The sequence below is a fragment of the Prosthecodimorpha hirschii genome (assembly GCF_001305515.1).
GTDB classification, from domain to species: domain Bacteria; phylum Pseudomonadota; class Alphaproteobacteria; order Rhizobiales; family Ancalomicrobiaceae; genus Prosthecodimorpha; species Prosthecodimorpha hirschii.
This window is the reverse complement of sequence record NZ_LJYW01000001.1, coordinates 939,283-995,368: the sequence shown is the minus strand read 5'-3', so window position 1 is coordinate 995,368 and position 56,086 is coordinate 939,283. Positions and strand designations below refer to the sequence as shown.

The following is a 56,086-nucleotide window of genomic DNA, read 5'->3' as shown; positions in this document are numbered from 1 at the left end:
GCGGAGGACAGGGAGGCGGCCGACAAGGCGTCGGCGTTCGGTGCGGCGGTCGGGGTGTTTGCGGCAGGGCTCATGGTCGGTCGGGATCCGGTCGTGTGGCGCGGCGGCGGCGAAGCCCGCAGGGGCGCGGGCGCCCCGCGTCGCGGCGGGCGATGGAGGGGCGTTCCGCCCGGGCCTTTCAGACCGCGGCGGCGGTTTCGGTGGTGGCGAGTGGTCAAAATCTGACATGTGCGTCCCGCAAATGTCAGAGTGAATTGACCACGTCGTCAAAGAGTTAGTTGTCTGATCGAGACGGTTGGGTGCCATCCGTCTCGATCAGACCACGAGGCCGTGGCCGCCTTCGCGCCAGCCGCTGCGGATATGGGCGACCATCGCCTCGACGGCGCCGGACGGGTCGTCGTCGGCGATGTGGGCCAGGATGTCGTCATGCTCGTGACGCATGCGGTTCGGCCGGTCGCTGCGGGTGTCTTGGGCCGTGAAGGGATATTTCGACCACAGCACGCGCACGAAATGCAGCGTCTGCGGCCGCTCGGCCATGGCATAGAGGCCGAAATGGAAGCGCACATTGGCGGTGCGCACGGCGAGCAGGTCGCCCGCCTCGATGGCGCGGGCCACGTCGCGCTGCAGGTCCTGCAGCTCGCGGAACCGGCCCGGCGTGATCCGCGCGACCGCGATCGCGGTCAGCTCGCGCTCCAGCATCAGGCGCAGGTCGTAGATCTCGCGCACCTGGCCGGCCACCAGGTGGGGCACGATCAGCCCCTTGTGCGGGTTGCCGCCGACATAGCCTTCCGCCTGCAAGGTCAGCAGCGCCTCGCGCACCGGCGTGATCGAGACGCCGAGCTCGGCCGCCAATTCGGCCTGCTTCAGCTTGTCGCCGCGGGCATACTGGCCGGCAATGATGCGCTCGCGCAGCACCTGCGCGACCCAATCCTGCTTGGTGATGGCTGCCATGGCGTTCCGCGTCGGGCCCTGCGGCCGATGGACAATGCATTCTCGATGGTCGACGATCGGGCTTGCGAACGCAAGCACCTTGACGCAGGGTCGCGTCACACGCCCGGTCCGGCGCCCATCCGCCATCCGCCATCCGCCCGCCGCCAGTCGCCATCCGTCGCCGGCGTGCCGGCCGGGCCGTCGCCGGCTTCGGCACGGGATCGGCGCGGCCCGGATATGCCGTGCGGGCCATTGCAATCCGTGCAACGTCCTGCAAGTCCTTGCCGGTCCGTTGCGCGGCTTTTGCAAGCCTTTCGAATCCGTTTGCGGTTCGCCGCCAGCGGTCCGTCCGGTGGGCGCCGCGTCGCCGGTCCGGCTGCCCGTCCCGGGGATAGCCCGCGGCCCTGTCCGTCTCAATGCGTTCGCCCTCGGAGGATTGGATCCCGTGCGTCTCGCCCTTCTCGACGACTACCAGGGGGTCGCCCTCGCGCTCGGCGACTGGCAGCGGCTGGCACCGGCCGTGACCGTCGACGCGCTCGACGGGCCGATCGGCGACATCGACCGGCTGGCCGAGCGGCTCGCGCCCTACGACGCCATCCTGGCCATGCGCGAGCGGACGCCGTTTCCCGCCGCCCTGTTCGCCCGGCTGCCGCGGCTGCGCCTGCTGGTCACCGCCGGCATGGCCAATGCGGCGATCGATCTGGAAGCCGCCGCCGCCCATGGCGTCCAGGTCTGCGGCACCCGCAGCTGGCCGCATGCGACGCCGGAGCTGACGCTCGGCCTGATGCTCGCCCTCGTCCGCCACATCCCGCGCGAGGCGCTCGGCATGCGCACCGGGCGCTGGCAGGAGACGGTCGGCATCGGCCTCCACGGCCGCACCTTAGGCCTGATCGGCCTCGGTACCATCGGCAGCCGGATGGCGGCCTTCGGCCAGGTGCTGGGCATGAAGGTGATCGCCTGGAGCGCCAACCTGACCGACGAGAAGGCCGCCGCCGCCGGGGCGACACGGGTCGCCAAGGACGATCTCCTGGCCGCCGCCGACGTGGTCTCCATCCACCTGCGCCTGTCCGAGCGCAGCCGCGGCCTGATCGGCGCGCGCGAGCTCGGGCTGATGAAGCCGACCGCCTATCTGGTCAACACCTCACGCGGGCCGATCGTCGACGAGACGGCGCTGGTCGCCCACCTGCAGGCCGGCCGCATCGCCGGCGCCGGCCTCGACGTCTTCGACCAGGAGCCGCTGCCGGGCGACCATCCGCTGCGCAGCCTCGACAACGCGCTCCTGCTGCCGCATCTCGGCTATGTCGCCGAGGAGAATTTCCGCCTGATCTATGCCGACACGATCGAGGCGGTCGAAGGCTTCCTGGCCGGCACCCCGGTCCGCCCGCTCAACGCGCCGCGGGGCGGGTGACGGCTCATACCGGCCGGGCGCACCTTGTGTGATCCCGGCATTTGATAGTGCAGTCTTTCCGCAGAGCTGAAAGGACACGCTAGTAACCAGGATCACCACGGGAGCGCCGCATAAAGGCCCTAAGACGCCTCACGCCCTACGAGTTCATATGCAAAGGCTGGACTGACGAGTCAGAACTAGTGATTATCGTTTCGATCGATCAAATGCGGGGACTAAACACTTGGGTTGGTGGTCGGCGGGCACGTTGAAAGCGCAGCCTTGCAGACCAAGCGTCTCGCAATCCAGAACGCGACGCCGCCGTGGCTTCGGCTTCGTTGCCATTGCAGTATTTCTAGTGAACAGATCCCCTTGTGCAAATATCATGAATGATAGAAAATGATTTAAAGATAGCAGAGGTAACCTTATCATTTTGCCTATGTTGGAGATTCTTATGCCACTGACATTCCGTTGGGATGATGTCCGTATGCTTATAAATGAAAGTGAACTTGCAGATGCTCATCATCCATTTTATGGCCTCGAGACCGGACCGGGTTTGTGGCTTGTCGGGGATCGTGGAGTCTATCTGATGAGTAACGCTTTGTTCCCTGATGAGCGCCTGAACAAAGTTATTTTTGCAGACGAATGTAATCCAGAGAAGATGGAATTCTCTGAGTGGTGGGAGAGCAAATGCCATATGTTTGGTGAAGAGGACGGCGTTGAGTTTATTCCTTTTGCTGCTTTTGAGTCATCAGAAATTCAAGATGAGTTGAATTTATCAATCATTTTTTCAGAAGATAAGGTGCAGATTGAAATTGTGCATAATTCTGATTTCGATGATTAACAGTTCGGTGAAGCGCCCGCTCGCCCTTTTGGTTTCAGCATGAGTGATTTCTCCGTAGGGCGAGGAGTATATTGAATTTTGACTAGGAGAATCCGAAAGTAGACGTCGGTCCTATTCATGGTTGCTCTTTGCAGGAGAGCGGTTGCGGTTCGGGGGCTAGTGAAGGATGAGGAGTGGGCGATTTTCTCGCCTTTTTTGGTGCACGCGGGCGCGCGTACGGAGGTGCTGATCACCGCCGCACCCGGCACGCAGCCCTCCAAGGGGGAGACGATGGCCGAAGGCCGGATAGGGAGGCTTGGATTTAGCGGCAGTGTGAAAGTCTCGCGGTTCGTCGGCGTGGGCGGCGGCCGGACCGCGGGCTTGGGGCGTTGACGCGGGATCGACCCCCTCATCCGCCCTTCGGGCACCTTCTCCCCCCACGGGGGGCGAAGGGGATAACGCGTTGGGGGATTGGGGTAAATCGGCGCATACGCGATGCAGGAGTCTGGGCATCAGCCCCCTGATCTCCCGGCTCCTTCCCCTTCTCCCCCTGCAAAGGGGGAGAAGGTGTGCGAAGGCCGGATGAGGGGGGCTGGGGGCCGCGGCATTTCGAAAGGCCGCGGCATTCCGAAAGGCCGGCGGTCCGGGCCGGCGGGGCCGCCGGCTAGCCCTCGATGTCGACCAGGAAGTTGCCGTCCTCGATGCGCTTGACGCCGTCGACATAGAGGGTCGGGTGCAGGATCACGCCGTCCATGTGGATCTTGGAGAAGATCGAGCCGCCGACATCGACATTGGTGCCGAGGCCGAAATGCATCGTGCCCATGATGTTCTTGTCTTCGCGCTGGATGCCGCGAATGACCGCCTTGGAATTGACGCCGACCGAGGCCTCCGCCGGGCACATATAGGCGTTCTCGTCGCCATAGGTGGCCAGGAAGTCGCGCAGGATGCGGGCATCCGCGCCGCCGTCGATCTTGATCACCTTGCCGTTCTCGACCGTCAGCTCGATCGGGCTCGACAGGCGGCCGAGATGGTGCATCGTCAGGTCGATGACCAGCTTGCCGTTGGCGGTATATTCGTTCGGGGCGACGTTGAACTCGCCGGTCGGGTATAGATAGTAGTAGAGCTTGCCGGCCGGACGGTTCTCGTCCTTCTGGAAGTTGACGATCTTGTAGGCGTCGTAGTCCGGACCGGGCAGCGGCGGCACCCAGATCTTGTTCTCGACGCTGTAGGTGAAGTCGGTTCCGTAGCGAGACGTGACGCGGCACATCTTGGCGTCGGCGCCGAAGATGCGTGCGCCGACATAGTGCTTGCGCACCGCGACCTGGCGCATGTCCTCGGTGATCGCGCCCGACTGCATCCATTCCAGCTGCATGCCGCCATCCAGGCAGATCGACGGAATGCCGGCCTCCATGGAGCGCAGGCTCGCCGCGCAATGCAGCATGCCGGTCGAGGCGATCAGGACGTTCACGTCCGACTTCATCATCGCCTCGCACACCGCGGCCGGCGGGTCGTAGTAGTCGGCCGGGCGGCGCTCGAACAGGGTCACGGTCACGTCCGCCCCGATCTCCTGCAGTATGCTCATCACTGCCTGCCAGACGCGCGGGTCGTGCGCGGTGTCGCTGAGCACCAGCGCGCGCTGCCCCTTCTTCACGTTGCGCACCAACGGGCGGCGCAGGTGTTCCATGTTTCCCGTCAACAATGCTCCACCGACCATGGCGTCTCGCTCCCTCGCTCTTGTTGGGGTCGATCTTCAATATGTCGACACTATGATGCACAGAGCCGGACAATATGGAAGGCATATCATCTATGTTGGCATTAAGTGTGGACATTCAGCCACCCAAGGGGCGTCGATGCCGCGGCGGTAGGGGCTGGCGGGAGCCGCGGCGTCTTGGTAGATTCGGGGCGTTCCGAGGGGTGAAGATCGAAATGCGCGCCGATAGCGAAGGCCCGATCGAGGCGATGGAAGCGGGGGCCGCGGCGCGCGATCTCGACCTCAAGTCGCTTGCCCGCGCCCAGGCCCTGGTCACCCGGATCGTGGCCGAGCGGCACGACCGGCCGTCCCTGGTCGCGCGGATCGCTTCGGAGACCGGCGCGGAGATCATCGAGGGCATCCGCCGGCCGGGCGACGACCTGAATTCGGTCGAGCTGTCGAAGCGCTACCGCACCAGCCGCACGCCGATCCGCGAGGCGCTGATGCTCCTGGAGAAGGAGGGGCTGGTCGACGTGCCGCCGCGCAAGCGTCCGCGCGTCGCCTCGCCGGCGCTGGCCGAAATCCGCGAGATCTATCGCGCCCGTGCGGTGCTGTTCGAGATGATCGCCGCCGATGTCGCCGCGGCGATCACCCCCGAGGGGCTGCAGGCGCTACGCGAGCATTTCGCCGCGATGGAAGCCGCCCACCGCGCCGGCGACCTGAACGGCTTCGTGTGGGCCAATGTCGATTTCTACGAATTGAACACGCAGCTCGCCAGCAATCGCACCGTCAAACGCATCCTCGATTCGCTGCTCCTGCGCACGGCGCGCCTGCGCCGGCTCAGCCTGTCGCAGCCGGGCCGCATGGCGCGCTCCTTCGACGACCATGCCCGCCTGATCAAGGCCTATGAGGACGGCGACCCGCAGCTCGCCGCGGCGCTGATCCGCTCCAACCACATCAACGCCCTGGCGGCGCTGGAAGGCTACCTGCTCAAGGCCGGCTGACGTCCGCGCCGGTGGTGCCGCGCGGCACCAGGGCCGAGACCGCGGTCAAGAGCGCGACCGCCAGCAGCGGGCCGGCATAGCCGTGGGTCGCCGAGACGGCGAGGGCGAAGGCCATCGGCCCGAGCACGTAGCCGGTGAACAAGAGGAGCGTCGCCCCGGCCGCCGTCTCGCGCACCCGCCCGCGCGGCGAGATGCGTGCGACCTCGGCGATCTGGACGCCGTTCCAGCCGGTCACCGTCGCCCCGGCCAGCGTGCACAGCATGGCGACCAGCGGGATCGGCGTCGTGGCCGGCAGCAGCGCCAGGGCCAGCGTGCAGGCGGCCGACAGTCCCGCCGCGACCCTGAGCGTCAGCGTGCCGGAGCCGATCCGGTCGGCGATCCAGCCGAGCCCGATCCGGCCGACGATGCCGGCGGTCTGCATGATCGCGAACAGCCCGCCGGCGGCGATCAGGCCGAGCCCGAAGCGGTCGACCAGGATGGTGACCAGAAAGGCGATCCAGACGCCCTGGCTGACCGCGAGCATCAGGCCCGACAGGGCGAGGCGGACGAGGCCGGGCGTCGAGCGCAGCACCAGGATCGGGGTCAGCAGGTTGTCCGGGGACAGGAAGCGGGCGAGCGTCAGCGGCGGGCCCTCCGGCCCGGCCGGATCGACCCGGCGGCGGACCGGCTGGACGGCGAGGACGGTCGCCAGCGCGATCAGGGCCGAGACCGCCAGCGCCGCGGTCAGGCCGCCATGCTCGACCAGCGGCGGCAGGATCAGCCCGGCCAGGACGCCGCCGATCGGGACGCCGGCCTGCTTGATCGAGAAGACCAGGGCCTGCCGATGCGGCGGCACGAAGCGGTGCAGGATGTCGCTGCCGGCGGGCGTCGAGGGGCCGTAGCCGAGCCCCATCAGCACCACGGCGGCGATCAGCACGGGGCCGGACGGCAGCGCCATCAGGGCGACCCCGAAGGCGCCGGCGACGAGGCCGATCTGCAGCGTGCGCACCGAGCCGACCCGCTCCATCAGCGGGGCGCCGGCGAGCAGGAACAGCATCGAGCCGATCATCGCCGCGCCGGACAGATAGCCGACCGCGGCCGGCGAGACGCCGCGTTCGGCCGTCAGGATCGGTCCGACGGTCGGCGGCAGGCGCAGCAGGAAGGAGGCGACCGACTGTACCGCCAGCGTCAAGAGGAGCGGTGCCAGCCAGGCCCGCCCGGGCGTCCCGGCGCCGCCCCTGTCGTCGATCTCCGCCGTTGCCACCCGCAAAACCCCATATCTATCCGCCGGACGGACTGGATAGCCGGGAATGCCGGCATGCGGTAGGCGGCGATCCGCATGGCCGGGCTCCGTCCCCCTCGCGACGGCGGGCGGCCGCCGGTCCGTCGACGACCATCGGATCGGGCTCTGCCGTCCCGGTCGCTGTCGACGGGCCGGTCCGCGGCGAACCGGATGGGGCCGCCGGCGGGCGTCGGTTCGGCGGCGGTCAGCGCTTCTCGGCGCCGCGCCACTGGGCGAAGGCGATGATCTCGCCGACGATGCCGCGCCGGAAGGCGAGCACGCAGGCGATGAAGATCACGCCCTGGATGACCAGCACCCACTGGCCGAAGCCGGCCAGATATTGCTGCATGGCGATGATCACCACCGCGCCGATGACCGGCCCGAAGATGGTGCCGAGCCCGCCGACCAGGCACATCAGCACGACCTCGCCCGACATGGTCCAGTGCACGTCGGTCAGCGAGGCGTTCTGCGCGACCAGCGCCTTGACCGAGCCCGCGAGGCCGGCCAGCGTCGCCGACAGGACGAAGGCCATCAGCTTGTAGCGCTCGGTGCGGTAGCCGAGCGAGATGGCGCGCGGCTCGTTCTCGCGGATCGCCTTCAGGATGTCGCCGAAGGGCGAGTTGACGATGCGCCGGATCAACAGGAAGGCGATCAGGAACACGGCCAGCACGACATAGTAGAAGGTCTGCTGCTGGGAGAGATCGAAGAGGCCGAACAGCCGGCCCTGCGGCACGCTCTGGATGCCGTCCTCGCCATGGGTGAAGGGCGCCTGCAGGTAGACGAAATAGACCATCTGCGACAGCGCCAGCGTGGTCATGGCGAAGTAGATGCCCTGCCGGCGGATCGCCAGCAGGCCGACCAGGGTGCCGATCGCCCCGGCGGCGAGGAGGCCGGCCAGGATGGCCAGTTCCGGCGGAAAGCCCCAGACCTTGGCGGAATGGGCGGCGATGTAGCCGCCGGTGCCGAGGAACATGGCGTGGCCGAAGGAGAGCAGGCCGACATAGCCGATCAAGAGGTTGAAGGCGCAGGCGAAGATCGCGAAGCACAGCGCCTGCATCAGGAAGTAGGGGTAGATCAGCCCGGTCAGCGGCAGAGCGGCGAGCAGGCCGGCCATGACCAGGAAGGCCAGGATCTCGGCGCGTGCGCCGAGGCGGCCGGAGGCGGCGGCCGGCGGGGCGGAACCCGGAGCGGCATGGGTCGCGCTGGTCATGTCAGGCGGTCCTTCCGAACAGGCCGTTCGGCTTGACCAGCAGGACGATCGCCATGATGACGAAGACCACCGTGCTGGAAGCCTCGGGATAGAAATACTTGGTCAGGCCCTCGATCAGGCCGAGCGCGAAGCCGGTCACGATCGAGCCCATGATCGAGCCCATGCCGCCGATCACCACCACGGCGAAGACCACGATGATGAAGTCGGCGCCCATCAGCGGCCGGACCTGGTTGATGGGGGCGGCGAGCACGCCGGCGAGCGCCGCCAGCGCGACGCCGAAGCCGTAGGTCAGCGTGATCATGCGCGGCACGTCGATGCCGAAGGCGCGGACCAGCTCCGGGCGCTCGGTCGCGGCGCGCAGATAGGCGCCGAGCTTGGTGCGCTCGATGACGAACCAGGTCGCCAGGCAGACCACCAGCGAGAAGACGATCACCCAGGCCCGGTAGTTGGGCAGGAACATGAAGCCGAGATTCTGCGCGCCGCGCAGTTCGGCCGGAATGGCATAGGGCAGGCCGGAGGAGCCGAACTCGTTCTGGAACACGCCCTGGATGACCAGCGCGAGCCCGAAGGTCAGCAGGAGCCCGTAGAGATGGTCGAGCCCGGTCAGCCATTGCAGCATGGTGCGCTCGACCAGCACGCCGACCGCGCCGACCATCAGTGGCGCCAGCAGGAGCGCCCACCAATAGCCGAGCCCCGCCCAGTTGAGCAGGAAATAGGCCGCGAAGGCGCCCATCATGTAGAAGGCGCCGTGGGCGAAGTTGATGATGTTGAGCATGCCGAAGATGACGGCGAGCCCGAGGCTCAAGAGGGCGTAGAAGGACCCGTTGATCAGTCCGACGACGAGCTGTCCGTAAAGGGCTTGCATGGCGGCTCCGGGCACCGGGTTCCGGGATGTCGCTGAGAAGGCGGGCGGGCCGGCCGGTCCCGCGGGAGGCGGGCGGCCGGGTCCGAAGCGGCTGCGGGACGGGACGCGCCCCGCAGCCGGGATCAGATCGCGGCGACGCTCACTTCACGAGCGAGCAGCCACCCTCGGCGGCCGGCCGGAAGGCCTTGTCGGCCGGGATGGTGGCGACCAGCTTGTAATAGTCCCAGGGACCCTTGGACTCGGCCGGCTTCTTGACCTCGAACAGATAGGCCGGATGGATCTTGCGGCCGTCGGCGCGGATGGTGCCCTTGCCGAACAGCGCGTCGTCGGTCGGCATTTCCTTCATCTTGGCGACCACCTTGGCGCCGTCGCCGGGATTGCCGCCGAGCGCCTCCATGGCCTTCAGATAGTGCAGCACCGCCGAATAGACGCCGGCATGGACCATGGACGGCATCATCTTGTTCTTCATGCGCTCGGAGAAGCGCTTGGAGAAGGCGCGGGTCTGGTCGTTCATGTCCCAGTAGAAGGTCTCGGTGAAGGTCAGCCCCTGGGCGACCTGCAGGCCGAGCGCGTGCACGTCGGGCAGGAAGAGCAGCAGGGCGGCGAGCTTCTGCCCGCCGGCGACGATGCCGAATTCGGACGCCTGCTTGATCGAGTTGGTGGTGTCGCCGCCGGCATTGGCGAGGCCGATGATCTTGGCCTTCGACGACTGCGCCTGCAGCAGGAAGGACGAGAAGTCGGCGGTGTTGAGCGGATGGCGGACCGCGCCGGTGACCGTGCCCTTGTTGGCCTTGACGACCTCGGTCGTGTCGCGCTCGAGCGCGTGACCGAAGGCATAGTCGGCGGTCAGGAAGAACCAGCTGTCGCCGCCGGACTTCACGACCGCCTCGCCGGTGCCGTGCGCCAGCATCCAAGTGTCGTAGGTCCAGTGGACGGTGTTCGGCGAGCAGGCCTTGCCGGACAGGTCCGAGGTCGCCGCGCCGGAATTCAGGAACGCCTTGTTCTTCTCGCGCGTGACCTGGTTGACGGCGAGCGCGACGCCGGAATTCGGCGTGTCGACGATCACGTCGACCTTGTCGACATCGTACCACTGGCGGGCGATGTTGGTGCCGACGTCGGGCTTGTTCTGGTGGTCGCCGGCGATCACGTCGATCTTCCAGCCCTTGGCGACGAGGCCGGAATCCTCGATCGCCATCTGGGCGGCCAGCGTCGAGCCGGGGCCGCCGAGATCGGCATAGAGGCCGGACTGGTCGGACAGGTTGCCGATGCGGACGGTCTTGTTGTCTTGCGCCGTCGCGGAACCGACGGTCAGCGCGGTCGCCGCAACGGCGGCGAGCAGCGCGGTGATGGTGCGAGACTGCATGGGCTCTTTCCTCTCTTGCTCGGCCGATCAGACGCCGAGATAGTCTTGAAGTTTCTGTTTGTTGGCTTCCAGGTCGGCACTGGCGAAGCCGTCGACGACACGGCCGTGTTCCATGACGTAGAACCGGTCCGCGACCTTCGAGGCCCAGCGGAAGTTCTGCTCGACGAGCAGAATCGTGAATCCGGACTGCTTCAGCCGGGCGATGGTCCGGCCGATCTGCTGGATGATCACCGGCGCGAGACCTTCGGTCGGCTCGTCGAGCATGAGCAGGCGGGCGCCGGTGCGCAGGATGCGGCCGATCGCCAGCATCTGCTGCTCGCCGCCCGACAGCTTGGTGCCCTGGCTGCCGAGGCGTTCCTTGAGGTTCGGGAACAGTTCGAAGATCTGGTCCAGGCTGAGCCCGCCCGGCCGGACGACCGGCGGCAGGGTCAGGTTTTCCTTCACGTCGAGGCTGGCGAAGATGCCGCGCTCCTCCGGGCACAGCGCGATGCCGGCGCGCGCGATCCGGTCGGAGGTCAGCCGGATGGTCTCGGCGCCGTCGAACCGGATCGAGCCGGAGCGCTTGCCGATCATGCCCATGACCGACTTCAGCGTCGTCGTCTTGCCGGCGCCGTTGCGGCCGAGCAGGGTCACGACCTCGCCGGGCCGGACGTGGAAGTCGACGCCGTGCAGGATGTGGGATTCGCCGTACCAGGCCTCCAGGCCCGCCACCGTCAGCAGGGCCCCGTTCGCCGCCTCAGCCATCGGCATCCCCCATATAGGCCTGCTGCACGGCCGGATTGGTCGAGACGGTCGCGTAGTCGCCTTCCGCCAGCACCTGGCCGCGGGTCAGAACCGTAATCGTGTCCGACAATTCGGCGACGACGCTCAGATTGTGCTCGACCATCAGGACGGTGCGGTTGGCGGCGACCCGGCGGATCAGCGCCGTGATCCGCTCGATATCCTCATGGCCCATGCCGGCCATCGGCTCGTCGAGCAGCATCATTTCCGGGTCGAGCGCCAGCGTGGTGGCGATCTCCAGCGCGCGCTTGCGGCCGTAGGAGAGTTCCACCGCCCGGGTGTGGATGAATTCGGCCAGGCCGACATCCTCCAGGAGTTCGGCCGCACGCGCGTCGTAGACGCCGAGCACCGACTTGGAGCGCCAGAAGTCGAACGAATTGCCGCGCTGGCGCTGCAGGGCGACGCGGACGTTTTCCAGCGCGGTCAGATGCGGGAAGACCGCCGAGATCTGGAACGAGCGGATCAGCCCGAGGCGCGCCACGTCGGCCGGCTTCAGGCCGGTGATGTCCTCGCCCTTGTAGAGGATGCGCCCGCCGGACGGGGTGAGGAACTTGGTCAAGAGGTTGAAACAGGTCGTCTTGCCGGCGCCGTTCGGGCCGATCAGCGCATGGATCGTCCCGCGCCGGACCGAGAGGTTGACGTTGTTGACGGCGGTGAAGCCGGCGAAGGTCTTGGTCAGACCTTCCGCGACGAGAATGGGGACGGCGTCGGCTGCAGCCATGGCGCTCCTCGGGAACCGTTTCCTCGGTGCGGGTCTGAGGCCCGCTTGGGCCATGGACTTGTGACGGAAAGTCCAGGCCGATGAAGGTGTTGGGGCGGAAACTAGCGATCCTGCCCGAACCGGTAAAGCGGAAAGGCGATTATGGGCGCGCAAATGTTCGGCATGGGCGCGTCGATATAGTTGCATCGACAGCATGTTGTCGGACGAACCACCATTGTGCCTCCACAATTTGTCTCTGCTGCATTGCAGCATGATGCGGGCGACGCATGACTTGAGGGCGTCATGGCTGCTGCTCCTGATCGCTCAGGGACGCGATGAATTCTGCCAGCACGCGATTGAAGGCGGCGGGCGCTTCGATCTGCGGCGCGTGGCCGGTGCCGTCGATCGCGACATGGCGGCCGCGCGGAAGCGCCTGCGCCAAGGCCGGCCCGACATCCGGGCGGTAGAGCCGGCTCTCGGCGCCGGAGACCACCAAGGCCGGACGATCGATCCGCGGCAGGGCGCTGCGGAAGTCGGTCACCGCCAGCGTCGACCAGAGCGACGCCATGGCGGCGCCGTCGGCGGCGGCGATCGCCTCGACGAAGCCGGCGAGGTCGGGCGTGTCGGTGCGCCGGCCGGGGGCGAACAGACGCTCGACCACCCGCTCGGCCTGACGCGGCCAGTTCGCCCGCATCGCCGCGCTGGCCCGCTCGACCTGGGCCGGCGTCAGGCCGCCGGCGAGGCCGTGGGTCCAGCCCGGCGCATCGAGGATGCGGGCGGTCATGTCGATCACGACGAGACCGGCGATCCGGGCCGGACCGAAGCGCGCGATCAGGTCGAAGGCGACGCTCGCCCCCATCGACCAGCCGACCAGGACGACGCCGTCGAGCCCGGCATCGTCGAGCCAGGTCGAGACCGCCGGCGCCAGGTCGGCGAAGACGACCGGCCGGCCCTCGGCGCGGGCGGCGCCGTGACCCGGCAGATCGAGGGCGATCAGGCGCCGGTCCGGCCCCGCCAGGGGCTCCTGCAACCGGAAGAACCCGCCATGGGTCGCCCAGCCGTGCAGGAACACGACCGGACGGCCGGACCCCAGGTCGAAACGGGTCGCGGCCGGGATCGGCGGCAGCGCGGCGGGCAGGGCGGACGCTCTCACGAGGCCTCCCGGTCTGGCGCGGGCTCGCGGCTGGCGACATCCTCGACATAGACCAGCGCCCGGCCGGTCGCGATCAGCCGGCCGTCGTCGCAGGTGACCGTGGTGGCGAGATCGCAGAGGTGCTTTTCCGGCCGCAGGCGCGTGATCTCGACGCTCGCCACCAGCGCGCGCGATGCCGGCGCGGCATGATGGAAGTCGAGCGACTGCTTCAGATAGTTGGTGCCGCGACCGGGCAGTTCGACGCCGAGCAGATGGGAGATCATGCCGGCGACGAGCGGCTCGGGCACGGTCGACGCGTCGGCCTCCGGCGCGCCGGCGAGGCGGTGGAAGGCGGCGATCTCGGCCGGTTCGAAGCGGCGCGAGACGGAGGCGCGGGCCCCGATTCTCATTGGCTCTCTCCCCAGGCGAACAGGGCCTCGCCGGCGAGGCCGCTCGCACCGTCCGCGATGCGCCGCACCGCGACCGCGAGGCGAAGCCCGGCCGCGTCGCGCCCGATCTCCGCGACCTCGATGCGGACCGGCTCGCCGGCGAAGGTCGGATGGGCGAAGACCAGCGTCTGGGCGACCTGCCGGCCGACCGGAAACCGGCTGCGGATCAGCCCCCAGACCTTGGCGTAGAGCAGCATGCCGTGCGACACGGTGCGGCCGAAGCGGGTGCGGGCCGAGAAGGCGGGATCGACATGGATCGGGTTGTCGTCGCCGGACACCTGCGCGAAGGCGTCGAAGTCGGCCTGGGTCGGCGTCCAGTCCAGCGTGAAGGCGGCGGGGCCGGTCATGATGCGGCCTCCGGGTTCAGGCTGCGGGCGAGCAGGTGCTTCTGTACCTTGCCGGCGGCGGTGCGCGGATAGTCTTCGACGATCGTCACGTATTTCGGCACCTTGTAGGCGGCGAGGCGCGCGCGGGCATGGGCGCGCAGGGCTTCGGCCTCCAGGCTGGCGCCCGGCCTGAGCCGGATGACGGCATGGCCGACCTCGCCCCAGCGCGCATCCGGCACGCCGACGACGGCGGCCTCCAGCACGGCCGGATGGGCGTCGAGCACCGCCTCGACCTCGGCCGGATAGACGTTCTCGCCGCCGGAGATGTACATCTCCTTGATCCGGCTCACGATATAGTAATAGCCGTCGGCATCGCGGCGGCCCACGTCGCCGGAGCGCAGCCAGCCGCCGGGCGCGAAGGCGGCCTCGGTGGCTGGGGCGTTGCCGAAATAGCCGGGCGTCACGGCCGGGCCGCGGAACAGAAGTTCGCCGACGCTTCCGTCGGGCAGGTCGGCCCCGTCCGGCCCGACGACGCGGACCTCGGCCAGCACCTGCGGCTTGCCGACCGAGCCGATCTTGCTCGGCGCCCGCTCCGGATCCATCAGGAACACGGTCGGGCCGGTCTCGGTCATGCCCATGCCGTTGCAGACTCGGGCGCCGCGATCGAGGAAGCGCCGGATCAGCGGTTCGGGCAGGGGCGCGCCGCCGCAGCCCCAATGGCGCAGCCGCGACACGTCGAGCCGGTCGAAATCCGGGTGCAGCGCGATCGCCTGATAGAGCGCCGGGACGCCGAAGAACAGCGTCAGCCGCCCGTCCGCGATCAGCCGGACCGTCGCGTCGACATCGAAGCGCGGCATGATCAGGCTGGCGGCGCCCCACAGGAAGACCGGCAGGGCGTGCAGGTTGATGCCGGCGGTGTGGAACAGCGGCAGCACGTTGAGCGTGACGTCGGTCTCGCGCAATTGCGTCGCCTGGGCGATGTTGACCGCATTGGCGAGCGCCATGCCGGCGGTCTGGATCACGGCCTTCGGCCGGCCGGTGGTGCCGGAGGTGTAGAGCAGATACCAGACCCGGTCGGCCGGCCAACCGGGCAGCGCCGGCCCGCCAGGCAGCGCCGGCCAGCCGGGCAGGGTGCCGGCTGGGGCCTCCGGCGCCGCGGCGGCCATCGCGGCCTCCAGATCGGCGAAGGACAGGCGTTCGATCGGGCCGAGCGCCGCGGCGAGTTCCGCCGTCGCGGCGTCGTGGATCAGAAGGCCGGCGCCGCAATCCTCGATGATCGGGATTAGTTCGGCCGGCGTCTGGCGCCAGTTGAGCGGCACCAGAATGGCGCCCGTGCGGGCGGCGGCGAACAGGATCTCGAAGAAGCGCGCCTGATTGTGGCACAGCACCGCGACCCGGGCGCCGTCGACGAGGCCGCGGGCGCGCAGGACGGCGGCGATGCGGTCCGTCGCCGCGTCGACCTCGGCGAAGGTGGCGCGGCGGCCGGTGGCGAGCTCCTCGAAGGCGAGGCGGTCGGGGGTCAGTTCGGCGCGGCGGCGGGCGAAATCCGGGATCGGCGTCATGGCTCGACCTTCTGGATGCGCGGGGCGTTCAGGAAGCGGGCGAGGCCGGCATCGACGGCGGCCTCGTCGACCATGTCGAGGAAGCGGGCCTTCTCGGCGGCGAGGCGCGTCGCGATCGCGGCGGTCGCCTCGGCCGGCATCAGCAGTTCGCGCGTCGCCAGGATCGCGCCGGCCTCGTGGCCGGCGAGCGTCGCCAGCCAGCCGTCGACGGTCGGGTCGAGCGCGTCCGGATCGACCGCCGCGGTGACGATGCCGAGCCGGGCGGCCTCGTCGGCATCGACATGGCGGTTGAGGAGCTGGATTTCGCGCGCCCGCGCCATGCCGATCCGGTCGGGCAGCAGGGCGGTCCAGCCGCCGTCGGGGGCGAAGCCGACCGCGACATAGTAGGGCGCCAGGAAGGCGGTGCGGCTCATGGCGGCGAGATCGCAGGCGAGCACCAGCCCGAGCGCGCCGCCGGTGACCGGCCCCTGGACGCGCGCGATGGTCGGGAAGGGCAGCTCGATCAGCGCCAGGATGGCGCGGTTGAGGCCGCCGACGAGCCGGTCCGCATAGGCCCGGCGCTGGCCGCGCGGCACGGCGGCGAAGCCGGCGAGGTCGCCGCCGGTCGAGAAGCTGCGGCCGTCCGCGGCCAGTACGAGGGCATCGAGCGAGGCGCCGGCGATGCGATCGAGCGCGGCGACGAGACCATCGACCAGCTCCGGCACCAGGGCATTGTGCCGGGCCGGGCGGGCCAGCGTCAGGCGCGCCACGGCGCCGGTCACGTCGAGCCGGACGAGATCGCTCGCGCTTGGCGGGACGAGGTCGCTGGCGCTGAGCCGGACGAGATCGCTGGCGCTCACCGGGCGCCTCCCGCCGACTGCGGCGACAGGCCGTGAGCGATCAGGTCGTAGCCGGCGGCGGCGATCTCCTCGAGCGAGGCCTGGTCGTCCCACAGCGCGTAGCGCTGGCCGACCATGTCGGCGATGCCCATCAGCGCCCAGGCGCGCACGCCGGAATGGCCGGGGCTGATCTCGCCGCGCTCGACGGCGGCCTTCAGGACCTCCTCATAGGCGGCCGCGAAATCGTCGTAGTAGCGCCGGTAGGCCTCGAAATCGACGAACTGGGCCTCGGCGACGATGCGGTAGAGGTCCGGATTGTCGCGCACGAAGCGCAGGAAGGCGACGAGGCCGAGCCGTTCGGCCTCCAGCCGGTCGGCCGCGCCGGTCGTCGCCTGGGTCAGGAAATGCCGGAGCCGCCGGCCCATGCGCAGCACGAGTTCGCGCAGCACCTCCTCCTTGGAGCGGAAGTAGACGTAGAAGGTGCCCTGCGCGACGCCGGCCTCCTGGGTGATGCCGGCCACCGAGGCATCCGCGAAGCCGCGCCGTCCGATCTCGCGGATGGCCGCGTCGATCAGCTTCTGCCGGGTCGCTTCGCCGCGCGAGGTCTTCGGCCTCGGCAGCGGCGCTTCGCTCGCGCGCTCCTGCATCCTATCGTCTCTCTCCCGGCCGGCGGTCTCTCCCGGACCCTTCGGCGCGCCCGACCTTGACGGCCGAACAGGGTAACGATAGCTTCACCTGAAACATGACTCAAGTGTCAAATCTGGTCCGAAAGCGAACGGCCCGAGGCGACGCGAAAGCCGCAAGGGCATGAGTCCGAACCGAGGAAATGCGAGCCGCATCCAGGCGTTGCGCCGGCGGCTCGATCCGGGAGGTGAATATGTCCGCTCGCTGGTCCGCACTCCGCATCCCCGCCAAGACCGCGCCGCTCGGCGCGGCCGTCGCCGCCGCCCTGCTGGGCTCGGCCGCCGTCTTCGCCGCGCCGGCCGCCGCCAAGGAGATCAAGGTCTGCCTGATCGCCGGCAAGACCGGCGCGCTCGAGGCCTACGCCAAGCAGACCGAGAACGGCTTCATGATGGGGCTGGAATTCCTGACCAAGGGCACGATGCAGGTCGGCGCCGACAAGCTGACCGTGCTGGTCAAGGACGACCAGCTGAAGCCCGACCGCGGCAAGTCGCTCCTGGAGGAATGCTACGGCGACGACAAGGCCGACGTGGCCGTCGGCACCACCGGCTCCCCGATCGCGCTGGCCATGCTGCCGGTCGCCGAGGAGTTCAAGAAGGTGCTGATCGTCGAGCCGGCGGTCGCCGATTCGATCACCGGTGAGAAGTGGAACCGCTACGTGTTCCGCACCGGCCGGTCCTCCACGCAGGACGCCTATGCGGCCGCGGCCGCGATTCCGGCCGGCGAGGAGGTCTCGATCGGCATGATGGCGCTCGACACCGCCTTCGGCCGCGACGGCGTCGCCGCCTTCAAGGAGGCGCTGGCCGCCATCCGCCCGAAGGCGAAGATCGTCTCGGAGGAATATGCCGCTGGCAATACGGCCGACTTCGCGCCCTCCGCCGAGCGCCTGTTCGGCGCCCTGAAGGAGAAGCCCGGCAAGCGCGTGATCGCCTTCATCTGGGCCGGCGCCCATCCGCTCGCCAAGTTCGTCGACATGAAGCCCGAGCGCTTCGGCATCGCGCTGGCGCCGGGCGGCAACATCCTGCCGGCGATGGCGGCCTGGAAGGCCTTCGCGGGCACCGAGGGCGGCATCTACTACTATTACGGCTTCCCGAAGAACCCGCAGAACGACTGGCTGAAGCCCGAATATCAGAAGCGCTTCGGCGCCCCGCCGGACTTCTTCGTCGCCGGCGGCTTCTCGGCCGCCGCGGCCCTCGTCGCCGGCCTGACCAAGGCCGGATCGGCCGACAGCGAGAAGCTGATCGCCGCCATGGAGGGCCTCGCCTTCGAGACCCCGAAAGGCACGATGACCTTCCGCAAGGAGGACCATCAGGCCATGCAGGACATGTATCACTGGCGCATCAAGGCCGGCGCGACCGATACCGACCTGCTCGAATGGGTCGCCACCATCCCGGCCAAGGACCTGCCGGTCCCGATCAAGAACAAGCGCTGAGCGGTGCCGTCGCCGGGTGCGGTCCGCAGGATCGCGCCCGGGTCGGCAGCCGATGCCGCGCCTTGCCGGCGGAGCCCGTGCCGGTCGCGCATGGGAACCCGTGGCGCGGCCGAGTCCGGCCGTCGCCGGTGGCGCCTTGATGCCGCTTCGACCCTTGCCTCCCAACCCCGATCGGTTCTCGATGCCCGTCCTCGAAACCCATGACCTGACCGTGCGCTTCGGCGGCCATGTTGCCGTCGACGGCGTGACGGCGTCCTTCGAGGCCGGCACCCTGACGGCGATCGTGGGGCCGAACGGGGCCGGCAAGACGACCTATTTCAATCTGATCTCCGGCCAGATCCGGGCGAGCGCCGGTCGGGTCGTGCTCAACGGGCGCGATCTCTCCGGCGCCGGGACGGCGGCGCGCGCGCGCGCCGGGCTCGGCCGCGCCTTCCAGCTGACCAACCTCTTTCCCAATCTCAGCGTGCGCGAGAATGTCCGCCTCGCCGTGCAGGCCCATGCCGGCGGCGGCGGCTCGATGCTGTCGCTCGCCTCCGGCCATCGCGACTGGATCGCCAAGGCCGACCGGATCCTGGCCGAGGTCCATCTGGAGGCCGCCGCCGGGCAGCCCGCCGCCGCGCTCAGCCATGGCGACAAGCGCAAGCTCGAAGTCGCGATCATGATGGCGCTGGAGCCGATGGTCTACATGTTCGACGAGCCGACCGCCGGCATGTCGGTCGACGAGGTACCGGTGGTGCTCGACCTGATCCGCCGCCTGAAGGAACGCCGCGACAAGACCATCCTGCTGGTCGAGCACAAGATGGACGTGGTCCGCTCGCTCGCCGACCGCATCGTCGTGCTGCATCAGGGCCGCCTGGTCGCCGACGGCGAGCCCGGCGCCGTGATCGCCTCGCCGATCGTGCAGGAGGCCTATCTGGGCGTCGCCGCGCCGGCTGCCGCCGCAACCCCGGCCGCCCCGGCCGGCAGGGAGGGGGCGCGATGACCGCCGACTTGGTCCGGCTCGAGGGCGTCCACACCCATATCGGCCAGTATCACATCCTGCAGGGCGTCGACCTCGTCGTGCCGGAGGGCGAACTGACGGTCCTGCTCGGCCGCAACGGCGCCGGCAAGACGACGTGCCTCAGGACCATCATGGGGTTGTGGCAGCCGAGCGCCGGCCGGCTGACCTGGCGCGGGCGCGAGATCGGCGGCTGGGCGACGCCCGACATCGCCCGCCTCGGCATCGCCTATGTGCCGGAAAGCATGGGCATCTTCGCCGATCTGACGGTCGCCGAGAACATGGTGCTGGCGGCCCGCGCGGGACGGCCCGACCCCCGGCGGCTCGACTGGATCTTCGGCTTCTTCCCGGCGCTCCGGAAATTCTGGGACTTTCCGGCCGGCGTGCTGTCCGGCGGGCAGAAGCAGATGCTGTCGATCGCCCGCGCGGTGATCGAGCCGCGCGACCTGATCCTGGTCGACGAGCCGACCAAGGGCATCGCCCCGGCGATCATCGAGGCCATGATCGGCGCCTTCCGCGAGCTGAAGCGCGGCGGCACCACGATCCTACTGGTCGAGCAGAATTTCCGTTTCGCCGCCAGCCTGGGCGACGGCGTCGCCGTGATGGATGACGGCCGCATCGTCCATGCCGGCCGGATGGCCGATCTCGCCGCCGACGCCGCGCTGCAGACGCGGCTGCTCGGCCTCTCGCTCGACCAGCACCAGTGAGGCCGGCCCGATGAGCGAAACCCTGTCCGACCCGACCGCTTCCGCCGGTTCCGCCGCCGCTTCCGCCTCCGCATCGGCCGTGCCCGTGGAGCCGATCCCGCGCCTGCCGCACGACCGGCTGCCGCTCCTGATCCTGCCGGTCATCGCCGGCGTCTCCTTCCTGCTGATCGGCGACCCGACCACCTGGATCACGCTGACGCTGGCCGGTCTCGCCATGGGGATGATGATCTTCGTCATCGCCTCCGGGCTGACGCTGGTCTTCGGCCTGATGGACGTGCTCAATTTCGGCCATGGCGCCTTCATCTCGGTCGGCGCCTATCTGGCCATGACGGCGCTGATCCCGCTCGCCGGCTGGGTCCAGGTCGACGATCTGGCGCTCAATCTCGCCGCGCTCGGGATCGCCGCCGGCGTCGCCATGGCCGGCACGGCGGCGCTCGGCTACGCCTTCGAGCGGGTCATCGTGATGCCGGTCTACGGCCAGCATCTGAAGCAGATCCTGGTCACCATGGGCGGGCTGATCATCGCCGAGCAGATGATCCATGTCGTCTGGGGCGGCGAGCAGAAGTCGATGGCGCTGCCGGCCGGCCTGCGCGGCGCGATCCTGTTCGGCGATGTGGCGGTCGAGAAGTTCCGCCTGGTCGCGGTCGGCGTCGGCCTGGTCGTCTTCCTCGGCATGGTGCTGGTCCTGAACCGCACCCGGCTCGGGCTTCTGATCCGCGCCGGCGTCGAGAATGTCGAGATGGTCGAAGCGCTCGGCTACCGGGTCAAGCGGCTGTTCGTGATGGTCTTCGCGGCCGGCTCGGCGCTGGCCGGGCTCGGCGGCACGCTCTGGGCCTTCTACCGCGAGACCATGACGGCGGCGCTCGGCTCGGAGGTGATGGTGATGGTTTTCATCGTGATCATCATCGGCGGGCTCGGCTCGGTCGGCGGCTGCTTCCTCGGCGCGCTCCTGGTCGCGCTGACCGCCAACTATGTCGGCTTCCTGGCGCCCAAGATCGCGCTCGCCTCCAACATCCTGCTGATGGCCGGCATCCTGCTCTGGCGCCCGAACGGGCTCTATCCGGTCGCCAAGCGCTAGGGGTTCGATCGAGACGGATGGCTCCCATCCGTCTCGTGAATCCGAACCACTGACTCTTGATCACCAGACGGGGGACGGCACCGATGATCTCGCTTCTTTCCGGCGACCGGCCGCGCTCGGCGGTCCTGTCGGTCATTCTCCTGGCCATCCTGGTCGTGCTGGCCGCGGCGCCCTTCGCCTTCCCGGGCGCGCAGGCGCTCAACACGGCGGCCAAGATCTGCGTCTTCGTGATTCTGGTGGCGAGCTACGACCTGCTGATCGGCTATGCCGGCATCGTCTCCTTCGCCCACACCATGTTCTACGGCATCGGCGGCTACGGGGTCGGCCTCGCGCTCTACGGCTGGGGCGCGACCTGGGTGTCGGTCTTCGGCGGGCTCGCCCTGGCGCTCGGGCTCGGCATCGTGCTGGCGCTGGCGATCGGCCTGTTCTCGCTGCGGGTGCGGGCGATCTTCTTCGCCATGATCACGCTCGCGGTCGCCTCCGCCTTCGCGATCCTCGCCTCGCAGCTGTCGGGCTTCACCGGCGGCGAGGACGGCCGCTCCTTCCGGGTGCCGCCGGAACTCCGGCCGGCCTTCAAGCTGTTCGAAGAGCCCGTGCTCGGCCTCGACATCACCGGCAAGGTGCTGACCTACTACATCCTGTTCGCGACCGCGCTGGCGCTGTTCCTGCTCGCGCTGCGCGTCGTCAACTCGCCCTTCGGCAGCGTCCTCAAGGCGATCCGCGAGAACGATTTCCGCACCGAGGCGCTCGGCTATCGCACCGTCGTGTTCCGCACCAAGGTCAATTGCCTCGCCGCCGCCATGGCGGTCGTCGCCGGCGGCCTGAACGCGCTCTGGCTGCGCTATACCGGCCCGGACACCACGCTCTCCTTCGCCATCATGCTCGACATCCTGCTGATGGTCGTCATCGGCGGCATGGGCACGCTCTACGGCGCGGTGATCGGCGCCACGCTGTTCATCGTCGCGCAGAACTACCTGCAGAAGCTGATGGCCGTCGGCGCCGCCGCGACCGAGGGCATCCCGCTCGTGCCGCACCTGATCCACCCCGACCGCTGGCTGCTTTGGCTCGGCATCCTGTTCGTCGCCAGCGTCTATTTCTTCCCGACCGGCATCGTCGGCCGCTTCCGCAAGGCGGGGCCGCATTGAGGCCGGCGCCATTGCTCCAGGCGCGGCGGTACCCTCACGCCGTCAGCGGAAGCTCTCCGAGACGGCCCGGGTCCTCAGCCAGTCGTTGACGGCGGCCATCGACAGGCCGAGATCGTGATGACCATCGCCGTCGGGCTCCTGCGCCTTTCGCCGTGACGCCCGGAAATCGCGCGGCGCCACGCCGAAGGTCTGGCGGAACAATCGGCTGAAGGCGCTGTAGTTGGTGAAGCCATAGCGGTTTGCGAGCACGAGGATGCGCTTGTTCTCGCTGCCCGTCCGGGCCAGGAGCGTGGCCATGCGGGCGAGGCGGCGCTGGGTGATGTAATTCGAAACGCCGCCGAGCGGTTCGAACAGGCGATAGAGCGAGGCGCGCGACAGACCGAAGGCCTGCGTCAGGGCGTCGACGTTCAGATCGGGATTGCCGAGTTCCTGCTCGATCCGCGCCAGGATCAGCGACCGCAGGCCGCAGCGCAGAGCGTGCCGGATCTCCGTCTGGGCTTCCGGCGCCGGGCCGATGCAAGCCCCGGCCAGCGCCGTCGTCACGGCCGCCGCTTCCGCCGCCGTCTCCGCGGCGAAGGCGGGAGCGCGCATCTTCAATTCGACGAGATGGTTGAACACGATCCGCCCGATCCGGCTCTCGCGACGGATGACGAGACCATGGGCATGGTCGAGCGTCCGGACCAGGGGACGGATGCGCCCGCGCGGGATGATCAGCGAGAGGTTGGAGACGGTCTCCGCCTCGATCGCGAGCGGCCGGGTCAGATCGTAGACGAGCACGTCGCCGGCCCGGATCAGACGGATCTGTCCCTCGATCCGGCAGCGATAATCGGCGCCGACATAGGCTTGCACCACGACATCGTCGAGCCCGGCGGACGCCACGACGGCGTTGTCGCGCACGATCGTGCTGCGCATCGCCTCGCTGCCGCCGATGCTCAGCCCGTCGAAGAAGGTGCTGTGCACCATGGCGGTAAAGCGGGAACGATCCTCCGGCGACGACAGTTCCCACCGGAACATCGGCAGGATCGCCGCGCGCATCGCCTCGAAGCCGTCGGCCGATCCCTCCGGCACGATGGTTCTGAAACTGACCGTCCCAGTCAAAGTGACGCCCCCCGGCATCGGCTTGCAAAGCTTGACGGCGACGATAATTCCGAAATTCCACGGTCGTCGCGGGAAAACTTTGCGTCACGTCTCAATCGGCGGTCGGCCGATACAAATCGACCCACCGACCGGCTTAGGATGCGCGCCTGGGTTTCGAACGCGGTGGAGATTGCATGAGCCAAGGTGTTGCGGGCGACACGGTGGCATTGCCGACAGCCGTCACGCTGGTTCTGGCCGAGTTCGGGGACCTCGTCGGCATTCCCGGAATGATGTTCGATGCGAAGGGGCGATGCGTACTGGAGGTCGAGGCGCAGGAGGTCGTGCTCGGTCATCAGCGTCATGCCGATGCGCTCCTGCTGCAAGCCGTGGTCGGCCTCATTCCGGCCGGCCCGAAGTCGAACCTCTATGCGGCGCTGCTGGTGATGAACCACGCCGTCACCGCGCAGGGCTTTGGCGCGCTCAGCATCGACGCAGCCGATGGCTTGATCCACTGGTCCGACCGCCTGGAGGTCCGCAATCTCACCGCCGGCATGCTGTTGGATCGGGTCATCCGGGGCGCGCGCCAGGCGAAGACCGTGTCGGCGGAGATCGACCGTCTGCTGGACGACAACGATGCCGGCGCGGCAGCCGAAGCCAATGCGGCAGTTGACGCGGCGCCGGTCGCGCCGAAGGCGCAGGACTACGAACCGATGATCATCTACCGGGTCTGAGGCGACCGGGCGGCGCCCGCTGCGGTCGCCTGCGGCGCGCCCGGGAACCGGCCCGGCAGCATTCGCCACGTGCCGGGCCGGGAGCGCCACCCGAGGTGACGCGAGACGGACAGCCTGGCCGGCAGGATATCAACGTCCGCAGCCTCCCGCCGGGTCGTCATCAAATGTCGAGGGGGACCGAACCATGCAGATCAACAACGCCCTTCTGAATTCGATCCAGTCCAATACGGCGACATCCGGCTTCCTGTCGGTCGACAAGAACAGCCTGTCCAGTGCCAAGGTCGAGGGCACGAAGAACTATGCCGTCGCCTGGCTGAAGAGCATGACGTCGAGCGAGGGGCGCATGCAGAACCTGAGCACCAAGCAGGCCTTTCTGACAGCCCTCGAATCCGAGTTTCCATCCATGCTGCGGGCGGGACGCGATCGCATCGAAGCGGCCATCGGAATGAACAGTTCGAGGCCGCTCGACATCGACACGGCCAAACGCCTGATCGCCCAAGGCCTGGATCCGAAGGCGAAGACCGAGAGCGAGGTGAGGGCCGCGCACAAGAATCTCGCGAAGGACTACTGCGGCCTGACCCGGTCGACGATGGATGGCAATGCCGGCGCCCAATGCATGGATGCCATCGAGATCGCCGCCAAGCGGACCGGCCTCACGGCCATCCTCGATACCGTCTCGCGGGAGGTCCAGAAGCGTAATGGCGTCACAAGCGAGGAACTGATCGGCCATGCCAGCATGGGCAACACGCTGGCGATCCTGACCGGGCTGCCCAGCAAGTCTGAAATGACCAAGATTTCCAATGCGCTGACGAAGGAACTCGGCCTCATTCATGCCGAATCCAAGCATCGGAATGCCGACAACAAGATGGGGGCGGCCGAGTTCGGCAGCCGAGTGGACGATTTCGTCGCCAGCAAGCTCGAGAAGAAGTTTCAGGAGATTTCCGACAAGATCGCGGATGTGATCAAAAAGGACGGCCTCGGCGAAGCCGGGATGAAAAAGATCGAAAACATCCTCGATCGCTATTCCGGTAAATTCCTGCAGCCCAAGGAACAGGTCTGGGTCGACGATTTCCAGGTCGACAGAAATTTCTACAAGTGACCTTGCCCCCAGGAGCGCAGCCGTTCGCCGTGCGGCGGCGGCGGCGGCGGAGGGGCCTCGAAGTGGCGATGCCGGTCTTCAGGATCGACTGACCCGAGAGCTCAGTCGATCGGGTCGACGCGGATGACGAACTCGACCACGCCCCAGGCGAAGAGCACCGTCAGGAAGCGCAGCGCGGTGGCGGGGTCGAGGGCGAAATCCATGGGCACGGTATCCGATGGCGAGCCGTCATGATGGCACGATGACGGCAAGCTGACAAATCCCGCCGTCACGCCCGGCTGCGGCCGATTCCCGCGGGGGCGGGGCCATGGATGCGCTCGACATCGGCGAACTGGCAGAGCCGGGTGCCGGGTTTCGAGACGGCGGCCGCGCCCGCCGCCACGCCCCAGGCCAGGGCCTCGCCGGGTGCATCGCCGCGGTCGAGCGACCAGACCAGCGCGGCCAGGAAGCTGTCGCCGGCGCCGACGGTGGAGACGGCCTGCACCGGCGGTGCGGCCCGGCGCCAGAGGCCGTCCGCCCCGATCAGGACGGCGCCGTCGCCGCCGAGCGAGACCGCGACGCGGCGGACCTTGCCTTCCGCGATCAGGGCGCGGGCGATCCGCTCCTGGTCGGCCGGATCGGCGAGATCGCGGCCGGCCAGGCTCTCCAGTTCCGACAGGCTGACCTTGAGAAGGTCGACGGTGCCGCTGGCGACCGCTGCCGGCAGCGCCTCGCCGGACGTGTCGACCGCGACCGGAATGCCGCGCGCCTGAGCCCGGCGGCCGATGTCGCCCATCACCGAGCCGGGCAGGCCCGGCGGCAGGCTGCCGCTGACGACCAGGCGGGTCGCCGGGATCGTGTCGATCAGCGCCAGCACCTCGTCGATCTCGGCGGGCGAGACCGGCGGGCCGGCCAGCACGAAACGGAACTCGTGGCCGGTGCGGCGCTCGAACACGACGTGATTGATCCGCGTCCGGCCGGCGGTCTCGACCAGCCGGTGCGGCACGCCCTCCTGGTCGAGGAGTTCGCCGAGCAGGTTGCCGGTGACCCCGCCGGCCAGCGCGACCGCGACGACCGGCGCGCCGAAATTGTGCAGGACGCGGGCGACGTTGATGCCGCCGCCGCCCGGATCGTAGCGGTCGTTGATCGTCCTGACCTTGTGGTTCGGCCGGATCTGCTCGGTCTCGCTCCACAGATCGATCGCCGGATTGAGGGTCAGGGTGACGGTGGTCATCGGGTCTCCGTATCGAAGCGGACCGGCGGCGCGCGGCCGTCGGTCGTCTCCGGGCCGAGACTAGACGGATTCGGGCGGCGTCCGCCAATGCCCACGATCAGGGCCGCAGCACGCGCAGGTGATCGACCAGTTCGCCGACCCCGGGCGTGTTCTCGACCGCGACGCGCGCGGCGAGACGCTCGGCCTCCGTGGTCACCGAGCCCCAGAGATGGGCGGTGCCGTCCGCGACCGTGACGTTCAGCAGGGTGTCGGAGATGCCGGTGTCGTGCACCCGCTTCAGCGCGTCGGTGCGGATCTGCGCGTCGTTGCCGGCCGGCGGCGCGGCGGGGCGCGCGGTGATCAGGCCGCGCAGCAGGTCGGCCCGGCTGACGATGCCGACCAGGCGGCCGTCGCGCACGACCGGCACGCGCTTGATCCGGTTGTCCTCCAGGAGGCGCGCGATCTCGCGCAGTTCGGTCTCTTCCGTGACGGTGATCAGGCTCGTGCTCATGATCTCGGCGGCGCGGCGCCCGTGACTGCGGACATAGTCGAGCGCGCGGTCCTCGGTGGTGCGCAGCAGCTCGAGCCACCAGGAGGGACGCGGCTCCGTGCCGGTCTCGACGCGGCGAATCAGATCGCCCTCGCTGACGATGCCGACCAGCGTGCCGTCCGGATCGACCACCGGGACCGCGCTGATGCGCCGGTCGAGCAGCAGGCCCGCAATGGCGTCGATGGTGGTTTCCGGCGTGACCGTGATCACGCCCGTGGTCATGATATCCTTGGCCCTCATGGGCTTCATCCTCCGTCCGTCTCCGGCGCCCCCGCCGGAGTGACCGGAATCTGACAGACTGGGCGCTTTCGGCGTTGATCCCGATCAACGGCCGGCCCGGTCGCAAGGCGGCTTGCCCGAACGGCCGGCCTGGGGCAGGACCGGGGGCGCCGGGGCGAGGGTGCGGGGCGGGGGGCCGGGACGGTTCGCCGCGGGGCGCGGGCGGAATCCGGAACAGGGCCCGGACGGATGGAGCCCTCCATGCCGGTCGGGCCGAAACGAGGCGGGGAGGCGGACATGCACATCCGGGCGGGCGGCTATGCGGCGGAGATCCGCCCGGCGGCCGGCGGTCTGCTGCACCGGCTGACGGCCGCGCAGGGCGGCGGCGCGGTCGACCTGCTGCATGCGCCGGCCGGCGTCGCGCCGTCGACCGCAAGCCCGAACCTGTTCGGCCTCTGGCCGCTGGTGCCCTTCGCCAACCGGGCCTTCGGCGGCCGCGTCGAGGCGGACGGCATCGCCTTCCGGGTGGCGCTCAACGATCCCGGCGGCGGCGCGGCGATCCACGGCTTCGGCTGGCAGGCCGACTGGGCGGTCGTCGCGGCCGGGACCGACCATGTCGTCCTGGAGCATCGGCGCGATGCCAGCCCCGATACTGACCACCCCGATCCCGACCACCCCGATCCCTACCGGTATGTCGCACGGGAGCGCTTCGCGCTGTCGGAGGCCGGATTGCGGGTCGATCTCACGGTCGTCAACACGGCGACCCAGCCGCTGCCCTTCGGGCTCGGCCTGCATCCCTGGTTCCCGTGCGATCCCGATACCCGCCTGACGATGCGGGCCGGCGGCGCCCTGCGCCTCGGACCCGGCTATCGCGCCATCGGGCACGGTCCGGTCCCGGCGGAGCTCGATTTCGCGGCCGGTGCCCACGTCCATCGCGGGCAGGAGGTGGTGGCGAGCTATACCGGCTGGGACGGTACGGCACGCCTCGACTACCCGGCCCGCGGCTTCGCGATCCGGATTGCCGCCGATGCGGACCTCGCGGCGCCGCTGCTCTGGGCGCCGCCGGATGCCGAATTCGTCTGTCTCGAACCACAGACCCACGCCATCGGCGCGCCGAGCGAAGCCGCCGCGCGCGCCGTGACGCCGCTGCGCATCCTGGCGCCGGGGGCGTCCTGGACGGTCTCGATGACGATAGCGCTGGAACCGATCCCGCGCGCCTGACGGCGGCGCGGGCGGCGGCCGGGACCCGATCGCCGATGGCCGGGACCCGGTCGCCGGTGGCCGTGCCACGGTGGCCAGCAGCCGGCCGCGGGCCGGCGCCCGATGCTCGGCCGTGACGCTCCGTGAGCCTGTGGCGGGCCGCCACAGGTGCGGCGCCGCAGCTGTGGCGTCCGCCACGGTCCGGGCAGGCTCGCCGCGGTTCGGGCGGCGCGCAATTGCCTGTCCGTTCAAGGGCGGCGGGCCGGGCCGGGACTGGCACGGCGATTGCCCAGGATGGGGCCGAGCGCGGGACGGTGACGAACCCGCGCCGAATGGTCCATCCAGGAGGAAACTGAATGCTCGACACCACTCCACGCGCCCGCGTCGACGCCTTTCTCGGTCGCCTCGACGCCGCGCTGCAGGCCGGCGACATCGATGCCGCCGTCGACCTGTTCGGCACCGAATGCTACTGGCGCGACCTCGTCGCCTTCACCTGGAACATCAAGACCGTCGAGGGCCGCGATCAGGTGCGCGACCTGCTCGCCCAGACGCTCGCCACCACCCGCCCGCGCGGCTGGCGCGTCGCCGAGGACACCGAGGCGAGCGAGGCCGGCGGCATCCTGGAGGCCTGGATCTCCTTCGAGACCGAGGTGGCGCGCGGCTACGGCCTGATCCGCCTGCGCGACGGCCAGATCTGGACGCTGCTGACCACCATGGTCGAACTGAAGGGCTACGAGGAGAAGGCCGGCTTCACCCGCCCGCTCGGCGCCAAGCACGGCATCAATCCGGGCGCCAAGTCCTGGAAGGAGGAGCGCGAGGAGGAGGCCCGCACGCTCGGCTTCGAGACGCAGCCCTATGTGGTCATCCTCGGCGGCGGCCAGGGCGGCATCGCGCTCGGCGCCCGGCTGCGCCAGCTCAACGTGCCGACCATCATCGTCGAGAAGAACGAGCGGCCCGGCGACAGCTGGCGCAAGCGCTACAAGTCGCTCTGCCTGCACGATCCGGTCTGGTACGACCATCTGCCCTATATCGACTTCCCGAAGAACTGGCCGGTCTTCGCGCCCAAGGACAAGATCGGCGACTGGCTGGAATTCTATACGAAGGTCATGGAGCTGAACTACTGGTCCAGCACCACGGCCAAGCATGCCAGCTACGACGAGGCGAAGAAGGAATGGACCGTCGTGGTCGAGCGCGGTGGGCAGGAGATCGTGCTGCGCCCGAAGCAGCTGGTCTTCGCCACCGGCATGTCCGGCAAGGCCAACGTGCCGAAGTTCAAGGGCATGGAGCGCTTCAAGGGCGAGCAGCACCATTCCTCGCAGCATCCCGGCCCGGACGGCTACAAGGGCAAGAAGGTCGTCGTCATCGGCTCGAACAATTCGGCCCACGACATCTGCGCCGCGCTCTACGAGAACGGCGTCGACGTGACCATGGTGCAGCGGTCCTCGACCCATATCGTGCGGTCCGACCCGCTGATGGAGATCGGCCTCGGCGATCTCTATTCGGAACGGGCGGTCAAGTCCGGCATGACCACCGCCAAGGCGGATCTGATCTTCGCCTCGCTGCCCTACCGGATCCTGCATACCTTCCAGATTCCCGTCTATGACAAGATCAAGGAACTGGACAAGGACTTCTATGCCGGCCTCGAAAAGGCGGGCTTCAAGCTCGACTGGGGCGCGGACGGCTCCGGCCTGTTCATGAAATACCTGCGCCGCGGCTCGGGCTACTATATCGACATCGGCGCCTCGCAGCTGATCATCGACGGCAAGATCAAGCTGGTCGGCGGCCAGGTCGAGGAGATCACCGAGACCGGCGTCAAGCTCGACAACGGCACCGAGATCCCGGCCGACGTGATCGTCTACGCGACCGGCTACGGCTCGATGAACGGGTGGGTCGCCGATCTCGTCGACCAGGCGACCGCCGACAAGGTCGGCAAGTGCTGGGGCCTCGGCTCCGACACGCCGAAGGATCCGGGCCCGTGGGAGGGCGAGCAGCGCAACATGTGGAAGCCGACCCAGCAGGAGGCGCTGTGGTTCCATGGCGGCAACCTGCACCAGTCGCGCCACTATTCGCAGTTCCTGTCGCTGCAGCTGAAGGCCCGGATGGAGGGCATCCCGACGCCGGTCTACGGGCTGCAGCCGAGCTACCACAAGGGCTGAGAGCGATGGTGTCGGGCGCCCGCGCGGTCTCCCGCCGCGCGGGCGCAGGCCGTCAGATCAGGACCTGCGTGCCGATCTCGACGACGCGGCCGGTCGGGATGCGGAAATAGTCGGTCGCGTTGGCGGCGTTGCGGGCGAGCAGGATGAAGAGATGGTCCTGCCAGCGCGGCATCTCGCTGCGCGCGGCCGGCCGGATCGAGCGGCGCGACAGGAAGAAGGAGGTCGACATGATGTCCGGCTTCCAGCCCGCCTTGCGGCAGAGCGCCAGCGCGGCGGGCACGTTCGGCTCTTCCATGTAGCCGAAGGTCATCGTGACGCGGCTGAAGCGGCCGACCAGCGGCTCCAGCCGGACCCGCTCGGCTTCCGGCACGCGCGGCTTGCCGGCGACCGCGATGGTCAGGATGACGTTCTTCTCGTGCAGCGCCTTGTAGTGCTTCAGGCTGTGCAGGAGCGAGACCGGGGCGAGGTCGCGCTCGGCGGTCAGGAACACGGCGGTGCCCGGCACGATCGGCATGGTCGTCTTGCGGTCGAGCTGGCCGAGCAGCAGGTCGAGCGGCACGTCGTCGCGCCGCGCCTTGGCGGCGATGATGTCGGTGCCGCGCACCCAGGTGGCCATGATGGCGAACATGATCGCCGCCACGGTCAGCGAGACGTAGCCGCCCTCGACCACCTTGAGCATGTTGGCGGCCATGAAGATGAAGTCGATGACCAGGAACGGCGCCATCAGCAGGACGGCGGCGGCGAGCGGCCAGCGCCAATGCTTCCAGGCGACCACGATGGCGAGCGTGGCGGTCACCACCATGGTGCCGGTGACGGCGATGCCGTAGGCGGTGGCGAGCCGGCTCGACGAGCCGAACAGCAGGCAGAGCACGATCACGCCGACCAGCAGGAAGGCATTGACCTGCGGCAGGTAGATCTGCCCGGCATGGGACTCGGACGTGTGCAGCACCTCCATGCGCGGCAGCAGCTTCAGCTGGATCGCCTGCCGGGTCAGCGAGAAGGCGCCGGTGATCACCGCCTGCGAGGCGATGATGGTCGCCGCGGTCGCCAGGATCACGACCGGGATCAGCGCCCAGTCGGGATAGAGCCGGAAGAACGGGTTCTCGAGGGCATCGGGCTCCGCCAGGATCAGCGCGCCCTGGCCGAGATAGTTGAGCGCCAGGCACGGGAAGGCGACCACGATCCAGGCGGTCTGGATCGGCCGGCGGCCGAAATGGCCGAGATCGGCATAGAGCGCCTCCGCGCCGGTCACCGCCAGGAAGACCGCGCCGAGCACGTAGAAGCCGGTCGTGCCGCCATGGATCAGATAGGTCACCGCGCGGCGCGGATCGAAGGCGGCCAGGATGCCGGGATCGTCGGCGATGTGCTGCGCGCCGCCGACGGCGAGCAGCAGGAACCAGACCAGCGTGATCGGCCCGAACCAGCCGGCCACCGCCGCCGTGCCGCGGCTCTGGATCAGGAACAGGGCGATGATGATCGCGATGGTCAGCGGCAGGACGTAGGGGTCGAGGGTCGCGGTGACCAGCTTCAGCCCCTCCACGGCGGAGAGGACCGAAATGGCCGGGGTGATCAGCGCGTCGCCGAAGAAGAGCCCGGCACCGACGATGCCGCAGGCCAGCACCAGCCGGCTCGGCTGCCCCATGGCGCGCTGGGCCAGCGCCAGCAGCGAGAGCGTGCCGCCTTCGCCGTCATTGTCGGCCCGGAGCAGGATGACGACATATTTCAGCGTCACCACCACGGTCAGCGCCCAGATGATCAGCGACAGGATGCCGAGCACAGTGTCGCGCACCGGCGCACCGCCGCCGGTGCCGGCGACGACCGCCTCGCGCAGGGCATAGAGCGGGCTGGTGCCGATGTCGCCATAGACGACGCCGATCGAACCCAGCATCAGGGCGAAGAAGCCCGGATGGGCATGGCCCGGATCCGCCGGTGCGTCGGGCGCCGGCACGGTTGCCGGCTGGGACTCAGTGCTTTCGGTGGTCGACATGGGATGCGGTCCTGGATCGATGATCCCCCCGGAGATGCGCCCCGGGCCATAAGGAAGCGATGCGGGTTCGGGTCTCCGGGCATAAGGAACCCGTAAAGATGACGGCCCGGGCGCCTGAACCGCCGTCGACCGGCCCAAGCCGGCTCTCCGGCCGCCCCTCGATCCGTGGTCGGGCGCACGGCCGGACGACCGTCGGCATGCGCCCTGCGCCGGCGCGGCGCGGCGTTGCGGGGCGTTGCGGCTTCCGCTCGACCCGGAAAATCTCTAGCAGGCTGCTGAAAATCGCTCCGTACCCGCCATTCTGTCATCCCCGGGCTTGTCCCGGGGATCCAGTGCGATGGCCAAGCCCTTGGAAAGTCTGGATCCCCGGGACAAGCCCGGGGATGACAGAGTTGAAACGGCAAGCGTATGATCGCGTTTCGACGCGTTTTTCCGCAACCTGCTAGACGGAGAGGGACGAACCCTCAGGAGCGTCATGGCCGGACGACTGCGCCCGATTGACGGAACCGCGCCGATCGCGCTCGCGGCGGTCGCCGGCGCCGTGTTGGCCGGACTGGCGCTGCGGACGGTGCTGCCCGAGGCGACGCTGCTGCTGCTGTTCACGGTCGCGGTCCTGGTCGCCGCGGTCCTGTCCGGCGTGATGGCGGGGCTGTTCGCCGCCATCCTCGGCTTCCTGGCCTTCAATTTCGTGTTCGTCGAGCCGCGCTTCACCCTCGTGGTGGCCGAGGGTCGCGACATGCTGGCCCTGGCGCTGCTGCTCTTCGCCGGCCTCCTGACCGGCAGCCTGGCCGGGCGGTTGAAGGAGGAGGCCGAGGCGGCGCGACGGCGGGCGGCGGTCCTGGAGGCGCTCGCCGCCTTCTCGAACCGGCTCGGCCGGGCCGGCGGACCGGACGACGTGATGGCGGCCATGGCCGATACGCTTGCCGGCTCGCTGGAAGGCTCCGCCCTGGTGCTGGCCCGGCGCGGGCAGGGGCTGACGACGGTCGCGTCGGTTCCGGCGGCGATCCGGCCGGATCCGGAGGACGAGGCCGCCGCCGAACGCGTCATCCGGCTCGGCGCCGAGGCACCCCGTCCGGCCGCCGGCTGGCCCGGCGCGCGCTTCGAATTCCGCCCCTTCGAGACCGGATCGGAGCGCCTGGCGGTCGGTTTCGCCGGTCCGGCCGGACGGCCCCTGGCCGAGGAGGGCTCCCGCGTCGCCGCGGCCGTGCTCGCCCAGGCGGCGGGCACGCTCGACCGCCTGCATTCGGAGGCCGCCGCCGCCGAGGCGCGGGCGACCGCGGAGCGCGAGCGCTTCCGGGCGGCGCTGGTCTCCTCGATCTCGCACGACTTGCGCACCCCGCTCGCCTCGATCCTCGGCGCGGTCACGTCGCTGCGCGAACTCGGCGATCGCATGCCGCCGCCGGCGCGCGACGAGCTCCTGGAGGCGATCGAGGCGGAGACGCGACGGCTCGCCCGCTTCGTCGCCAACCTGCTCGACATGACCCGCATCGAGGCGGGACTGGAGCCGCGCCGCGAGCCGGTCGATCTCGCCGATCTCGCGGCCAGCGTGGTGCATCGCGCCCGGCGCAGCTTCCCCGGCGGGGACTTCCGCCTGATCCTGCCGCCGTCCGGCGTCCCGCTCGTCGCCGCGGATCCGGCCCTGCTGGAACAGGTGCTGTTCAACCTGATCGAGAATGCCGTCAAATTCTCGCCGCCGGCGGCGCCGATCGCCGTCGAACTCGCAGCCCGGCCTGAGGGCGTCGAGATGGCGGTCGCCGACCGGGGGCCGGGCATCCCGGCGGCGGACCGGGAGCGGGTCTTCGAGCCGTTCCGCGTGTCGCCCGGCACCGCGGGGTCCGGCACCGGGCTCGGCCTCGCCGTCTGCCGGGGCATCGTCACCGCGCTGGGCGGAACCATCGTCGCCGGCGAGGCCCCGGGGGGCGGGGCGCGCCTGAGCGTGACGCTGCCGGTGGAAGGAGCCGCACCATGACCACGCCGACCGCCCGCATCCTGGTCGTCGACGACGAGCCGCAGATCCGCCGCTTCCTGCGGCTCGGCCTGACCGCGGCCGGCTACAGGGTCGACGAGGCCGGCAGCGTCGCGGAGGCCGAGAAGCTGGCGGCGGCCATCGACCCGGACCTGATCGTGCTCGATCTCGGGCTGCCCGATCGCGACGGCAAGGTGCTGATCGCGGATCTGCGCCGGCGCTCGGACGTGCCGGTGATCGTGCTTTCGGCGCGCGACATCGAGGCCGAGAAGATCGCGGCGCTGGATCTCGGGGCCGACGACTATGTCGCGAAGCCCTTCGGCATCGGCGAACTGCTGGCGCGCGTGCGCGCCGCCCTGCGCGGGCGGCGGCGCGATGCGGCGGCGCCGGAGGTCCTGCGGGTCGGCGCCTTGGTGATCGACGGGCCGGCGCATCGCGTGACCCTCGCCGGGGAGCCGGTGAAGCTGACCCCGAAGGAATTCGACCTTCTGGCCCTGCTCGCCGCCCATGCCGGCCGCGTCCTGCCGCACCGGACCATCCTGACCAAGGTCTGGGGTCCGGGCCACGCCGAGGATACCCAATATCTCAGGGTCTTCGTCGGGCAGCTTCGCGCGAAGCTGGAAGCCGATCCGGCAATGCCGACGCTGATCCTGACCGAGCCGGGGGTCGGCTACCGTCTGGCCGACACGGAGGAGGGCTGATGCGGCTTCGCGCCGGCGGTTCCGAGGCGCTTCCGACCATGGCCGAAGATTCCGGGCAGGGGCGCGGACGAGCGCTGGTCGTTATCCGAAATACAATATGGAAATAAACTATAATATCAGATAATTATGGAAACCTGAAATTACGAAATCCTTAACGCGGCCCTTCTTGATTGACTTAAATTTTCGTTATTTTTATAACCCGCCATACATAGGTGGGGTCGGCGCAATGATAGTACTGGCAATTGTTTTGCCGTGGCTGGCTTTGATGCTGCGCGGCAAGATTGTCAGCGGTGTTGTTTGCCTTGCCCTGAGTGTCGGCTCGCTGTTCGGTGGCATCGTTGCCATCGTGGTCGTCTGGGTGGTGACGGCGGCCTGGGCCGTCTACGTCCTTTTCCGTGAGGAATTCGTCGAATTGTCGGGTGCGGCCGCGCGCAATCCTTTGCCGGCGGCGACCGATCCGGCCGACTATGACCGGCGGAAATGGGCGGTCCTGCTCGAATATGACCCGGACGTGCAGGAGGCCTACGAGCAGGTGCGCCCCTATGGCCAGACGGCATTGGACCGGCTCGCGCGCGACTATCTGGCGGTCAACGACCGCGGCATGCTGCCCCTGATCGTGATGAAGATCTGCGCCGAGACCCCGCTCGCCTCGGTCGAGGAGGCCGTCGCGCAGGTCGCGGCCGGCACGGTGTTCCAGATCGAGGACGGCTATGTCTTCGCGCTCGGCCAGCCGGCCGAATTTCACGTCATCGTCGACCAGGACTATGCCCGCTATTCGTCGGCGGCCGAGATGGAAGCCGCGCTGCCGTTCACGCGCCAGCGCCGGCGCGTGACCGACCGCGAATTCGCCGACGCGCTGCTCAACTACTATTCCGAATTTCTGGTCGACCAGATCGCGGCCGCCTAAACGATTCGGCCTTTCCGTGCGCCCGGACGTAACGTCATTCGACCGGCCTCACGTCGATCCCACGCCCGGCTGCCGCGCGGACGTGGGATCGCAATGAGGCCGGCCTTTCGTTTCGGCAGACCGGCCGGGCGGGCATCCGCTGCCCGCCCGGCCGGCGCCGATCAGGTGTTCAGGCTCTGTCAGGTGTTCAGGCTCTGGGCGAAGGGCAGGGCGCGGATGCGCTTGCCGGTCGCCTTGGCGTAGGCATTGGCGACCGCCGGGCCGATCGGCGGCACGCCGGGCTCGCCGACGCCGGTCGGCTTGGCGTTCGAGGCGAGGATATGGACCTCGACTTTCGGCATGTCCTCGATGCGCAGCACCTCGTAGCCGTCGAAATTGCCTTCGACGACCCGGCCCTTGTCGAGGGTCAGCTTCGATTTCAGGATCGCGCCGAGGCCGAAGCCGATGCCGCCCTCGATCTGGGCGCGGATCATGTCCGGGTTGACGGCGGTGCCGCAGTCGACGGCGCAGACGACCCGCTCGACCTTGATCGCGCCGGCCTTGCCGACGGTCAGTTCCGCCACCTGGGCGACCACCGTGCCGAAGCTCTCGGCGACGGCGACGCCGCGGAAGCGACCCGCCGGCAGCGGCGCGCCCCAGCCGGCCTTCTCGGCCGCCATCTTCAGGACCGCCGCATGGCGCGGGCTACCCTGCAGCATGTCGAGCCGGAATTCGACCGGATCCCGGCCGGCCGCCGCCGCGAGTTCGTCGAGGAAGGTCTCGACCGCATAGGCGGTGTGGGTCGAGCCGACCGCGCGCCACCACAGCACCGGCACGCCGACATCCGTGGTGGTCAGTTCCACGCGCCGGTTGGGCATCGCGTAGGGCAGGTGCGCCGAGCCTTCGACCGAGGTCGGGTCGACGCCGTTGGTCACCATGGCTTCGAAGGCCGTGCCCTTCATGATCGACTGGCCGACGATCCGGTTCGACCAGGCGACGATCCGGCCGTCCTTGTCGAGGCCGGCCTTCAGCGCATGCACATAGGCCGGACGGTAGCGCCCGCCGCGCATGTCGTCCTCGCGCGTCCACTGCACCTTGACCGGCGCCTTCCAGCCGATCGCCCGGCCGACCGCCACCGCCTCCGCGACCACGTCGGCATCGAACACCGCGCGCCGGCCGAAGCCGCCGCCGGTCTTCATGACATGCAGGACGATCTTGTCGGGGGTGGTGTCGGCGACCTTGGCGGCGATCATCTGGTAGAGGTCGGGCATCTGGTGACCGCCCCAGATCTCGATCGTGCCGTCGGCATTGCGGCGGGCGACCGCGTTGAGCGGTTCGAGCGCGGCATGGGCCAGATAGGGGAACTCGTAGCGCGCCTCGATCACCTTGGCGGCGCCCGCGAAGGCGCCGTCGACATCGCCGCGGTTCTCGGCCACCGTCGCGCCCGGCTTGGCGGCGAGCTCACGGTAGCTCGCCATGATCTCGGCGGTGGAGCGCGTCTCCGCACCGGTCTCGTCCCAGACCACCGTCACCGCCTCGCGGCCCTTCAGCGCCGACCACATCGTGTCGGCGACGACCGCCACGCCGCGATGGATCGCGACCACGTCGACGACGCCCTTGATGGCCTTGGCCTTGGCGGCGTCGAAGCTCTTCACCTTGGCGCCGAACACCGGCGGGTGGATCATGACGGCGGTCAGGAGGCCCGGCAGCTTCACGTCGATGGTGAAGGTCTGCCGGCCGGTCGACTTCTCGCGGCTGTCGATGCGCGGCAGGGTCTCGTTGCCGATCAGCGTCCAGGCGTCGGACGCCTTCAGGGTCACGTCGGCGGGAACCGGCATCGCGGCGGCGGCCGCGGCCAGGTCGCCGAAGCTCGCCTTGCGGCCGGAGGCGTGGCTGACGACGCCCTTGTCGACCTTGATCTCGGCCGCCGGCACCGACCAGGCCTTGGCGGCGGCCGCGACCAGCATCATGCGCGCGGCGGCGCCGGCCTGCCGGTAGCGGTCGAAGGACGAGAAGGTGCCGCTCGAGCCGCCGGTGCCCTGCATCGTGCCGCCCCAGGCGAGATTGCCGTAGAGCTTGGGATTGCCCCAGCCGCCCTCGGCGCGCATCTGCTCCCAGGCCGCACCCAGTTCCTCGGCGACCAGCGTCGCCGTGCCGTGATAGATGCCCTGGCCCATGTCCATATGGGCCGACAGGACCGTCACGGTATTGTCCGGCGCGATGCGCAGATAGGCCGCGAAGGGATTGGTGGCCGCTGCGGCCGGCGCGGCGGTTGCGGCCGCCTCGGCGGGGGCCGCACGGAAGCCGACGGCGAGACCGCCGCCGATCGCGGCCGCGGCGAGCAGGAAGCGGCGGCGCGACAGGTCCGGGACGGCAGGTCCGGCGGCATCGGTCGCGGCATGGTCGGAGAGGCGCGGGGCCGAGCCCAGTCGATCGAACAGCATGATCAGGCCTCCAGCATGCGGGCGGCTTCGTGGATCGCGCCACGAATGCGGTGATAGGTGGCGCAGCGACAGAGATTGCCGGACATGGCCGCGTCGATCTCGTCGTCGTTCGGCTTGCGGTTCTGGCTGAGCAGGCCGACGGCCGAAATGATCTGGCCGGACTGGCAGTAGCCGCATTGCGGCACGTCGAGCTTGATCCAGGCCGCCTGAACGGCCTGGGCGACCTTGCCGTCGACGCCCTCGATGGTGACGATCGGCTTGCCGGCGGCGTCGCCGACGCTGGTCTGGCAGGAGCGGGCGGGCATGCCGTCGACCATGACGGTGCAGGCGCCGCACAGCGCCTGGCCGCAGCCGAACTTGGTGCCGGTCAGTTCGAGAACGTCGCGGATGGCCCAGAGCAGGGGCATGTCGGGATCGACGTCGAGTTCCCGGCGCTGCCCGTTGATGGTGAGGACTTGCATGGTCGCCTCCGGATGATGCGGTGTCGGTTGCCGGGCCGCCGCCGATTGCAGGCGGCACGATCCCGGCAAGGTGTGAAGCGGCGGCGCGACCTTCGGCCGGAGCGGGCGCGAAAAAGGGATGCTCCGGCGGAGTTCCGTCATGGCATGCCCAAAGGCTGCGCCATGTCCTGCGGTCGATCGGACGGAACGATGCGGGTCGCGGGACGACGATCCGGATCCGGATCCTCGTCGCCACGGATTGGACCCTACGAAATTCTACGACATAATAGAAATCGATTGTCCGGATAGTGGGTATCGGATCGGCAAATGACCATGGCCTTGCGCAACCTGGATCTGAATCTTCTCGTGTCGCTGGAGGCGCTGCTCGCCGAGCGCAACGTCACGCGGGCGGCGCGCCGGCTCGGGCTCAGCCAGCCGGCGCTTTCGGGCCAGCTCGCCCGGCTGCGCGAGATGTTCGACGATCCCCTGCTGATCGCCGGCCCGCGCGGCATGATCCCCTCGGCGCGGGCCCTGGCGCTGCAGGAGCCGCTGACCGAGCAACTGGCCGGTCTGGCCGACCTTCTGGCCCTGCGCAGCGGGTTCGTGCCCGAAACGGACGAGGCGACCTTCCGCATCGCCGCGTCCGATTCGATGCAGGCCGTGTTCGGCGTCGTGCTGCTCGCCCGCATTGCCGAGACCGCGCCGAACACCCGCGTCGCCCTGATCCGGCCGGTCGCGGCGACGATCGCGCGCCAGATGGCGGAGGGCGAGATCGACGTCCTGATCACGCCCGGCAAGTGGATCGAAAGCGACTGGCAGACGCGGCCGATCCTGGAGGAACGCTTCGTCTGCGTCACGCGCGACGACCATCCGGCGGCGCGCCGGCCCCTCGACCTCGACACCTTCTGCGCGCTCGATCACCTGCTCGTCTCGCCGGTCGGCGGCGGCTTCAGCGGCGTCGTCGACGATGCGCTCGCCGCGATCGGGCGCAGCCGGCGCGTCACCGTCTCGATCCAGGATTTCCTGGTCGCGCCGCCGCTGCTCGCCTGCACGGACCTGATCGCGACCGTGCCGAGCCGGGTGCTGCATGCCTTCGGGCCGGGTTTCGCCGCCCTGGAACCGCCGATCGACCTCGCCGGCTTCACGGCCGTGGCTGCGTGGCACCCGCGCACCCATCGCGACCCGGCGCAGCAATGGCTGCGCGAGCAGATCGCCGACGTGGCGGCCCATCTCGACGAGGCGATCGCGGAATGCTGTGCGGCCGAGATGGCCGAGACCGCCCAGGCGGCGGCGCCGGAGCCTATTCCCGGTTGACCATGTGCTGGGCGAGGCTTTCCACCTGCGGCACGATCAGCGCGGTCAGGTCCGGATCGGCGACCGTCTCGGCCCAGGCGCGATGGAAGCAGAGGAGCCAGCCGTCGCGCTCCTCCGCGCCGATCGCGGCGACGAAATGGCGCCGGCGCAGCATCGGCGCGCCGCGCCGCTCGACGAAGAGCGGCGGGCCGCCGAGCCAGCCGGTCAGATACCAGGTCAGCTTCTCGGCGCTGCCCGCGAGGCTCGGCGGATGGATCGCGCGGCAGGCGGCGGCCTCCGGCAGGGTGTCCATCAGCCCGTAGAAGCGCTCGACGAAGGCCGCGACGCCGGCAGCCCCGCCGATCCGCGCATAGGGCGTGGTGCGGTCCGCCGCGCTGTCCGATTCGGTGGCGGGTCCCTTGTCCATGGCAGGTCCTCTTTCGATCGCGCCGACCATAGGTCGCCCGGCGCGGCCCCGAAAGCCTGAAGAAGTCCGGACCCCGCCGGCGCGGCGCCGTCCGGCGTCATCGGATCTTGCGCTAAATGCGAGCCAAGGCGGGCGCCATTCGTTAACGGAATCCGACACCGGTCGGCACCAAATGTTTCCGATTTACGTTTGGTTAAGGTGACGCTGCGGGAATGGAGCCTCCATGGTCAGGGGGAATCATCCCATGGCACTCACGGCCGCAGCCGCCGCCAAGGCTCTACTCGCATTGCAGCGTTTCGGTCTCGGACCGAAGCCGGGGGGAATCGGCCGGATCGGCAAGGATCCGCTGAAGGCCCTCCAGAGCGATCTCAACAGCGGTTCCGCGATCTCGGATTCCAGCCTGCCGACTTACGTGCAGGCGGCCGCGTCCGGGCAGAACTCGTTCGAAGAGGCCTATGCGATCTTCCAGAAGGAGTGCCGGGCGCGCTTCTCCAAGCAGTTGCAGCCCGAGATCGGCTTCCTGGAACGGCTCGTCCTGTTCTGGTCAAACCATTTCTCCATGTCGGCCTGGAAGTCCAACACCGTGTTGGGGACGATCGGGCAGTGGGAGCGGGATGTCGTGCGCAAGAACGTGCTCGGCAAGTTCTCCGACATGCTGATCGGCACGATGCGCCATCCGGCCATGATCGCCTTCCTGGACAACGAGAATTCGATGGGGCCGAACTCGCCGATCGGCCGGTCCTGGGGCATGGGCTACAACGAGAATCTCGCCCGCGAGATCCTGGAGCTGCACACCCTCGGCGTCGGCGCCGGCTATACCGAGCTCGACGTGACCAACCTCGCCAAGATCATCACCGGATGGTCCTATGTGCGCGGCTGGGAAGCCGACAACAAGTGGAACGGCGGCAACCAGCAGAATCGCGGCCAGTTCATCTTCCGCCCCGACTGGCACGAACCCGGCGCGATCACGGTGCTCGGCAAGAGCTACACCCAGACCGGCATCGACCAGGGCCTGACCGTGCTGCGCGACCTGGCGATCCACCCGAAGACCGCCGAGCACATCGCCTACAAGCTGGTGCTGCACTTCATCTCGGACAGCCCGACGCCCGAGATGGTCAACCCGGTCAAGACCGCCTTCCTGAATTCCGGCGGCAATCTGAAGACGACCGCGCTGGCCCTGATCAAGCTGCCGGCCGCCCTGACCGGCACGCCGACCAAGATCCGCACGCCCTACGAACTGACCGTCGCCCAGTTCCGCGCCTCCAAGGTCACGACCTGGGGCGATCGCGAATGGGCCGTGAGCGAGCCGCTGCGCGCGCTCAACCACATGCCCTTCGAACGCCAGACCCCGGACGGCTATCCGGACGAGACCGCCTGGTGGCTGAACCCGGATGCGATGACCATCCGGCTCGACACGGCGCAGCTCTTCTACGACGTGTTCTGGTGGAAGACGGCCCCGGTGCCGGCGACGCTCGGCACGCAGCTGTTCGACATGGCCCTGTCGGCGCAGTCGAAGGCGCTGCTCGCGCAGACGACCGACAAGCGCAACGGCCTGACCAGCCTTCTCATGCTCCCCGAATTCCAGCGCAGGTGACCCATGTCGGATGATCATTTCCCCGCCGTCGATCCGCGCATTCTTCGGGCCGCCGCGGAGGGCTGCACGGAATCCCGCATCCTGATGAACCGCCGCCACATGCTCGGCGTCTCGGCCGGCTTCTTCGCCTGGGCCTTCGCGCCGAAATTCGCCGTCGCCGGCTCGGCGACCGATCCACGCCTGCTTCTGGTCATCATCCGCGGCGGCATGGACGGGCTCAACACGGTGGTGCCGTTCGGCGATCCGAACTACGCGGGCCTGCGCGGCGGCATCGCCATGCCGGCGGCGAGCACCATCCAGCTCAATTCCTTCTTCGGCATGCATCCCTCGCTGACCACGCTCGGCAGCCTCTACGGCGCCGGACAGGCCGCGGTGGTGCATGCCACCTGCACGCCGAAGCGCAACCGCTCGCATTTCGATGCGCAGGACAATCTGGAGACCGGGCTGCCGGCCGACGGCAACACCACCAACGCGACCGGCTGGCTGAACCGGCTGCTGACCGCCCTGCCGAGCGGCGACCCGATCCGCGTCGGCGGCGCGGTGCAGGTCGGCGAGGCGCCGGTGGTGCTGCGCGGGCCGGCCCCGGTGCTCGGCTGGTCGCCGACCTGGTTCGAGCATGTCAACCAACTCACGACCAACAACCTGCTCGGGGTCTACGACGCGGTCGATCCGGGCATGGCCGGCTACCTGCGCCGCGGCCTGACCGCCGACGCGCTCGCCGAGGCGGTCGATCCCAATGGCGGCAGCGAGGATATCAGCCAGTTGCGCAAGGCCTTCCGGGGCGCGGCGCGGATGATGCGGGTCGATACCGGGCCGCGCATCGCGGTGCTCTCGGTCGAGGGCTTCGACACCCATGTCGACCAGGGCGGCGCGACCGGGCAGCTGGCGACCCGGCTCGCCGAACTCGACGGCGGCATTGCCGACTATCGCACCGAGATGGCCGAGGCCTGGGCGCAGACGGTCGTCGTCTGCGTCACCGAATTCGGCCGCACCGCCGCCGTCAACGGCAATCTCGGCACCGACCACGGCGTCGGCACGGTGGCGCTGCTCGCCGGCGGCGCCGTCAACGGCGGCAACGTCTTCACCGACTGGCCGGGCCTCGCGCCGCAGAATCTCTACGAGCAGAGCGACCTCAACCCGACCACCGACCTGCGCTCGATCTTCAAGGGCGTGCTGCAGGACCATCTCGGCGTGCCGAAGACCCTGCTCGACGAGACCATCTTCCCGTCGAGTGCGGCCGTGCCGGTGCTGCAGAACCTGATCCGGTCGCCGGCCTCGGCCGACCAGATCGCCAAGAGCCCGCTGGTGACCGCGACCGCCAAGACCAAGGCGCTGCGCGGCAAGATGCAGGCGGGCTGGTCGGCGCCGACCCGGCCCGTCGATGCCAAATCCGCCGCGGGCCGGCGCAACCTCGGCGGCATCGCCAAGTATCGTCAGGCATTCCCCGAGGCTTGATACCGACGGTCATGGAATGATCGTCGGCATTCGATGCGCGAATGTCTCAGGCTTTCTGGCCTTTATGAGAAATTCGCGTGGCTTCAACGGCCCGATGCGTCGGCATCCCGGGCCGTCGGCATGAGGTGACGCGATCCGACGATCGGGTGCGCGCGCCCGGTCGTCGCCCGGTCGTCTGCAGACTGCTGGCGGGTTGCGCCGCTCCCGGGCGTCGGCCGCGCCCTGACCCCTCGCCCGCAGCCGCGCGGCAACCCCAAAGCAGAGCGGCCGGATGGGGAGACCCATCCGGCCGTCTTTCCATCGTTCTATGCATCGTTCGGGCGGCCGGCGCGCGGCGCGTCAGCGGGCTTCCTGCAGGGAACCGCTCGGCGTGCCGCTGCCGCCGATCATGCGGCGCAGCTTGCCGGCGACCTTGATCGCGAAGCCGACGAAGCCCGGGACGGTCCGGCGGAAGAAGGCGAGCTTGCGCACCTTCTTCTCGACATGCCAGCGGGCGACGGCGCCGCGCTTGAAGAAGATCACGTCGCCGGCGCCGAGCCGCTGCGGCGCCATGCCGTCGGCCTCGATGACCACCGAGCCCTCCAGGAAATGGATGGTCTCGTCGACATCGTAGTGCCACTCGAACCTGCCCTCGGTGCATTCCCACACGATCGTCGAGGCGGTGCCGTCGGCGCTGGTCGACAGGATCGCGTTCGAGGCGACCGGATTGCCCTCGAGAATCCAGGACGGCTCGATCGGAGAGGGCCGCAGCGGTCCGTCCGTTCGGGAAACGACAATCAACGGGTTGCTCATCGCGCTATCCTCAACAGGCTGAACGCACCAGGACTGCGCGCCGGCGCCTTAAGGCCGAATGAGCGGGCATGCTGATCGTGGCGTAAAGGTTAATTCTTAGTTCTGTATCGTGTCGAACTGTAACGATGCTCTCGTCTGGGCTGAATTCTTAATGCCAGGCCGCTAGATTGACCGGAACGTCTACACCTCGGGTGCCTCCTTGATCAAATCCCTCCTCACGGGTTCGGCCGGATTGTTCGCCATGCGCATTTCCGGCGCCGGCGTGGGTTTCCTCACCCAGATCATGCTGGCCAAGACCCTCGGCAGCCATGATCTCGGCATCTTCTATTCGGCGACCTCGCTGGCGACCGTCGCCGGCTTCGTCACGTCGATCGGCTATTCGCAGATCGCCTACCGCTTCTCCGCGCGCTACCGCGACGCCTCGAAGGCGCGGCTGTTCAAGGCCTTCGTGTCGCGCGCCATGTTCGACGGGCTGGCCTGCTCGGTCGCCGCCGCGATCCTGGTCGTGCTTGCCTGCATGCTGGTGCCCGATCTCGACCCGACCACCCGGGTCGTCTATGCGGTCGCCGGCGCGACCATCGTTCCGGCCGCGTCGCTGGTGCTGAACACCAACCTGGCCGGCGCGATGCGCTTCTTCGGCTGGTGCTACGTGCCCGACGGCCTGGTCCGTCCCATCATCTTCCTGGGGCTGATCGTCGGCCTGGAGGCCTTCGTGCGCCGGCCGACCGGCGGCGAGGTGATGATCCTCTTCTCGACGCTGGTCACGGTCACCGCCCTGGTCGTCTTCCGGGCGCTGCAGCCGCATCTGCCGGCCATCACCCTGCCGCGCCCGGAGGAGCGGCGGCTCGGCCAGCGCTGGCGGCGCGAGGCGCTGCCGCTGGTTCTGCTGTCGCTCTACACCAACACCTTCGCGGATGTGGCGATCCTGTTCGCGACGCCGTTTCTCAGCCAATCCGACATCGCCGTCTTCGGCGTCTGCCTCAAACTCTCGCTGCTGGTCGGCTATTTCGTGCAGATCGCCCAGCAGATCGCGATCCCCGATCTGGCCGATGCGCGCGGCAAGGGCGATCAGGCCGGCATGCGCCGGGCCGCCCGGCGCTCCATCCTGCTGCCGCTCGCCTTCACCAGTGCGGCGGTGCTCGGCTGCTTCCTGCTCGGCCGGCAGGTGCTCGGGCTGTTCGGGGCCGAATTCGGCATGGCGCGCGACGTGCTCGTCATCATGGTGGCGACGCAGGTCGTCCGCGCCATGGCCGGACCGAGCGCCCATCTGCTGACCCTGACCGGCGCCCAGCGCCTCAACGCCGCGCTGTGCACCGGCGCCCTGGTCGCCCTGTTCGCCGCCAATTGGGGGCTCGGGCCGCGCTTCGGGCCGGCGGGCGCCGCCTGGGCGGTGGTGATCAGCTATACCGGCTGGATCGTGGCGACCGCCGTCGTCGTCCGGCGGCTCGGCGAGATGCGCACCGACGTGGTCGCCCTGTTCCTGAGCCGGCAGCCGGTGACCGTCGCGGCGGTGCGCGAGGCGCCGGCGGAGTAGGCCGGCCGCCGCGTCCGGCCGGCGCGGTCCCCGCCGCTGCTGCAGGGCACGGCAGAAAGCCGCCGGGAGCGTCTCCGCGGCGGCTTCGGTCATGGCGGGGATTGCGGTTCGGGAGGACGCTGTTCGAGTGGCCGCCGTCTGGGCAAGCGCCGTCCGGCCGGCGGCCGGTCAGGCGACCTTGGAGAGCGGCTGATCCAGGCCGATGAGGCGGGCCACCATGGCCTCGACGCTGGCGACCGAGCGGAAATTCTCCGGCGTCAGGTCTTCGCGCGGGATCATCAGGTCGAAGCTCGCCTCGACGCCGAGCATCAGATTGACCATGTCGACCGAGGCCAGCCCGGCATCGACCAGCGTGGCGTCCGGATCGATCGCCGCATTGCGGCCGGAGGCGGTCAGGATGGATCCGACCAGCGCCGTCACCTCGTCGCGGATCTGCTCTCTCGAAAATTGCGGCATCCATGCCTCCATTGCGGCCCGGCCGGCCGCCGCAGCGCGCCGGGGCCGATATTTGCGTTCAGGATAGCGCCAATGGAGCGCATGCGGGTTTCAAAGCCGTTGCGTGGCCGCGGCATCGTGAAGATTTCCGGAAATTAATCTTAACGGCTTACCAATTCGAAACATATTCGACAGAAGAGGACCGTTAACCAAGGCAAATCGTGATATCGGCATTCGAGCATTTCATCAGATTTTGGAAATGCCTTTGATCGACAGTGCCTGCGCGTCAAAAGCGAAGTGGGAACGTGAACCGGTCGATCCTCCGAACGACCGGGAGGAGCGAGAATATGACGATCATCAATGTCCGCGAGGCGGAAACCCGCAGTCACATGCCGGTCGGGCCGGCCGCAGCCGGGTTCGCCGATGCGAAGGCCGACCTCGTGCGGCGGACCGCGACGGTGGCGGCGATCGCGGCGACCCATGCCGATGCGGTCGACCGCGAGGCGAGCTATCCGGCGGCCGCCATGGCGGCGGCGCGCGAGCAGCGGCTGCTCGGCGTGCTGGTGCCGCACGAGCTCGGCGGGGAGGGCGCCTCGATCCATGACGTGATGGAGATGTGCTACACGCTCGGCCGGGCCTGCGCCTCGACCGCGATGATCGTCGCCATGCACCATGTCAAGGTCGCCTGCATCGTGCGCCATGGCCGCGGCCATGCCTGGATGGAAGGCATGATGCGCCGCATCGCCCGCGACCAGATGCTGATGGGCTCCTCGACCACCGAGGGCAACAACGGCGGCAACGTCCGCTCCAGCGCCGCGCCGGCCGAGGTCGCCGACGGCCGCTTCCATCTCGTGCGCGACGCCTCGGTCATCTCCTACGGAGCCGAATGCGACGGCATCGTCACCACGGCGCGCCGCGCGGCCGATGCGGCCGGCTCCGACCAGGTGCTGGTCGTGATCGCCAAAGAGGACTACACGCTGACCCCGACGCAGGGCTGGGACGTGATGGGCATGCGCGGCACGCGCAGCATCGGGTTCAAGCTGGAAGCCTCGGGATCCGCCGAGCAGATCGTCGCCGAGCCCTACGACCGGGTCCACACCCAGACCATGGTGCCCTTCGCGCATCTGACCTGGGGCTCCGCCTGGACCGGCGTCGCCGCCGCGGCGGTCGAGCGGACGCAGAAGTTCCTGCGCAAGGTCGCGCGCGGCAATGGCGGGCAGATGCCCCCCGGTGCCCGCCATTTCGGTCTCGCCAAGGCCTCGCTGGCCCGGGCGCGGGCGCTGCTCGCCGCCAATGCCGATCGCTATGCCGGCATCTACGAGGACGAGCGCGCGCTCGCCTCGCTGGAGTTCCAGTCGGCGATCGCCGGCCTCAAGGTCGACGTGTCCGATCTCGCGGTCGAGACCGTGATGGCCTCACTCAGGGCCAACGGCCTGTCGGGCTATCGCAACGACGGCGAGTTCAGCGTCTCGCGCCATCTGCGCGACGTGCTCTCCGCACCGATCATGATCCACAACGACCGCGTCGCCGCCAACATGGCCACCGCCAACCTGATGGCCGAAGTCGCGCCGAGCCTCCGGGCCTGACCCCGATGGCCGACCGTCCGATCCGCCTTTCGACCGCCGAGGGTTCCGTCCGATGAACATGATCGCCCCCAAGGGGTTTGCCTGCACGCCCGCCGACCCGCTCGATCCGCTCGCCGACGTGCTGTTCCACAAGATGGGCGCGGACGGTGTCTATGCCCGCACGGCGCTCTACGAGGGCATCGTCGAGAAGCTGGCGGCGCTGATCTCGGGCCACAGGGAAGAGGGCACCGAGGTGTTCCGCTTCCCGCCGGTGATGAGCCGCAGCCAGCTGGAGAAGTCCGGCTATCTGAAGAGCTTCCCGAACCTGCTCGGCTGCGTCTGCGCGCTGCACGGCACGGAACGCGAGATCCTCGACGCCGTCACCCGCTTCGATCGCGGCGGCAGCTGGACCGACTCCCTCTCGCCCGCCGACCTCGTCCTGTCGCCCGCGGCCTGCTATCCGGTCTATCCGATCGTCGCCGAGCGCGGCGCCCTGCCGGCCGGCGGTCTGGTCTTCGACGTGGCGGCCGACTGCTTCCGCCACGAGCCGTCGAAGCATCTCGACCGGCTGCAGTCCTTCCGGATGCGCGAATATGTCATGATCGGCGCGCCCGACGATGTCGCGGCCTTCCGCGAGCGCTGGATGGAGCGGGCCCAGGGCATCGCGCGCGATCTCGGCCTGACCTTCCGGGTCGACACCGCCTCCGATCCCTTCTTCGGCCGCGTCGGTCAGATCAAGGCGGTCAGCCAGGTCCAGCAGGCGCTGAAGTTCGAACTGCTGGTGCCGCTGCGCTCGGAGGAAAGCCCGACCGCCTGCATGAGCTTCAACTATCATCGCGAGCACTTCGGCGTGACCTGGGACATCAAGGACGCCAACGGCGAGCCGGCCCATACCGGCTGCGTCGCCTTCGGCATGGACCGCCTCGCGGTCGCCCTGTTCCACACCCACGGCACCGATCTCGCCCGCTGGCCGGAGAGCGTGCGCTCGCTGCTCGCCCTCTGACAGGCTGCCGGGAAGCATGCCGAACCCGCCATTCTGTCGTCCCCGGGCTTGTCCCGGGGATCCAGTGCGAAGGCCAAGTCCTTGAAAAGTCTGGGTCCCCGGGACAAGCCCGGGGATGACAGCGTTCGAATGGCCCGCTTCCGATCGCGCTGCGACGCGCTTTTGGCGACCGTCTGAGGGGCGCGGAGACCCTCCGAGGGTTGCGGCGAGCCGGTTCGAGACGACCAAGGACGCGGGTCCGGCCGGGTGGCCGGGCCTGCGTTTTGCTGTCGGGCGACGGGATGTGTCCGGCGGCGGGCCCGACGCCCGCCGGCCGCATTCCTGAATGGCGACCGGCGCTTGATCTGGCGGGATCATCCGGTCCAAACTCGGCCGCGATCGAGGGGTGCGCGAGGCATCCCGGGATGCAGGGCGATCCTGCAAGTTCATGATCGGTCGACCCTTGCGGCAATGACCTGCCTGTCCGGACGTGGCCAGCCTCCCGACCCTCGACCGACCCGACAGCCTGCCGGTCCGGGCGGTCGCGTCGTGATGCACCACGTCGTGATGCACCGCGTGGGGAAGGATCCGCGTCGCGGCGCAGCCGGAGCCCCGGCCGGGCACAGGTCGGCTCGGCGGGCGCCGCCGATCGCCAACCGTGAGGCCGCCTGATGGCGCGGCTCAGCCTTCAGGCCATCGAGACCCTGGCGCGGGACGCGCTTTCCGCCTGCGGGGCGGACGAGACCGCGGCGGCCGCCGTCGCGCGTTCGATCCGGCGGGCGGAGGCCGACGGCATCGGCAGTGTCGGCCTCGGCTATCTCGGTACCTATCTGGGTCATCTGAAGTCCGGCAAGGTCGACGGCCGCGCCGTGCCGGTGGTGACGGTACCGCGGGCGGGCGCGGTTCTCGCCGATGCCGGCCACGGTTTCGCGCATCCGGCCTTCGACAAGGCCCGCCCGCTGCTGGCGGCGGCGGCGCGGGCGAATGGCTGCGCCACGCTGGCGATGCGGCGGTCCTATTCGATCGGCGTGCTCGGCCATCCGGTCGAGGATTTGGCGCTGGACGGGCTGATCGCGCTGGCCTTCAGCAATTCGCCGCCGAATGTCGCGCCCTGGGGTGGGCGCAGGCCGCTCTTCGGCACCAATCCGCTCGCCTTCGCCGTGCCGCGCGCCGGCCGGGAGCCCCTGGTGATCGACCTGGCGACCAGCCAGGTGACCAAGGTGACACTGACGGCGGCCGCCCGCGCCGGCCGGCCCATCCCGCCGACCTGGGCCTTCGATGCGCAAGGCCAGCCGACCACGGATCCGGCCGCCGGTCTCGCCGGCTCGATGGCGCCGATGGGCGGCGCCAAGGGGGCGGCGCTGGCGCTGATCGTCGAGATCCTGGCGGCCGGCCTGACGGGGGCGAATTTCTCGCAGGACGCCTCGCCCTATGCCAAGTCCGACGGGCCGCCGCCGGGTGTCGGGCAGTGCTTCGTCGCCTTCGATCCCGCCGCCTATGCGCCCGGATTCGAGGCGCGGCTGGAGGCCCTGGTGGCGTCCATTGTCGCCCAGCCGGGCGCACGCCTGCCCGGAGACCGCCGCCTGGAGGCCCGCCAGCGGGCCGAGACGGACGGCGTCGATGTCGACGACGCGCTTCTCGCACAGATCAGGACGATCCAGGCCTCATGAAGATCACAGCCATCCGCGCCACGCCGGTCAACATCCCGCTCGAGGCGCCCTATCTCTGGTCCTACGGCTCGCTGGCGGGCTTCTCGAAGACCATCGTCGAGGTCGAGACCAGCGACGGGCTGGTCGGGCTCGGCGAGGGCCCGTCGCCTGCCAATGCGGCGGTGATCGCCAACAGCTTCGCGCCGCGCCTGATCGGGCGCGATCCGATCGACATCCAGGCCTGCGAGACGCTGTGCCTGCCGTCCTGGCGCGGCGTCTATACCGATGTCGACTTCGCCAGCATCCGCGCCTTCGGGGCGATCGAGATGGCGCTCTGGGATCTGCGCGGCAAGGCCTGGGGTCGGTCGTTGTCGGACCTCTTCGGCGGCCGCGTGCGCGACGCCATCACGTTCACCGACTATTTCGCCTTCCGCGAGGCCCGGGATGGCGTCGGCGGCGAAAGCGATCCGCAGGCGGTGCTCGACTACTGCCTCGGCCAGCGGGAACGCTTCGGCACCACCATGTTCGAGGGCAAGCTCTCCACCGCCGACCCGAAGCCGTCGATCGAGACGCTGGCGCTGCTGCGCGAGGGGCTCGGCCCGGAGGCGGTGCTGCGCATCGATTCCAACAAGGCCTATTCCCTTGCGACCGCGACGCGGATCGCCCAGGCGATCGAACCGCTCGGCATCCGGTCGTGGGAAGACCCGGTCGCCACCTTCGAGGACATGGCGAAGCTGCGCCGCCACACCGCGATTCCCTTCTCGGTGCACACGCCGGACCTGCGCCGGGCGGTGGCGCTCGGCGTGCCGGACGCCTTCTGCACCGACGTGAACGTCCATGGCGGCATCGGCCGCACGCTGAAATTCATCGCCGCCTGCGAGCAGATGGGCCTCGATTTCTGGTGCTATTCGGGCGATTCCGGCATCGCCAGCAGCGTCTACCTGCATCTCGCCGCCGCCTTCGACCATATCCGCGAGCCGTCGCAGTCGCTGTTCCACATGCAGCCCTTCGACGTGATCGAGGAGGGGCCGCTGCGCCCGCGCAACAATCTGGTCCCGGTGCCGACCGGTCCCGGCATCGGCGTGACGCTGTCGCCGGACCGGCTGGCCTTCTGCCACCGCCACTTCGTCGACAACGGCCCCTTCAACAAGTTCCACGACCCCGACCGCCCCGACCGGTTCCGCCGCCTGCCGCTGTCGTGAGAGCGAGGCCCGGCGCGCCGGGGGATCGAGGCTGCGCCGCGGTCAGGCGGTGTTGCCGGCATCCACGGTCATGACCGTGCCGGTGATGTTGCGGCCGCCGTCGCCGAGCAGGAATTCGACGGTGCGGGCGATGTCGTCGGGCTCCGGCAGGCGCCGGAGCGCGCTGCGGCCGGCGATCTTGGCGCGGCCGTCCTCTCCCATGCCGCGCGTCAGTTCGGTGGCGACGAAGCCCGGCGCGACCACGTTGACGGTGATGCCCATCCGGCCGACTTCGCGCGACAGCGAGCGGCTGAAGCCTTCCAGCGCCGCCTTGGTGGCGCCGTAGACCGAGAGGGCGTGATAGCCGGTCGCGCCGATGATCGAGCCCATATTGACGATGCGGCCTTCGCCGGCCGCCAGCATGTGGCGGACGACATATTTGGTCAGCACGATCGGCGCCTCGACATTGACCCTGAGGAGCTCCGCGATCTGGCTCTCATACATGGTCGCGAGCACGCCCTCCGTGCCGATACCGGCATTGTTGACGAGCCCGTAAAGCGCGCCCACCTCCTTGCGCAGGTCGCGCACGAAGGCCGGGATGGCGGCGATCTCGTTCATGTCGAGGGCGCGGAACCGGATCGGCCCCGCGCCGGCGACCTCTGCGGCCGCAATGGCGGCGGCGAGGTCGTCGCTTTCGCGCCGCGCCGTGGCGACGACGCCGTAGCCCTCCGCGGAGAGGCGGCGCACGATCGCCAGGCCGATGCCGCGGCTGCCGCCGGTGACCAGGACATTACGCAACGTTGCGCACCAGCTTGCCGGAGGGAGCGACCTCGATCGCGGGGACGATGGCGATCAGGGCCGGGATCTTGTGGCCGGGCAGCGTCTCCCGGCAGCCGGCCAGGATCTCCGCCTTGAGGCCGGCGACCTCCGAGGGGTCGGCCGGTCGGGTCAGCACCACGTCGGCGACGACGATCGAGCCGGTGATCGGGCTCTTGCGCGCCTTGACGCGGGACATGCGCACCAGCGGATGGCGGTTGATGGCCGCCTCGACCTCCTCCGGGTGCACCTTCAGGCCGCCGACATTGATGATGCCGCCGCGCCGGCCGACGAAGTGGAACCGATCGCCGCGCTGCTCGACCATGTCGCCGGTGTCGACGAAGCCGTCGGCATCCATCAGCGCGCTCGCCCCGTCGCCGACATAGCCGAGCGCGGCGCGGCGGGACCGGATGTGCAGCACGCCGTCGACCACCTTCATCTCGACCGGTCCCGGCCGGCCGACATAGTGGGCCGGAAAGCCCTCCAGCCCGTCGTCGACCGCGAAGCCGACGCCGGCCTCCGTCGACGCATAGGCATGGCCGATCGAGGCATCGGGGAAGGTCTGGCGCAGGCCGTCGAGCACCGCCTGGTCGGCGATCTCGCCGGAGAGCCGGACATAGCCGGGCCGGAAGGCGCCGATCGCCGAACTCATCAGCGCCTTGCGCCAGTGCGACGGCGTGCCCGAGATATGGGTGACGCCGCAGCGGACCAGCCGGGCGATATGTTCGGCGAGATCCTCGCCGGGCGCGGACAGCACCAGCGACCCGCCGGCGATCAGCGCGCGCAAGAGGATCTGCAGGCCGCCATAGCGGCGGATGTCGTAGAAGGTCGCCCAGACCGGGGCGGCCGCGGCCGAGGGCGCATCGCCGCCGATGGCGCCGGTCAGCGCGTCGAGCGTATGGGCGACGATCTTCGGCCGGCCGGTGGTGCCGGAGGTCAGCATCAGCCATTCGGTGGCGACCGGCGGCCGGTCCGGCCGCGGCGCCGGGACCGGCGGGACGTCCGGCACCAGGACGGTGCCGACGCCGAGGGCGCGCCAGGCGTCCGGATCGTCGGTGGCGACGGCATCGATGCCGGCATCCTCGATCACCGCGGCGCGGTGCTCGGCGGCGAGATCGGGCGGCGCCAGCAGGATGCGGCGGGCGAGCCCGTCCAGTTCGACCAGCGCCATGGCGGCGGCGAGCTGCGTCGCGGTGGCGATCAGCACCGAGCGGCCGGCGAGATCGCCCGCCCGTCCGCCCAGGATGGTGCCGCCGGCCATGGCGGCGAGCGTCACCGTGCGCGACGCATCCGACAGGCTGCGTTCGGCGAGCCGCTGGCCGAGGCGGGCGACCAGCGGCCGCGGCTCAGGCTGCGACGGCATGGTCGTAGGACCGAATGAAATCGCCGAGGGTGACGGGGAAATAGGCCTCTTCGGACGCCGAGAAGGGGTCGATGCCGAGCTTGTCCTCCAGTCGTGCGACCAGGATCGCAAAGCACAGAGAATCCAGGCCGGATTCCAGGAGAACCAAGTCGTCGGACAACGGCTTCAGAGTCTTGTTGTGGTCCGCCGCGATCTCTTCGATCAGGTTAGTAATCGTTAACCGTGACGACATTTCCTGCACCCCCGTTGGCGGTTCGAATACGACTGGACGATAGGCTGAAATCCTAAATTTGAAGTGACTTCGGGCCGATGGAAAAGCAAAGCACTACGGATACTCGGGTCCGCTGCCGGCCGATCGGGGATGCCGACATCGAGGCGGTCGCCGATCTGCTCGCGCGCGGCTTCGCACCCCGTCCGCGCGCCTATTTCCTGGACGGGCTCCGGCGACAGGCCGGCCGGGCGGTGCCGGACGGGTTGCCGCGCTACGGCTACCTGCTGGAGACCGGCGGCGTCCCGGTCGGCGCCGTGCTGCTGATCTTCACGGATCGGTCCGGCGAGGCCGGTCCGCGCTGCAACATCGCCAGCTGGTATGTCGATCCGCCCTATCGCGGCCATGCGGCGATGCTGTCCTCGATGGCGCTGCGCAACAAGCAGGCGACCTATCTGAACGTCACGCCCGCCCCGAGCACCTGGCCGATCCTGGAGGCGCAGGGCTACCGACGCTATTGCAGCGGGCTGTTCGCGGCCGTTCCGCTGCTGTCGCTGAACGGCGCCGGCCGGCGCGTCGAGACGGTCGCCGCGGGGACGACGGCGGTCGCCGGGCTCGACGAGGCGGAGGCGCGGCTCCTCGGCGATCACGCCGGCTATGGCTGCCTGAGCCTGGTGGTGCGCGGGCCGGACGGGCCGTCGCCCTTCGTCTTCCTGCCGTTCCGCATGCGCAGCGGCCGCATTCCGCTGCCGGTGATGCAACTCGCCTATTGCCGCAGCGTCGAGGATTTCGTCGCCGCCGCTGCGCCCCTCGGGCGGGCGCTGGCGCTGCGCGGCCGGTTCGCCGTGCTGATCGACGCGGTCGGCCCGGTGCCGGGGCTCGCCGGCATCTATACCGAGCGGCGCGGCCGCAAATACGTCAAAGGACCCGGCGAGGCGCGCCTCGCCGACCTGACCGATACCGAACTGGTGATCTTCGGGCCGTGACCGATCCGGCCCCGCCGATCCGATCCACGACCTGCCCCATGGCCGCCCCACGACCTGCCGACAATGACCCGCCGACCGGGAGACCGACCCATGCATGCCCCGCTACAGACCCGCACCGCCGCCGAGGCCCTGGTCGCGCAGCTCGTCGCCAACGGCGTCCGTCATGTCTTCTGCGTGCCCGGCGAAAGCTATCTGGCCGTGCTCGATGCCCTGGTCGACAGCGGCATCACGGTCACGGTCTGCCGCCACGAGGGCGGGGCGGCGATGATGGCCGAGGCGGTCGGCAAGGTGACCGGGCGGCCCGGCATCTGCTTCGTGACGCGCGGCCCCGGCGCCACCAACGCCTCCGCGGGCGTGCATGTCGCCCAGCAGGATTCCACGCCGATGATCCTGTTCGTCGGCCAGATCGAGCGCGCCTTCCGCGAGCGCGAGGCCTTCCAGGAGATGGACTATCGCGCCGTCTTCGGCAGCATGACCAAGTGGACGACCGAACTCGACGACCCCGACCGGACGCCGGAGATCGTCAGCCGCGCCTTCTACACCGCCACCGCCGGCCGGCCCGGCCCGGTCGTGATCGCGCTGCCCAAGGACGTGCTGAAGGAGCGCTGCAGCGCCCCCGACGTGCCCGCCTGCGCACCGGTCGAGACCGCGCCGGGTGCCGAGGAGATGGCCGAACTCGCCGGGCTGCTGGCGCAATCCGAGCGGCCGCTCTTCGTGGTCGGCGGCAGCCGCTGGACGGAGGCGAGCCGGGCCGCGATGCACGAACTGGCCGAGGCCTGGGGCCTGCCGGTCGCCAATTCCTACCGCCGCGCGACCCTGTT

General features: G+C 69.3%; 52 protein-coding genes (2 of these 52 running past the window's edge). 25 read left to right on the top strand and 27 right to left on the bottom strand.

What is annotated here, in order from left to right:
* Both ABB55_RS04280 and ABB55_RS04275 read right to left on the bottom strand, forming a co-directional pair.
* Positions 1 to 74: the 5' portion of an alpha/beta fold hydrolase gene (locus ABB55_RS04280; RefSeq protein ID WP_054357708.1), read on the bottom strand. The gene continues 823 nt to the left of window position 1, outside the view; 74 of the gene's 897 nt are visible here — the first part of the coding sequence; its start codon is at positions 72 to 74; its stop codon lies beyond the left edge, outside the window.
* 241 nt (positions 75 to 315) lie between these two features.
* Positions 316 to 951: a GntR family transcriptional regulator gene (locus tag ABB55_RS04275; protein WP_054357707.1), complete on the bottom strand. Its 636-nt coding sequence runs from the start codon at positions 949 to 951 to the stop codon at positions 316 to 318.
* Between the two features lie 424 nt (positions 952 to 1,375).
* Here ABB55_RS04275 and ABB55_RS04270 point away from each other — a divergent pair, with 424 nt between their 5' ends.
* Together ABB55_RS04270 and ABB55_RS28680 are read left to right on the top strand one after the other, a co-directional pair.
* On the top strand, positions 1,376 to 2,338 hold the full coding sequence (locus ABB55_RS04270) for a D-2-hydroxyacid dehydrogenase family protein (RefSeq protein WP_054357706.1): 963 nt from the start codon (positions 1,376 to 1,378) through the stop codon (positions 2,336 to 2,338).
* Between the two features lie 430 nt (positions 2,339 to 2,768).
* Complete coding sequence (locus tag ABB55_RS28680) at positions 2,769 to 3,158, top strand: DUF3085 domain-containing protein (RefSeq protein ID WP_160321151.1); 390 nt, start codon at positions 2,769 to 2,771, stop codon at positions 3,156 to 3,158.
* 643 nt (positions 3,159 to 3,801) lie between these two features.
* Here the strand turns inward: ABB55_RS28680 and ABB55_RS04260 are convergent.
* Complete coding sequence (locus tag ABB55_RS04260) at positions 3,802 to 4,833, bottom strand: aminopeptidase (protein ID WP_160321150.1); 1,032 nt, start codon at positions 4,831 to 4,833, stop codon at positions 3,802 to 3,804.
* 230 nt (positions 4,834 to 5,063) lie between these two features.
* Here ABB55_RS04260 and ABB55_RS04255 point away from each other — a divergent pair, with 230 nt between their 5' ends.
* Entirely contained in the window at positions 5,064 to 5,831 is a 768-nt protein-coding gene (locus tag ABB55_RS04255; protein WP_244471965.1) for a GntR family transcriptional regulator, read from the top strand.
* Here the strand turns inward: ABB55_RS04255 and ABB55_RS04250 are convergent.
* The 12 genes from ABB55_RS04250 to ABB55_RS04195 all read right to left on the bottom strand — a co-directional run bounded on the left by ABB55_RS04250 (position 5,818) and on the right by ABB55_RS04195 (position 16,944).
* A complete protein-coding gene (locus ABB55_RS04250) occupies positions 5,818 to 7,074 on the bottom strand; it encodes an MFS transporter (RefSeq protein WP_152981914.1) in 1,257 nt (418 codons plus the stop codon). The genes ABB55_RS04255 and ABB55_RS04250 overlap by 14 nt on opposite strands.
* A 223-nt stretch (positions 7,075 to 7,297) precedes the next feature.
* On the bottom strand, positions 7,298 to 8,302 hold the full coding sequence (locus ABB55_RS04245; RefSeq protein WP_083463336.1) for a branched-chain amino acid ABC transporter permease: 1,005 nt from the start codon (positions 8,300 to 8,302) through the stop codon (positions 7,298 to 7,300).
* Between the two features lies 1 nt (position 8,303).
* Complete coding sequence (locus ABB55_RS04240; RefSeq protein WP_054357702.1) at positions 8,304 to 9,167, bottom strand: branched-chain amino acid ABC transporter permease; 864 nt, start codon at positions 9,165 to 9,167, stop codon at positions 8,304 to 8,306.
* Positions 9,168 to 9,306: 139 nt separating this feature from the next.
* Entirely contained in the window at positions 9,307 to 10,530 is a 1,224-nt protein-coding gene (locus ABB55_RS04235) for an ABC transporter substrate-binding protein (protein WP_054357701.1), read from the bottom strand.
* A 27-nt stretch (positions 10,531 to 10,557) separates the two neighbouring features.
* The gene (locus tag ABB55_RS04230; RefSeq protein ID WP_054357700.1) at positions 10,558 to 11,274 is read right to left on the bottom strand and encodes an ABC transporter ATP-binding protein; all 717 of its coding nucleotides are present in this window, start codon (positions 11,272 to 11,274) and stop codon (positions 10,558 to 10,560) included.
* Positions 11,267 to 12,031 (bottom strand): ABC transporter ATP-binding protein, encoded by a 765-nt coding sequence (locus ABB55_RS04225; protein ID WP_054357699.1) that lies wholly within the window; start codon positions 12,029 to 12,031, stop codon positions 11,267 to 11,269. The genes ABB55_RS04230 and ABB55_RS04225 overlap by 8 nt, the downstream gene beginning before the upstream one ends.
* A 280-nt stretch (positions 12,032 to 12,311) precedes the next feature.
* Positions 12,312 to 13,163 carry an alpha/beta fold hydrolase gene (locus tag ABB55_RS04220; RefSeq protein ID WP_054357698.1) on the bottom strand — a complete coding sequence of 284 codons (852 nt, stop codon included), beginning with the start codon at positions 13,161 to 13,163 and terminating at the stop codon, positions 12,312 to 12,314.
* A complete protein-coding gene (locus ABB55_RS04215; RefSeq protein WP_054357697.1) occupies positions 13,160 to 13,552 on the bottom strand; it encodes a hotdog family protein in 393 nt (130 codons plus the stop codon). Before ABB55_RS04215 ends, ABB55_RS04220 begins: the two co-directional genes overlap by 4 nt.
* Positions 13,549 to 13,938 (bottom strand): MaoC/PaaZ C-terminal domain-containing protein, encoded by a 390-nt coding sequence (locus tag ABB55_RS04210; RefSeq protein ID WP_054357696.1) that lies wholly within the window; start codon positions 13,936 to 13,938, stop codon positions 13,549 to 13,551. The genes ABB55_RS04215 and ABB55_RS04210 overlap by 4 nt, the downstream gene beginning before the upstream one ends.
* On the bottom strand, positions 13,935 to 15,479 hold the full coding sequence (locus ABB55_RS04205) for an AMP-binding protein (protein WP_054357695.1): 1,545 nt from the start codon (positions 15,477 to 15,479) through the stop codon (positions 13,935 to 13,937). Before ABB55_RS04205 ends, ABB55_RS04210 begins: the two co-directional genes overlap by 4 nt.
* Entirely contained in the window at positions 15,476 to 16,318 is an 843-nt protein-coding gene (locus ABB55_RS04200) for an enoyl-CoA hydratase/isomerase family protein (protein ID WP_244471964.1), read from the bottom strand. The genes ABB55_RS04205 and ABB55_RS04200 overlap by 4 nt, the downstream gene beginning before the upstream one ends.
* Entirely contained in the window at positions 16,315 to 16,944 is a 630-nt protein-coding gene (locus ABB55_RS04195) for a TetR/AcrR family transcriptional regulator (protein ID WP_054357694.1), read from the bottom strand. The genes ABB55_RS04200 and ABB55_RS04195 overlap by 4 nt, the downstream gene beginning before the upstream one ends.
* 230 nt (positions 16,945 to 17,174) lie before the next feature.
* On the opposite strand from ABB55_RS04195, the gene ABB55_RS04190 reads away from it, so the two are divergent.
* From ABB55_RS04190 to ABB55_RS04170, 5 genes are all read left to right on the top strand, one after another.
* On the top strand, positions 17,175 to 18,410 hold the full coding sequence (locus ABB55_RS04190) for a substrate-binding domain-containing protein (protein WP_083463335.1): 1,236 nt from the start codon (positions 17,175 to 17,177) through the stop codon (positions 18,408 to 18,410).
* Positions 18,411 to 18,591: 181 nt separating this feature from the next.
* The gene (locus tag ABB55_RS04185) at positions 18,592 to 19,392 is read left to right on the top strand and encodes an ABC transporter ATP-binding protein (RefSeq protein ID WP_054357693.1); all 801 of its coding nucleotides are present in this window, start codon (positions 18,592 to 18,594) and stop codon (positions 19,390 to 19,392) included.
* Positions 19,389 to 20,114, top strand: coding sequence for a branched-chain amino acid ABC transporter ATP-binding protein (locus ABB55_RS04180; RefSeq protein WP_054357692.1), 726 nt, complete (start codon positions 19,389 to 19,391; stop codon positions 20,112 to 20,114). Before ABB55_RS04185 ends, ABB55_RS04180 begins: the two co-directional genes overlap by 4 nt.
* Positions 20,115 to 20,124: 10 nt before the next feature.
* Entirely contained in the window at positions 20,125 to 21,192 is a 1,068-nt protein-coding gene (locus tag ABB55_RS04175) for a branched-chain amino acid ABC transporter permease (protein ID WP_083463334.1), read from the top strand.
* A gap of 83 nt (positions 21,193 to 21,275) precedes the next feature.
* Entirely contained in the window at positions 21,276 to 22,337 is a 1,062-nt protein-coding gene (locus ABB55_RS04170; protein WP_054357691.1) for a branched-chain amino acid ABC transporter permease, read from the top strand.
* A gap of 42 nt (positions 22,338 to 22,379) precedes the next feature.
* On the opposite strand, the gene ABB55_RS04165 is transcribed toward ABB55_RS04170, so the two are convergent.
* Positions 22,380 to 23,405 (bottom strand): AraC family transcriptional regulator, encoded by a 1,026-nt coding sequence (locus ABB55_RS04165; protein WP_054357690.1) that lies wholly within the window; start codon positions 23,403 to 23,405, stop codon positions 22,380 to 22,382.
* Positions 23,406 to 23,608: 203 nt separating this feature from the next.
* Here ABB55_RS04165 and ABB55_RS04160 point away from each other — a divergent pair, with 203 nt between their 5' ends.
* Positions 23,609 to 24,145, top strand: a complete 537-nt coding sequence (locus ABB55_RS04160) for a type III secretion system chaperone (protein WP_083463332.1) — start codon at positions 23,609 to 23,611, stop codon at positions 24,143 to 24,145.
* Between the two features lie 184 nt (positions 24,146 to 24,329).
* Positions 24,330 to 25,244, top strand: coding sequence for a hypothetical protein (locus ABB55_RS04155; RefSeq protein ID WP_054357688.1), 915 nt, complete (start codon positions 24,330 to 24,332; stop codon positions 25,242 to 25,244).
* A 268-nt stretch (positions 25,245 to 25,512) separates the two neighbouring features.
* Here the strand turns inward: ABB55_RS04155 and ABB55_RS04150 are convergent, their stop codons facing one another.
* Positions 25,513 to 26,457 (bottom strand): 1-phosphofructokinase family hexose kinase, encoded by a 945-nt coding sequence (locus ABB55_RS04150; RefSeq protein WP_054357687.1) that lies wholly within the window; start codon positions 26,455 to 26,457, stop codon positions 25,513 to 25,515.
* Positions 26,458 to 26,554: 97 nt separating this feature from the next.
* Positions 26,555 to 27,226: a CBS domain-containing protein gene (locus tag ABB55_RS04145; protein WP_054357686.1), complete on the bottom strand. Its 672-nt coding sequence runs from the start codon at positions 27,224 to 27,226 to the stop codon at positions 26,555 to 26,557.
* A gap of 276 nt (positions 27,227 to 27,502) precedes the next feature.
* Between ABB55_RS04145 and ABB55_RS04140 the strand changes: the two genes are divergently transcribed.
* Together ABB55_RS04140 and ABB55_RS04135 are read left to right on the top strand one after the other, a co-directional pair.
* Positions 27,503 to 28,426 (top strand): aldose epimerase family protein, encoded by a 924-nt coding sequence (locus ABB55_RS04140; protein ID WP_054357685.1) that lies wholly within the window; start codon positions 27,503 to 27,505, stop codon positions 28,424 to 28,426.
* 335 nt (positions 28,427 to 28,761) lie between these two features.
* Positions 28,762 to 30,561, top strand: a complete 1,800-nt coding sequence (locus ABB55_RS04135) for an NAD(P)/FAD-dependent oxidoreductase (protein ID WP_054357684.1) — start codon at positions 28,762 to 28,764, stop codon at positions 30,559 to 30,561.
* A 52-nt stretch (positions 30,562 to 30,613) separates the two neighbouring features.
* On the opposite strand, the gene ABB55_RS04130 is transcribed toward ABB55_RS04135, so the two are convergent.
* Positions 30,614 to 32,548, bottom strand: coding sequence for a potassium transporter Kup (locus tag ABB55_RS04130; protein ID WP_054357683.1), 1,935 nt, complete (start codon positions 32,546 to 32,548; stop codon positions 30,614 to 30,616).
* A gap of 475 nt (positions 32,549 to 33,023) precedes the next feature.
* On the opposite strand from ABB55_RS04130, the gene ABB55_RS04125 reads away from it, so the two are divergent.
* The 3 genes from ABB55_RS04125 (at position 33,024) to ABB55_RS30595 (ending at position 36,122) form a co-directional block, all read left to right on the top strand.
* The gene (locus ABB55_RS04125; RefSeq protein ID WP_054357682.1) at positions 33,024 to 34,517 is read left to right on the top strand and encodes an ATP-binding protein; all 1,494 of its coding nucleotides are present in this window, start codon (positions 33,024 to 33,026) and stop codon (positions 34,515 to 34,517) included.
* Entirely contained in the window at positions 34,514 to 35,215 is a 702-nt protein-coding gene (locus ABB55_RS04120) for a response regulator (RefSeq protein WP_054357681.1), read from the top strand. The genes ABB55_RS04125 and ABB55_RS04120 overlap by 4 nt, the downstream gene beginning before the upstream one ends.
* Before the next feature lie 265 nt (positions 35,216 to 35,480).
* On the top strand, positions 35,481 to 36,122 hold the full coding sequence (locus ABB55_RS30595; RefSeq protein WP_054357680.1) for a hypothetical protein: 642 nt from the start codon (positions 35,481 to 35,483) through the stop codon (positions 36,120 to 36,122).
* A 179-nt stretch (positions 36,123 to 36,301) separates the two neighbouring features.
* Here ABB55_RS30595 and ABB55_RS04110 read toward each other — a convergent pair whose 3' ends face one another.
* Entirely contained in the window at positions 36,302 to 38,545 is a 2,244-nt protein-coding gene (locus tag ABB55_RS04110; protein WP_083463330.1) for a xanthine dehydrogenase family protein molybdopterin-binding subunit, read from the bottom strand.
* Between the two features lie 2 nt (positions 38,546 to 38,547).
* Positions 38,548 to 39,006 carry a (2Fe-2S)-binding protein gene (locus ABB55_RS04105; protein WP_054361823.1) on the bottom strand — a complete coding sequence of 153 codons (459 nt, stop codon included), beginning with the start codon at positions 39,004 to 39,006 and terminating at the stop codon, positions 38,548 to 38,550.
* Positions 39,007 to 39,312: 306 nt separating this feature from the next.
* Here ABB55_RS04105 and ABB55_RS04100 point away from each other — a divergent pair, with 306 nt between their 5' ends.
* Positions 39,313 to 40,299, top strand: coding sequence for a LysR family transcriptional regulator (locus tag ABB55_RS04100; protein WP_083463329.1), 987 nt, complete (start codon positions 39,313 to 39,315; stop codon positions 40,297 to 40,299).
* Here ABB55_RS04100 and ABB55_RS04095 read toward each other — a convergent pair.
* Complete coding sequence (locus tag ABB55_RS04095; protein ID WP_054357679.1) at positions 40,286 to 40,705, bottom strand: group II truncated hemoglobin; 420 nt, start codon at positions 40,703 to 40,705, stop codon at positions 40,286 to 40,288. The genes ABB55_RS04100 and ABB55_RS04095 overlap by 14 nt on opposite strands.
* A 244-nt stretch (positions 40,706 to 40,949) precedes the next feature.
* Here ABB55_RS04095 and ABB55_RS04090 point away from each other — a divergent pair, with 244 nt between their 5' ends.
* Positions 40,950 to 42,299: a DUF1800 domain-containing protein gene (locus ABB55_RS04090; protein WP_054357678.1), complete on the top strand. Its 1,350-nt coding sequence runs from the start codon at positions 40,950 to 40,952 to the stop codon at positions 42,297 to 42,299.
* Between the two features lie 3 nt (positions 42,300 to 42,302).
* Positions 42,303 to 43,754, top strand: coding sequence for a DUF1501 domain-containing protein (locus tag ABB55_RS04085; protein WP_054357677.1), 1,452 nt, complete (start codon positions 42,303 to 42,305; stop codon positions 43,752 to 43,754).
* A 339-nt stretch (positions 43,755 to 44,093) separates the two neighbouring features.
* Here ABB55_RS04085 and ABB55_RS04080 read toward each other — a convergent pair whose 3' ends face one another.
* Positions 44,094 to 44,546 carry a cupin domain-containing protein gene (locus ABB55_RS04080; RefSeq protein ID WP_054357676.1) on the bottom strand — a complete coding sequence of 151 codons (453 nt, stop codon included), beginning with the start codon at positions 44,544 to 44,546 and terminating at the stop codon, positions 44,094 to 44,096.
* Positions 44,547 to 44,745: 199 nt separating this feature from the next.
* On the opposite strand from ABB55_RS04080, the gene ABB55_RS04075 reads away from it, so the two are divergent.
* Complete coding sequence (locus ABB55_RS04075; RefSeq protein WP_054357675.1) at positions 44,746 to 46,080, top strand: lipopolysaccharide biosynthesis protein; 1,335 nt, start codon at positions 44,746 to 44,748, stop codon at positions 46,078 to 46,080.
* A gap of 168 nt (positions 46,081 to 46,248) precedes the next feature.
* On the opposite strand, the gene ABB55_RS04070 is transcribed toward ABB55_RS04075, so the two are convergent.
* A complete protein-coding gene (locus ABB55_RS04070; protein ID WP_054357674.1) occupies positions 46,249 to 46,536 on the bottom strand; it encodes a phosphopantetheine-binding protein in 288 nt (95 codons plus the stop codon).
* A gap of 326 nt (positions 46,537 to 46,862) precedes the next feature.
* On the opposite strand from ABB55_RS04070, the gene ABB55_RS04065 reads away from it, so the two are divergent.
* From ABB55_RS04065 to ABB55_RS04050, 4 genes are all read left to right on the top strand, one after another.
* Positions 46,863 to 48,101 (top strand): acyl-CoA dehydrogenase family protein, encoded by a 1,239-nt coding sequence (locus ABB55_RS04065; protein WP_420848223.1) that lies wholly within the window; start codon positions 46,863 to 46,865, stop codon positions 48,099 to 48,101.
* Between the two features lie 52 nt (positions 48,102 to 48,153).
* Positions 48,154 to 49,083: an amino acid--[acyl-carrier-protein] ligase gene (locus ABB55_RS04060; protein ID WP_054357673.1), complete on the top strand. Its 930-nt coding sequence runs from the start codon at positions 48,154 to 48,156 to the stop codon at positions 49,081 to 49,083.
* A 650-nt stretch (positions 49,084 to 49,733) separates the two neighbouring features.
* Complete coding sequence (locus ABB55_RS04055; RefSeq protein WP_054357672.1) at positions 49,734 to 50,732, top strand: Ldh family oxidoreductase; 999 nt, start codon at positions 49,734 to 49,736, stop codon at positions 50,730 to 50,732.
* The gene (locus ABB55_RS04050; protein ID WP_054357671.1) at positions 50,729 to 51,913 is read left to right on the top strand and encodes a mandelate racemase/muconate lactonizing enzyme family protein; all 1,185 of its coding nucleotides are present in this window, start codon (positions 50,729 to 50,731) and stop codon (positions 51,911 to 51,913) included. The genes ABB55_RS04055 and ABB55_RS04050 overlap by 4 nt, the downstream gene beginning before the upstream one ends.
* Positions 51,914 to 51,955: 42 nt before the next feature.
* Here the strand turns inward: ABB55_RS04050 and ABB55_RS04045 are convergent, their stop codons facing one another.
* From ABB55_RS04045 to ABB55_RS04035, 3 genes are read right to left on the bottom strand one after another with little or no spacing between them, the layout of a single operon-like run.
* Positions 51,956 to 52,690: an SDR family NAD(P)-dependent oxidoreductase gene (locus ABB55_RS04045; protein WP_054357670.1), complete on the bottom strand. Its 735-nt coding sequence runs from the start codon at positions 52,688 to 52,690 to the stop codon at positions 51,956 to 51,958.
* Entirely contained in the window at positions 52,683 to 54,071 is a 1,389-nt protein-coding gene (locus tag ABB55_RS04040; RefSeq protein ID WP_054357669.1) for a class I adenylate-forming enzyme family protein, read from the bottom strand. Before ABB55_RS04040 ends, ABB55_RS04045 begins: the two co-directional genes overlap by 8 nt.
* Positions 54,055 to 54,303, bottom strand: coding sequence for a phosphopantetheine-binding protein (locus ABB55_RS04035; protein ID WP_054357668.1), 249 nt, complete (start codon positions 54,301 to 54,303; stop codon positions 54,055 to 54,057). Before ABB55_RS04035 ends, ABB55_RS04040 begins: the two co-directional genes overlap by 17 nt.
* Positions 54,304 to 54,380: 77 nt before the next feature.
* Here ABB55_RS04035 and ABB55_RS04030 point away from each other — a divergent pair, with 77 nt between their 5' ends.
* Positions 54,381 to 55,265, top strand: coding sequence for a GNAT family N-acetyltransferase (locus ABB55_RS04030; protein ID WP_054357667.1), 885 nt, complete (start codon positions 54,381 to 54,383; stop codon positions 55,263 to 55,265).
* Between the two features lie 90 nt (positions 55,266 to 55,355).
* Positions 55,356 to 56,086, top strand: partial view of a thiamine pyrophosphate-binding protein gene (locus ABB55_RS04025; RefSeq protein ID WP_244471963.1) — the start only. 949 nt of this gene lie beyond the right edge of the window; the window shows 731 of its 1,680 coding nt (coding positions 1–731); it begins with the start codon at positions 55,356 to 55,358; the stop codon falls past the right edge of the window.

Coding starts and splice junctions, on each gene's coding strand:
- ABB55_RS04065 (WP_420848223.1), top strand. CDS start 46,863: ATGACGATCATCAATGTCCGCGAGGCGGAAACCCGCAGTCACATGCCG.
- ABB55_RS04095 (WP_054357679.1), bottom strand. CDS start 40,705: ATGGACAAGGGACCCGCCACCGAATCGGACAGCGCGGCGGACCGCACC.
- ABB55_RS04085 (WP_054357677.1), top strand. CDS start 42,303: ATGTCGGATGATCATTTCCCCGCCGTCGATCCGCGCATTCTTCGGGCC.
- ABB55_RS04195 (WP_054357694.1), bottom strand. CDS start 16,944: ATGCAGGAGCGCGCGAGCGAAGCGCCGCTGCCGAGGCCGAAGACCTCG.
- ABB55_RS04070 (WP_054357674.1), bottom strand. CDS start 46,536: ATGCCGCAATTTTCGAGAGAGCAGATCCGCGACGAGGTGACGGCGCTG.
- ABB55_RS04080 (WP_054357676.1), bottom strand. CDS start 44,546: ATGAGCAACCCGTTGATTGTCGTTTCCCGAACGGACGGACCGCTGCGG.
- ABB55_RS04240 (WP_054357702.1), bottom strand. CDS start 9,167: ATGCAAGCCCTTTACGGACAGCTCGTCGTCGGACTGATCAACGGGTCC.
- ABB55_RS04215 (WP_054357697.1), bottom strand. CDS start 13,552: ATGAGAATCGGGGCCCGCGCCTCCGTCTCGCGCCGCTTCGAACCGGCC.
- ABB55_RS04135 (WP_054357684.1), top strand. CDS start 28,762: ATGCTCGACACCACTCCACGCGCCCGCGTCGACGCCTTTCTCGGTCGC.
- ABB55_RS04185 (WP_054357693.1), top strand. CDS start 18,592: ATGCCCGTCCTCGAAACCCATGACCTGACCGTGCGCTTCGGCGGCCAT.
- ABB55_RS04030 (WP_054357667.1), top strand. CDS start 54,381: ATGGAAAAGCAAAGCACTACGGATACTCGGGTCCGCTGCCGGCCGATC.
- ABB55_RS04190 (WP_083463335.1), top strand. CDS start 17,175: ATGTCCGCTCGCTGGTCCGCACTCCGCATCCCCGCCAAGACCGCGCCG.
- ABB55_RS04180 (WP_054357692.1), top strand. CDS start 19,389: ATGACCGCCGACTTGGTCCGGCTCGAGGGCGTCCACACCCATATCGGC.
- ABB55_RS04050 (WP_054357671.1), top strand. CDS start 50,729: ATGAAGATCACAGCCATCCGCGCCACGCCGGTCAACATCCCGCTCGAG.
- ABB55_RS04150 (WP_054357687.1), bottom strand. CDS start 26,457: ATGACCACCGTCACCCTGACCCTCAATCCGGCGATCGATCTGTGGAGC.
- ABB55_RS04160 (WP_083463332.1), top strand. CDS start 23,609: ATGAGCCAAGGTGTTGCGGGCGACACGGTGGCATTGCCGACAGCCGTC.
- ABB55_RS04230 (WP_054357700.1), bottom strand. CDS start 11,274: ATGGCTGAGGCGGCGAACGGGGCCCTGCTGACGGTGGCGGGCCTGGAG.
- ABB55_RS04110 (WP_083463330.1), bottom strand. CDS start 38,545: ATGCTGTTCGATCGACTGGGCTCGGCCCCGCGCCTCTCCGACCATGCC.
- ABB55_RS04055 (WP_054357672.1), top strand. CDS start 49,734: ATGGCGCGGCTCAGCCTTCAGGCCATCGAGACCCTGGCGCGGGACGCG.
- ABB55_RS04245 (WP_083463336.1), bottom strand. CDS start 8,302: ATGACCAGCGCGACCCATGCCGCTCCGGGTTCCGCCCCGCCGGCCGCC.
- ABB55_RS04170 (WP_054357691.1), top strand. CDS start 21,276: ATGATCTCGCTTCTTTCCGGCGACCGGCCGCGCTCGGCGGTCCTGTCG.
- ABB55_RS04275 (WP_054357707.1), bottom strand. CDS start 951: ATGGCAGCCATCACCAAGCAGGATTGGGTCGCGCAGGTGCTGCGCGAG.
- ABB55_RS28680 (WP_160321151.1), top strand. CDS start 2,769: ATGCCACTGACATTCCGTTGGGATGATGTCCGTATGCTTATAAATGAA.
- ABB55_RS04210 (WP_054357696.1), bottom strand. CDS start 13,938: ATGACCGGCCCCGCCGCCTTCACGCTGGACTGGACGCCGACCCAGGCC.
- ABB55_RS30595 (WP_054357680.1), top strand. CDS start 35,481: ATGCTGCGCGGCAAGATTGTCAGCGGTGTTGTTTGCCTTGCCCTGAGT.
- ABB55_RS04225 (WP_054357699.1), bottom strand. CDS start 12,031: ATGGCTGCAGCCGACGCCGTCCCCATTCTCGTCGCGGAAGGTCTGACC.
- ABB55_RS04145 (WP_054357686.1), bottom strand. CDS start 27,226: ATGAGGGCCAAGGATATCATGACCACGGGCGTGATCACGGTCACGCCG.
- ABB55_RS04060 (WP_054357673.1), top strand. CDS start 48,154: ATGAACATGATCGCCCCCAAGGGGTTTGCCTGCACGCCCGCCGACCCG.
- ABB55_RS04035 (WP_054357668.1), bottom strand. CDS start 54,303: ATGTCGTCACGGTTAACGATTACTAACCTGATCGAAGAGATCGCGGCG.
- ABB55_RS04140 (WP_054357685.1), top strand. CDS start 27,503: ATGCACATCCGGGCGGGCGGCTATGCGGCGGAGATCCGCCCGGCGGCC.
- ABB55_RS04235 (WP_054357701.1), bottom strand. CDS start 10,530: ATGCAGTCTCGCACCATCACCGCGCTGCTCGCCGCCGTTGCGGCGACC.
- ABB55_RS04175 (WP_083463334.1), top strand. CDS start 20,125: ATGAGCGAAACCCTGTCCGACCCGACCGCTTCCGCCGGTTCCGCCGCC.
- ABB55_RS04040 (WP_054357669.1), bottom strand. CDS start 54,071: ATGCCGTCGCAGCCTGAGCCGCGGCCGCTGGTCGCCCGCCTCGGCCAG.
- ABB55_RS04205 (WP_054357695.1), bottom strand. CDS start 15,479: ATGACGCCGATCCCGGATTTCGCCCGCCGCCGCGCCGAACTGACCCCC.
- ABB55_RS04100 (WP_083463329.1), top strand. CDS start 39,313: ATGACCATGGCCTTGCGCAACCTGGATCTGAATCTTCTCGTGTCGCTG.
- ABB55_RS04130 (WP_054357683.1), bottom strand. CDS start 32,548: ATGTCGACCACCGAAAGCACTGAGTCCCAGCCGGCAACCGTGCCGGCG.
- ABB55_RS04090 (WP_054357678.1), top strand. CDS start 40,950: ATGGCACTCACGGCCGCAGCCGCCGCCAAGGCTCTACTCGCATTGCAG.
- ABB55_RS04155 (WP_054357688.1), top strand. CDS start 24,330: ATGCAGATCAACAACGCCCTTCTGAATTCGATCCAGTCCAATACGGCG.
- ABB55_RS04120 (WP_054357681.1), top strand. CDS start 34,514: ATGACCACGCCGACCGCCCGCATCCTGGTCGTCGACGACGAGCCGCAG.
- ABB55_RS04255 (WP_244471965.1), top strand. CDS start 5,064: ATGCGCGCCGATAGCGAAGGCCCGATCGAGGCGATGGAAGCGGGGGCC.
- ABB55_RS04105 (WP_054361823.1), bottom strand. CDS start 39,006: ATGCAAGTCCTCACCATCAACGGGCAGCGCCGGGAACTCGACGTCGAT.
- ABB55_RS04125 (WP_054357682.1), top strand. CDS start 33,024: ATGGCCGGACGACTGCGCCCGATTGACGGAACCGCGCCGATCGCGCTC.